Source organism: Pontibacter cellulosilyticus (assembly GCF_014306105.1).
GTDB classification, from domain to species: domain Bacteria; phylum Bacteroidota; class Bacteroidia; order Cytophagales; family Hymenobacteraceae; genus Pontibacter; species Pontibacter cellulosilyticus.
The window spans coordinates 403,701-461,371 of record NZ_JACRVF010000001.1; the positions used below are offsets into that span (position 1 = coordinate 403,701).

Genomic DNA, 57,671 nt, shown 5'->3' on the forward strand with positions numbered 1-57,671 from the left:
AAGATGCCAAATTCCGGATGGCCTTCGCTGATGAAGCTGAACAACTCGTTATTAAAGTCGATAATTTCGGAGCGGCTGCGGTAGTTGGTTTTCAGGTTATCCGGTTGCAGCGCCTGGTCTACAGAGTCGTAGCGCTCTTTGATAAGCGGACCGTGGCGGCGGTTCTCGTACAGCTGTTTCGTGCTTTTCTTGTAAAGGTGCAGGATCTGCTCCATTTCACCACCGCGCCAACGGTAAATAGCCTGCTTAGCATCTCCTACCACCATACTAAAATGGCCGGAGGCAAGGGCATTGTCTACCAGTGGCAGCAGGTTGTTCCATTGCAGCACTGAAGTGTCTTGAAACTCATCGATGAGGATGTGGTTATACTTTTCACCTAATCGTTCATAAATAAATGGCACCGGCTCCTGCAGCACAATATCAATAATACGCTTGTTAAACTCGGAGATGTGCACCGTGTTACGGTCCAGTTTTATCTCCTGCAGGCATTTCTCCAGCTCGTTTAAAACCGATACTTTGTACAGGTGAGGCACAATCTGTTGGATTAACGTATAGGTGCCGGCATACTGCTCTTTTATACTTTCGATGTGGTAGTACAGGTCGGTGAGCGGCTGCTTTATACTATCGATCTGGCTTTTAGTATAAACGCTTGCCTTGCCGGCATACCACTTGTCTTCTTCTATACTTTGGCGGGCGTAGTTGTTGCCGTAGTTCAGGTCGATGTCCTTCTGCGAGAATTTATTAAAGTAGCTCCAGATTCCGCGGTTGCCCTGGTAAAAATCGGCAGGGGAGAGGTCGGCATTCTCGATCAGCTTCAGGCCCTGCATTCCTGCTTCCTGAACCGCTTCTTCTATTTTCTTCTTAGCCTCAAACAACTGCTCACGCACCAGTTTAAAATCCTCCAGGCTCAGTTGCTGAATGTCGGTTATAGCCTCGTATACTTGCTCGTTAAGCAGGTTTCTGGCAAAGTCCATTAGGTCATCTGCCAGTAAGGTCCAGCTTTTGCCTTCGCGGGCTTTCTCCAGCACATACTGCTCCAGCGTCTGCGAAAGCATATCGTCTTTGGCATCGCTTACCTTGTCCAGTAATAGCGACACTGCAGTGCTTAGCAAGGCATTCGAATCCAGGTCTACCTCAAAATTGTGGGGGATATTTAACTCTCGTGTAAAGGCCTGCACAATCTTATTTACAAAACTGTCGATGGTGCTCACGCTAAAGTCTGAGTAGTTATAAAGTATCTGGCGGAATAGGCTTGCAGCACGCCGGCGAACCTCTTCCACATCCAACTGCTCCTCAGGGTACTCACGCTGCAGATCTTCAGTTATACTTTGTAGCAGGTTCTCACTTTTCGCTTTTTCCTTTTCAGATAAGTTGCCGTCGTTAAAATTTCGCAGTGCGGCTAGTATACGCTCCTTCATCTCAGCGGCGGCATCGTTTGTAAACGTGATGGCCAGGATGGAGCGGTAATAATCCGGGTTTGAAGTATGCAGGGCCAGCTTCAGGTATTCTTTGGTAAGGTGGTATGTTTTACCAGAGCCGGCAGAGGAGGAGTATATCTTAAAAACAGAAGGCATAAGTATGGGTCTATTGTTTAAAGATACAGCTTAGCAGCTGCATTGCACAAGTTATACTTTGAAAGAATTTGTTAGAATTAATGTATAATGGTAAGCTTCTTCTGTTTATGGTTTTAACATGGAAGGGATTTTACTGTTCGCTTGCTTTTCGCCTCGCCGGCTGGGCCTTACTTTTCTCCTTGATGAGAAAAGTAAGCAAAAGAATCAAGACAATTTTGAACTCGCTGAACGCTCAGACAAAAAATCGTCAGTGGTGCACCTGGCAAAAGCCGTTGCTGCGTTGCAATAAAGGATACTTATACTTGGTTGCCAATTGCCAGAGCCGCTAACTAAGAAGTGTCAATCCCAGTTTCTCTGTGGGGGTAGGGACCCTCTTTAAAGAGCCGCCTTGTGACAGCCGGTGCCGCTCTAGCGGCAGCCGAAGCTCAGCGGAGGCAGGAGGGAACACAGCGGCGATGCGGAGAAACGAGGCCACCCGGCTTTGAGGGCACCAGAGCCAGAGATGAAACGATTGGCAAGTAAGACTGAGGAATAAAGCCAATTGGATAGAGTAGCAGAACTTTTGAAGTATAGTGTAATAAAGTCATGTGAAAATAGACTTTATAAAACAATAAAGCCCTTCCTGTGCAGGGAAGGGCTTTATATGTTATAGTTAAAGTAGCTATTTATGCATAAACAGGCTCAGCTACTCTGGCTTCTTGTTTCTGGTGAGAGGCAAAATCATTCACGCACACATGGTACATGATACGCGCCATAGATACAGAGTAGTCAGTGATAATACAGTGCTGCTGCTCTGGACTAATAAGCGCTTTGCTGCTGCCAAGGTTAAACTTGCTTAGCTCCATTACCTCATCAAAGTTCTGGCGCAGCATTTTTAATGCTTTAAAAGAAGGCTCGTTATAGTACATCGGAATCACCTGGCATACGGCATAGCTGCCTTTTGCTCTCTCTGCTCTGATCATCTGGCACAGCGATTCGATATTCATTTTATCCAGATCAGAAATGATCACGAAGAATACTTTCTTCTGCTCTGTGTTGGTGGATCGGGCAGGCACACTGCCTAGTAGCATGTTGCGTGTAATCTTGGTGCCTTGCTGAAAGCAATCGTCTTTCAGAATCTTGTTGTGGATTTTAAAGGCCAGCGCACCGGAGGCTATTAGGTTGAAATCTTTACCTTGAGTTGAAATTTTGGAAAAGTGTAACATAAAAATAGGGACTAAAGGGTTTAAGGTTTATTTAACTAGCTGTTCAGGCTTCTAACCTGCTTCTCATTAGCTTAGGTAAATAAGACTTGTCACACGGATAAAATAATAAGGTTAGTTTATTGGCGGAAGTGTAATGTTATTGGGTCATAAGGGTGTAAAATATGGGTTTCAGAATATTTGCATTTCGTATTTCTACGGTACAATTGCGATTACTATACATGTAAAATCACTATATATGGTAAACGCATTGTTTTTAAGGGTGAACAGGAGGTTTTAACGTGTGAAAGTATTATTAGTTACCTTTTCTAATATTAATTTTAATTTATTTCATAAAAATAAAAAATAAATATTAGTTAAATCAAAATGTTCTGATTTATAAGTTAACGGTACAATACAAGAGGTGATACCATCTATTTCACGGGTGGATATACTAGAATTAAATAAAATAGTTTAATCAAATTTAAAGTTGTACCTTTGCGCCCGATTTGGATACGGTCTGATTACTGTATAACTGGATACACCATCTGTTGGCAAAACCTAGTTGTTTTTAGTTTTTCGTGTCGCTCTCTACGTAGAGATAGGTTAAAAAAGCAGACTGCCTCCAGATGTGTCATAAAAAGTTATTAGTAATTAGATGAACAAAATCAGATTTGATGAGCTTCCGCTTTCGCAGGAAGTTCAGCGAGCAATCGCAGACATGGGGTTCGAAGAAGCCTCTCCCATCCAGACAGCAGCTATCCCGGTTGTATTAGAAGGAAAAGACATTATTGGCCAGGCCCAGACAGGTACTGGTAAAACTGCTGCCTTTGGTATACCTACCATCGAAAGCATTGATCCTAACAACAGGAGTGTACAGGCACTTATACTTTGCCCTACACGCGAGCTGGCTATCCAGGTTTCCGGTGAAATCCAAAAACTGGCCAAGTATAAGCAAGGCATCAGCGTGGTTCCTATTTATGGCGGCCAGAGCTACGACCGTCAGCTGCGTGCCCTAAAGCAGGGTGTACAGATTGTGATCGGTACGCCGGGCCGTGTAATGGACCACATCAACCGCGGTACATTAGTGCTGGATAACGTACGCAAGATTATACTTGATGAGGCGGATGAAATGCTTGACATGGGCTTCCGTGAGGATATTGAGTATGTACTGGAGCGTATCCCGGAAGATCGCCAGACGATCTTCTTCTCTGCTACTATGTCCAAGCCGATCATGGAGATGACCAAGCGTTATCAGACTGATCCGGTGTTGGTAAAAGTAGTACACCAGGAGCTGACAGTAAGCAACATCGATCAGGTATACTTTGAAGTAAGAAACAACATGAAGCAGGAGGTGTTATCGCGCCTGCTGGATATGTATAACTTGAAATCAGCTATCATCTTCTGTAATACCAAGCGTATGGTAGATGACCTGGTGGCTGGTTTGCAGGCCCGCGGTTATTTTGCAGATGGTTTGCACGGTGACCTGAACCAGAACCAGCGCTCAAACGTGATGGGCAAGTTCCGTAACGGTACGCTGGAGATATTGGTAGCAACAGACGTAGCAGCACGTGGCCTGGACGTTGAGAACGTAGAGGCAGTGTTTAACTACGATCTACCGCAGGACGAAGAGTCTTATGTACACCGTATCGGCCGTACAGGTCGTGCCGGTAAGTCTGGTAAAGCTTTCTCGTTTGTAGGCGGCCGCACAGACGGTTACAAGCTGAAAGACATCATGCGCTATACAAAAGCGAAGATCGTGTTGCAGCAAGTACCATCATTAGAAGATGTAAATGAGATCCGTACCAATGTTTTCTTTGACAAAGTGAAAGAAGTATTGGAGAAAGGCCACCTAGCGAAGCACGTTGCACGCATAGAGCGCTTCGTGAATGAGACAGAAGGCTATACTACACTGGATGTGGCTGCAGCGCTTCTGAAGATGCACCTGAAAGAGCAGAAGGTGAAAGAAAAAGGTGCTGAAGCTGAAAAAGGACTTGGTGCAACCAAAGAAGGTATGGACCGCCTGTTTATCACCATCGGCAAAAAAGACAGAGTACACCCACGCGACCTGATCGACCTGCTGGCACAAAATGCAAGCATTCCGGCCGGGCAGGTAGGAGACATCGACCTGTACGACAAGTTCAGCTTTGTTGAAGTACCAAGCGAATATACAGCTGAGATCGTGGCCAATGTAAACCGTATTGAGTACGAAGGTCGTTCTATCGTTGTAGAGAAATCGCAGAAGAAAGGCTCTGGCCCGAAAGAAGGCGGCGACCGCGAAGATTTCGGATTTGGCGGCGGCTCAGGTGGCGGCGAAAGACGCAGAAGCGGCGGTGGCGGCTCTTTCAGAGACCGTGATCGTGGCGGTTACGGCAGAGGAGATCGCGGCGGCGATAGAGGCGGAGACCGTGGCTTTGGCGGTGATCGTGGTGGCTTTGGAAGAGGCGATCGTGGTGGAGAAAGAGGAGGCGACCGTGGCGGTTTTAGAAAAAGAAGATTCTAATTTTCTTTCGCAGTTTGTAACCTTGCCTCATAGAAGGCGTAAATAATATCATACAAGCTTTGAGTGTAAAAACTCATAAAATTGTTAGAAAAGGCTGACTTGAAACGTCAGCCTTTTTGTTTTTAGGAACTACTTAAGTAAGGCAGAAAAATAATTTGAATAATTTTTCCTTTTTCGCAACCTGCCACTATACCGGGGCGTAAAAGAGGATATCATAAAAAGGTTGGAAGATTAAGCTGACTGTTTACGCAGTTAGATATAATAAGGGTAAAATCAGACGGATTTTACCCTTATTGCATTTATAAGCCGGCGCTATTGGTTCAACTGCGCTATATTCTGAACATTGTAGGTTATATTTTTTATTTTCCCGGTAAAGTATTCATACTCCCCCTCGGGTAAAAGCCAGGAAGCTCTCAGCTCACCCGGCAGTACATAATCGCTTATCTTTTTGTAGTTAAGGTAATAAGCTACCCAAGGCAACCGGTCGTATTCTGCGCCATCTGTCGAGAAAAATCTGTCTTCTGTTTTAAATCGCTCGGGTAATCCATCCGAATTAAAATAAAATTTACCTGTCGCAGTTTTGCCCCTGTCTGTTATGGTAGCTGTTACTGTTTTGTCATCAACCTGCTGCAAACGAATATATGGGCTCATCAGGGCAGCCGGCAACAGAATTGCCTCTGATAAAAAAGTGACCAAAGCCGAAATATCCATCTCAGGGCCTCTGGCATCACTCACCGTAAAAGCTAACAACTTAATAAACATATTACCGGAGCCATCCTGATATTTGTCTTTGCCTGAGAAGGGGATAAAGCCAAACATTTTGCTTGTCATCAGGGCATTGCGCATTGGGCTTTGTGCGGCATTAAACTGCACGCAAGCTATGGGCATCCATTCTTTCTGTGGATTCAGTTTTAGGGAGGTACCTTCCCAGGTTATGTAAAAATTTTCGGCCAGTGGCTTGTCAATAAAACCCGCCTTCTCCAGGTAGGTCTGGATCAGAGGTGGTAGCTTGGAGATATCCTCTGGTCTTAAGATTGGAGCAGTATGCTGCTGCTTTACGAGTTCCTGTTTTACCTCCTGCAGGAATAGCTTTTTTAGGGACATAAAAGTATGGCTGTATCTATACTTTCTACGAAAACAGAAATAAAAAAAGGAGCCGAAGCTCCTTTCTATACTTTATATTTTTCTTCTCTTAGGAAGCGCTTTTTGCTGTATCGCGAAGCGAACGAATGTGATCGTGCGCATTTTTCACATCGCCGTACTGCTGCTCTACAATAGCTTTCAGCTGAGCTGGCAAATCTTGCTTAAGTGCATCGCGGTAGGCACTAACGGCATAATCCTCGCCGCGCTCGCATTCCTCCAGAATACGTACTCTGTCTTTAGAAGACAAGGCAGACTTAAGATCTATCCAGGCACGATGTAAAGTACCTTCAATAGAACTTGACTCTGAATCTGTTTGTCCCATTTTGTGCAGTTGATCCTGTAGTTCTGTGATCATGCTGTCGCGCTGAACGGCATACTTCTTAAACAGGTCTTTCAGGTCTTTGTCTTCAACATCTTCAGCTGCTGTTTTATAGCCTTTTACGCCATCTTTGCAGCGCTCTATCAAGTGATGTACTGTTGAAAATATTTCTTTATTTTCCATAGTTTTAAATTTTATCTTTAATATGCAGATGTACTGATATTGGATAAAATTGGTTGCCTGCCAAGAATTTATATACTGTAAATTAGACAGATGCAGCCATGGATTTGCCTGCCAGATAACCTGTAGTCCAGGCTGCCTGAAAATTGAAACCTCCGGTAATGCCGTCGATATCCAGCACTTCGCCGGCGAAGTATAAGCCCGGCTGCAGGCGGCTTTCCATCGTCTTCATGTTTACCTGGCTCAGGTCTATGCCGCCACAGGTCACAAATTCTTCTTTGAAGGTTGTTTTGCCCTTCACCTCGAAAGGGGCACGGTGGAGAGCCTCAATTAGTTTGTTCGTGTTTTTGGCGGGTAATTCTGCCCATCGGGTCTGCTCCGGAATCTCAGCTAGTATGGTAAGGGTTTTCCAGAGGCGCTGTGGCAAACCGAACAGCGGATTTGTGCTTACTACCTTTTTAGGATGCGCCTGACGATACTGCTGCAACTGCTCGCGTAAAGCCTCTTCAGTATAGTCTGGTATCCAATTAATAAGGGCTGTGAAAGTATAACCAAGGTCATGGAAGAGGCGTGCACCCCAGGCTGACAGCTTAAGTACGGCAGGTCCGCTATAGCCCCAATGTGTAATGAGCAGCGGCCCCTCATACTCCAGTTTTTGTCCGGCAATACGCACTTTAGCTTTTGGCACCGAAACCCCCATCAACTCTTTCAAGGCATTGTTTGGCACATTAAAAGTAAACAACGATGGTACCGGTGCCTGTATAGTATGGCCGAGGGCACGCAGCCAGTCATAGCTTTGTGATTTTGGATTTCCGCCTGTACAAACTAATACTTTATCTGCAGTTATACTTTGTCCGTTGCTCAAGGTAAGTACAAACTGTTGCTGCCCATCAGCTATACTTTGTGGCTCTATTTTCTCAACACCTACACCTGTTTTTATACTTACTCCTGCTTTGCCGGCTTCATGCATCAGGCACTCGATAATAGTTTCGGAGTTATCTGTTATCGGGAACATGCGGCCATCCGCTTCGGCTTTAAGCCTGACGCCCCGTTGCTCAAACCAATCAATGGTTTCGGAAGCACCAAAAACTTTAAAGGCTTCTTTCAGTTGCTTGGCACCACGCGGATAGTGCTGCGAAAAAACAGTAGGTACAAAGCAGTTGTGTGTTACATTGCAACGGCCACCACCCGACACGCGCACTTTAGAGAGCAGCTTGTTTGACTTCTCCAGTATCGTTACCTGTGAATTTGGATTAGCTTGCGCACTAGCAATTGCACCAAAAAAACCAGCCGCCCCACCTCCAATTACGATTATGTTCATTGTTGAATTTGTTTGCTGATTGTTAACTGCTGTTGCAAATGTAGCGAAGACGCAAAGTACAGCGTTTTACATAAGCCTATGTTGCCGAACAACTATTGATTTAACGATCAGCAACCTACAACTAACAATCAACCACAAAAGTACTAAAAGAAAAGCATAGGGTCGGGGTGGAGGAACACGTAGGACAGGTCATCTTTCAATTTCTGACTTTTTATCAGTTTAAAGTGCGTTTCCTGCATGTCGTCAAACTCTGGCGGAGTTAAGCCCAAACGTTCAGCTGCTACCGGGAAAAAGTCTTTTCTGAGCGGGTGTCCGTCTGCACAGGCATTGTACACGTTACCCCATTTGTCCTGCTCTATAATGCGGTGAAGTATAGCTATGCAGTCGTCCTGGTGAATCATGTTGATAGGGGCATCGCCGTTGGGTAGGTGTTTTTTACCAGCCAGAAATTTACCCGGGTGCCTTTCGCCACCAATCAGGCCGCCAAAGCGCACAATGGTTGTTACCCATTCTTCACGGTCCAGGAAGAGCCTTTCTGCCTGCAGCAGCATGTTATCCGGCTCCAGTTCATCTGTAAATGTAATATCTTCTTCTGTTACGATGCGGTTCAGGTCCTGGTAAACAGACGTAGACGAAACAAACAGTACACGGCTCACGGTGGAGTTGATGAGTAATTTGATGAGAGTGCGCATTTGCTGGAGATATCCTTTGCCACCATCAGAGCGGAGTTTGGGAGGGATGTTCAGTACCAGCACGTCCGCCTCCAGGAAATCAGGTAAGCTGTTGGTTTGCAGGTGCTCAGCGTTAAGGTTTAGCAAGTATGGCTGAATTCCTTTTTCTTTCAGCAAATCTAGTTTTTCGGGTGAGGTGGTGGATCCTTTTACTGTATAGCCTGATTTTACCAGTTGCGAGGCCAGCGGCAGGCCCAGCCATCCACAGCCTAACACACTGATTACTTGCTTATCTCCCATAGTATGGTTTTGTAGGTGCTTTTAAACTTAACAAATATAGCAGCTTCTGGTTTAGAGTAACAGCAAAGCAGCTTTTATGGATTATGATGTTCTACTTATAGGTTCCGGATTTGGTGCACTAACAGCGGCTGCCCTACTGACAAAGCGCGGCCTTAAAGTGTGTGTACTGGAGCAGGCCAAATACCCCGGCGGCTGCGCTACTTCCTACAAACGCAAAGGCTATTGGTTCGAAACCGGAGCCACGACACTTGTTGGCTTAGACAAGCACATGCCGTTGCGTTACCTGCTCAATGAACTGGACCTGCAGATACCAATGCGAAATCTGGAGCCACCGATGCAGGTGCATTTACCCAACGGCGAAGTCCTTACCCGCTACGGAAACCTGGGAGCGTGGATAGCAGAGGCGGAGCGGGTATTTGGCAAGTATAAGCAACGGGAGTTCTGGGAGCACTGTTACCGGGTAAGCCAGCAGGTATGGCAGACTTCCCTGGAGCAGCGTTCGTTTCCTTTCTCAAACGTTAAAGACCTCTTGAAGGCAGCAACACGTGTAAGGCCAGCGCAGCTTTCGCTGCTACCGGCAGCTTTTAGAACCATGCACGATGTACTTCTAAAGTATGACCTGTTGCAAAACCATTTATTTGTAGACTTTGTAAACGAGCAGCTGCTGATCACGGCACAGAACCATGCGGCAGAGGTGAATGAGTTGTTTGGTGCTACAGCTTTGTGCTATACACTGTACAGCAACTATTATGTAGATGGCGGCTTGATAAATCTGGTTAATCCGGTGGTTGATTACATCACCTCCAATGGTGGCGTGGTAAAGTATGGGCAGCAGGTAAAAGCGGTAGACTCGCTGAGGAAAGGTTATAAAGTTACCACAGCTAAGGATAGCTATTTTAGCAGGTTTGTGATAAGCGGTATCCCGTTAAACAACACGCAGGAGCTGTTCACTGATAAAAGTATAAAACAAAAGCTGCAGCTATACTTGTTGCCTTCTGATAAACTGAATGGCGCTTTTACCATGTCGTTGGTACTAGACGGTATGGTTGCCCCGGATGTGTTGCATCAACAGGTGCACGTACCAGATGGTCTGCCCATTATCGGCAGCAAAAGTATCTTCATCAGTTTTAGTCATCCAGCTGATAAACTACGCGCCAAAGCAGGGGAGGTGTTAGCCTCTGTAAGCACCCATGTACCGCACCCCGAAAAACTATACATACAGCAGAAGGAACAGGTAGAGACAGGTATACTTTGTGCTTTGGAAAGAGCGGGTATTCTGGATCAGGCAAGTATAAAGTACACACAGTCTGCCACACCCGGAGCCTGGATCTTCTGGACGAATCGTGCATATGGTGCTGTGGGCGGGTATCCGCAGTATAAAAGCATTAAGCCCTGGCAGATGAAAGATGCCCGCCTCGATCACAAAGGGGCTTATGTGTGTGGCGACACGGTGTATCCGGGGCAGGGAATTGTAGGGGTTTGCCTGAGCGGAATTATTGCTGCTGAAAAGCTTTGGCAGGATCATTATTAAAAACCCTGAAGCTCTGTGTCTAAACATTGATAATATTTACTAAACTTGCTGAACTGTAATGGATTAAATCTTAACCTACAGGGTGTAAATATTTACTTTCTGATAACAATCAATCAAAAAACATCCGACATATTTGAGCATCTAAAAAACTCTATATGTCTATGTTAAAGCACATCAAACAATTTATGTATCTATCTCTGGTAGGATGGATGCTGGTTTCCTGTTCGCAGGAGAATGTAGCGCCTGGGGATGGTACCCAGAAGATTGGTAAAATAAGCGAAACTGCCAATGCCACTGCAACTCAGGATGGCAACAGAGCCATGGGTAACCCGAGTAGTGCCGGTACAAGCTACTCTAATTATCTTATCGACAAGGCACAGTATTCTATGTCGTATAACAGCTACCGCGGTACGCCAAACTGGGTAAGCTGGCACCTGAGCAGCGCCTGGTTGGGTTCTACGCCGCGCCAGGATGATTTCCGTGCTGACAACTCGCTGCCAAGCAATTTCTACAGGGTTACTCCATCAGACTACACTGGCAGCGGCTTTGACAGGGGCCATAACTGCCCGTCAGCAGATCGTACCCTGACTGTAACAGACAATTCTGCCACGTTCCTGATGTCTAACATGATACCACAGGCGCCAACGAATAACCAGCAGACCTGGGCAAACCTGGAGAACTACTGCCGTAAACTTGTTAGCGAGGGCAACGAACTGTATGTGATTATGGGTAGCTACGGTACAGGTGGTACTGGTTCTGCCGGTTACAAGACTACGTTGGCAGGCGGTAAAGTAACAGTGCCTAACCGCATCTGGAAAGTGATCGTTGTATTGCCGGTAGGCACCAGCGATGTTAGTCGTGTTACATCCAGCACACGTGTGATTGCTGTAGACACGCCAAACTCTACTTCCATCAGCACCAGCTGGGGCACGTACCGTACTACTGTTGATGCCATTGAGTCTAAAACAGGCTACAACATCCTTTCAAATGTTTCATCAACAGTACAGAGTGTAATAGAATCAAAAGTTGATAGCGGTCCTACTTCCTAATCAATAAGTTTAGCTAATGTAAAAAGCGGCCCGGCATCTTGCTGTGCCGCTTTTTTTATGTTTCTACCACTAAGGTTTTAAGGCCGGCATAATCTCCGTTGGCTGTTTCGCCTATGATGTACACAGGTATACTCGTCTCACTTATTTTATAAGCCTTCACGTTTTTCAGTAGTTCTTTCAGTTTTGCTTCAAGCTGCCTGAAACGTTCTGCATTTTGCTTTTGTACCTGGTCAGCATCTGGGTGCGGGTTTTTCATGCGGTGCAGGAAATCTTCCAGGGCAAGCACCTGAACCGATGTGCCTGCTGGCTTTCCGTCCCATTCTACCACTGTTTCTTCAGTAAACGGCTCTTCCGGTTTTTCATGATAAAAGAACTCGAAGGCCTCATCTGTTTCGCTTAGCATCATCAGGCCTTTGCTGGCATTCAGTAGCTCCTGTTTTAGTTGATTTATATCCATAGTTTTCGTTTTTGTGGCTGTAAAGCACGTTCGTTTTTCCAGAATTTACATCTATATCCTTATCTTTCGTAAAAGGGGCCTAAAAGTAAGCCTCTGCAACATAAGTATAAACGGTAAATGACTATGATAAAAGCTGAACCAATGCTGAAAGAGGGTGCGCTGCAAGGTAAAACCATTATCGTAACTGGTGGTGGTACGGGACTTGGCCGCTCTATGGTTAAATATTTTTTAGAACTGGGTGCCAACGCTGTGATCTGCAGCCGCAAACTGGACGTGCTGGAGCAGGCGGCAAAAGAACTGGAGCAGGAAACCGGCGGTAAGGTGTTGCCCATTGCCTGCGACGTGCGCAAGTATAACGAGATCGAAGAGGTGCTGAAAAAAACGATAGAAACCTTCGGCCGAGTGGATGTGCTGGTAAATAACGCTGCCGGCAATTTTGTAAGCCCTACAGAGCGCCTCAGCCATAAAGCCTTTGATGTTGTTACTGATATTGTACTGAAAGGCACCTACAACTTTACACTAGCCGTGGGTAAGCATTGGATCGAGCAAAAGCAGGAGGGAACCATGCTGAATATCGTTACTACTTACGCCTGGACGGGTTCTGGTTATGTAGTGCCGTCGGCATGTGCCAAAGCGGGCGTGTTGGCACTAACGCGTTCGCTTGCTTCGGAATGGGCAAAGTATGGCATCCGTTCCAACGCCATTGCACCGGGCCCTTTCCCGACTGAAGGTGCCTGGACACGCCTGTTTCCTAAACAGCTGGCTGATAAGCTGGACCCGGTAAAGCGCATTCCGGTGGGCCGTTTCGGAGAGCACCAGGAGCTGGCAAACTTAGCGGCCTACCTGGTGTCAGATTTTGCTTCTTTCGTGAACGGTGAGGTAGTAACCATAGACGGAGGAGAATGGCTTTACGGTGCAGGTGAGTTCAATGCTTTTGACCAGATTCCGCAGGAGATGTGGGATGCCATGGAAAAGCAGATGCGCGGTAAAGGACAGTAAACACATAAAAAAAGAGCCTCTGCTAATCTGCAGAGGCTCTTTATAGAAATTTATACTTATTGGCCGCTTGCAATCAGGAGAACGGCTAACAGGTTTGCACCGAAAGCTATGCCCCAGTTCTGCCATACTTTACCGATCTTTATTTTGCTTGCTTCTTTCTGATAACCATTATGGTAGTCGGGTTGCTGCAGTAACTCTGAACGTGGTGCCTGCAGGTTACGAGTCTTAGGTTTAGACACAGTGGCGCCTACAGCCGGAATTAATCCCACTACCGGCGAAATAAGACTTACGACCAGTACCGTTGTGCTTGCTGGTTTATACCCCTCATAAAATGTAGTGGCATCTGCCTGTCCTCTGGTGTAAAAGTGCAGGGCCGATTCCTTCGAAACTGTAGTTGCATCACCGATATAAGGCTGTGCATCAACAGAGGCTGTGGCATAAGCTGGTCTTTCAGGTAGCTCAAACACCTCATTTGTTTTATTTTCATACTGAATCAGTAGCACCTCCGCCTTCGGCAGCACGTACAAAGGCCCCTCCAGGTTATTAAAGTTTTTATACTTGATTTCTGATGTGGTTATTTCCATCACTTTGGCTTCTACTTTCTCGCCGGTGCGTTTTGTGATAATGTCCTGAGCTTGAATGGCTGAAATGGAAAGGATAGAAAATAACAGTGTGAGTAATGTTTGTCTCATAGGCTAATGTTTTGATGCTGATTTATACTTCAAAAGTAGCCGGATTGAGGTTTTATAACAACAGGCGTTATGTGTTTTTAGTGAAGATGAGGTTTATGTGGTTGATTGATCTTTAAAGCGTGATGGTGTATCTAATTAAAGGTAGCTCTCCCTATTCACTTTTCCGGCCCGCATAAACACCGGGAACGTCACATCCTGCACTTGGTTATCTGGCCAGAGTGGCTGTAGTCGCCTATCCAGGTCGGGCAGAGGCGATTGATCGTGCTTGTTGATGTAATGCTGCACACTGGACCATGAGCTGATATAACCCATGAACTGTTGTCTGGTCCAGGTCGCTTTTATCTCAAACTCGGGGCAGGAGATCTCAGGAAAAGGAAAGGGTATCGTTTTATATGCCTCATCTAAATACCTGCGCTCAGCATCCCAGTAAGGGCCAGTAATATTATGGTAAAAGTCAGCAATAACGGGATCTATCTCTTGGTTGATGTATAGCAAGCCATAGCCCCAGATGGCAAGTATAGCTTCTGGTTTGGCAACTCGTTTTACCTCTGCATAAAAGGCTTCGAAATCAAACCAATGCACAGCTTGTGCGACCGTTATCAAGTCTATACTTTGATCGGCCAACCCGGAGGTTTCTGCGCTTGCTTTGCTGTAAGTGATGTTAGGTTTTAGAGTAGCTTTCTTTAATTGAGCTTCACTTATGTCGGTGGCAAATACCTGTTCATGCTTGTCTGCCAGTACAGCAGCTACCTGCCCGTTTCCTGTTCAACAGTCCCAGGCTGTGCCATTGCTACCATGAAGGCTAAATAGAAAGTCGTACAGCGCCTGTGGATAGTGCGGCCTGAAAGCTGCGTAAGCCTCTGACTGTACAGAGAAATTATCTTTGTGCTGCTGTGCCATAGGTGGACCAATTTGTCATTTTGAGCATGCCTGAGACGAGAGTCGAAAGGGAGCTGCGTAGCAGTGAGGAATCTATATAAGATTAGTTTTGATGAAATTCTGTAGATATTTCTCACGAAGGTCGAAATGACATTTATGCTTTACGAGAGTATAAACCTATTTTTTCTCATTAGCCTTAAGCACCCGCAGCGCATTGCCACCCATTATCTTATACACATCTTCTTCACTGTATCCTCTTGCCAGCAGTTCCTTCGTTATCACCGGAAAATCGTCTACGCCATCCAGCTGGCGGGGAGTTGAAGTAACGCCGTCAAAGTCGGAGCCCATACCTACGTAGTCTACGCCAACCAGCTTCACAATATAATCCAGGTGGTCGAAAAGTATAGACAGTGGAGGACGTACCTGCTCTACTTCATTCGGATACTTTTGGCGCATGAATTCTGCTATGTTAGAGCCAGGCCAGTTTAAAGCTCTCAGTGAATCTGTCTCTACTTTGTGTTTGTCTCTGAACTGCTTATTGCGTTTGTCAAACTCGGGATCCAAGAAACCGGAGAAAAAGTTAAGTTGTATAACGCCTCCGTTTTTAGCGATGGCTTTTATCTGGTCGTCTTTCAGGTTACGAGGCACGGGAGCAATGCTGTGCACGCAGCTATGCGATACCAGCACCGGCTTTCTGGTGGTAGCCATGGCATCCCAGAATGTCTTTTCGCCAACGTGGCTCAGGTCCACCATCATACCCAACTGGTTCATGCGTCTTACTACCTGCTTTCCGAATTTGGTCAGTCCTTTTTTACTTTCGGGTATTTTACCGGAGGTTTCGTCGGCTGCAGAGGTTGCCCAGGGGGTGGAGTTGTTCCAGGTAAGTGTCATGTAACGGGCACCTGCATTATAAAGGTTTTCCAGTTTCTTCAGGTCGCTGTCAATCATATGGCCGCCTTCAACGCCAATCATACTTGCCATCTTGCCATGTTCTACAGCCTTTTCAATGTCTTTATAGTTTGTAGCAAACAGCATGTGCTTTGGGTTACGATCCACCACAGCTTTCAGAGTGTCTATTTGTAGCATGGCATATTTGTAGTCACCGGTTTCATCGCTCCACACCGAAAAAAACTGTACATCTACGCCGCCTTCTTTAAAGCGCGACAGGTCGGAGTGTGTTTTGCCACGAAGGTCTTTGCTGATGTCATTGCCCTCCAGAATCGAGATAAGCACATCGTTGTGCGTATCTACCAAAACAGCTTTCTGGTGTACTTTTTTATAGTCCGGAGCCTGTGCATGAGCAATAGTTGCTACGGAAGCCAGGGCAACGGCTAAAGCTGATTTTCGAAGTATAGACAAATTTAGGGTGTAGTTCATAGTTGTTTTAAGTATAAAGTATAACCGGGTACACTAATAAGGACCACAGTTACTCATAATGCTGTTCCAAAGTATTAGTGCAGCATCTTATAAGGTTAAATATACTAAATATCTGTGAATTGCTTATAGGAACTGCTCATCAGATAACAGTTTAAGCAACTACCAAGCGGACTACGATATTAACTCGCTAGGATTGGAAACATCAGTTGCAGTAAACGCAAACTGGCATTGAGTTTTATTAGTTTTTTAATGTGGTGCTGCATTAAAAGTTTAGTGTTTTATCTACTCATTGCTAATTAATACATACGAGTACATGTCTGATAATCAATATGATGAAGCTTGATGGCTTAAACCTCTTATAAGCTACTAAAGTATACTTTATAGATTAGACACAAAAAAATTAAAACTATGAAAACTAACTTTTATTCTCTAAAACTTATTTCGAAGCAGGCACTCACACTATTATTCTGCTGTGGAATTCTCATTGCCTGTGGCGGTGGTGATACGCTAACCGAGGAAGCTGCAAATGAAACAGCACAGGCTGACGCCAATGTAGATATGGATGCTAATACTAATACTAATGCAGATGTGGATCAGGCAACTAGTGTACGCCTTGAAACAAGAACCTCTGAAGGCCTAGGAACCTACCTTACAGATGGGAGTGGAAGAAGCCTTTATTTATTTAAAGCAGATACAAGCATGAACAGTACCTGCTATGATGCCTGCGCACAAGCTTGGCCTCCGCTTATGGCACAGGGCACACCCACAGCTGGCGACGGTGTAAACGCCTCTTTAATAGGTACAATAGAACGCAAAGGCGATGGTATGCAAGTAACTTATAATGGTTGGCCGCTCTACTATTATGTAAAAGATCAGGGTGCTGGCCAGACAACAGGTCAGGACGTGAAGGGCTTTGGAGCAGAGTGGTACCTGATCTCCCCGCAAGGAAAAGAAGTGCATAGCGAAGGCCATAAGCACTAATGATAAGCATAAAAGCTATTGCCAATTAATCGATGGCAATAGCTTTTATGCTTAAGATCAAACTTTGCTTTACTCACTTATAACTACGGCCAGTTTGTTATTAGCTTGGTTAACTGCCATACGCGTTATCCCTTTTAGCAGTGCTGGGTTGCCCTGCACTTTGACTTCCTGCCAGTTTTTATCTTTAGCAGGGCTGAAACTATATAGTTTTGCACCGTCGCTGCTCAGCAGGGTGCCTTTGCTGGTCCAGGTTATGTCTTCTCGCTGATTTATGGTAGGGGCTATGGTCGTAATAGCACCTGTTTTTGTATCGTAGCGCTTAATCAGCCATTGCTCCTTATCCGACTTGTCGATAAAGCTCATGGCATTCTGACCCGGAATCTTGTGCAGCGAGCGGCCTATACTTTTGGCCAGCACTTTGTTCTGCTTTGTGTCGAGGTTGTAGTGCTGCAGTTCGTGACCGTCTTCGGCAAGTATAAACAGCAGCAGGTTTTTATTGTCAATCCAGGCATGGTAGCCCACAGTCAGGTTGTCTATCAGCACCGTTACTGCTTTGCTGTCGATGTTATACATGCCTAAGTCCTGCTGGCCGTTTTCGCGCTGTATGATGGCGGAGATGTGTTTACCATCAGGCGTAAGGGTGGGAGAGAACTCGTTTTCAGGCGTTGTGGTAAAGTCTGCGGTCTGCTTTGTGCTGAGGTTGTACGTACGGATATCCATTTTGCCGTCGGCATTGGCCGAGGAGTAATACATTATAGGCTGAGACCTGTGAAAGTGCGGCTGGCTATCATATCCTAGGTGATTGGTGATGTTTTGCGGGTTCGAAAGTATAATTTCGGTTTTCTTTCCGCTCATGTCCAGTAGCAGAACATCAGTGTTTGTCTGTGCCTGCAGGAGTGCGGGGCAGAATAGGGTGAAGGTGTATAGTATAGTTTTTTTCATGGGTGCTTTGTTAGATTTAATTGATAATTTATACTTAGGCTGCATCTATACATAAACAAATGAACTAGAGGTATCATACTTCTCGCCTTATAGCGTAAATTAGTTCGTCAAAGTATTCGCCATTTTTAAAGAAAGTTTTGGGTAATTGTGCCTCTAATTTAAAACCGGCTTTTTCAAGTGCTTTTTGTGAGCCTTTGTTGCTGCCAAATGGTCTTGCATAAATGCGGGTCAAATCCCAGTTAGCAAAGGCATAAGTAACCATCTCAGCAATAGCTTTTGATATAATTCCTCGATTCCAATAAGGTTCAGCCAGCCAGTATCCCAGTTCAGCGTTCTTTCGGTAGATGTCGCCTTGCGGGTGTATTCCGATGCCTCCTGCAGCCTCTCCATTTATTTCTATAGCAAGTATATTCGCCGGAGAAACTTTAGTGGCAAATTCAATAAAAGCCTTTCCATTCTCTTCATAGTATGGATGTGGAAACACATCAGACATAGTTTTGGCAACATTGTTATTGTTCGCGTACTTCACCAGGCTGTCCAGATCCTCAATTTTCCAAGGCCTTAGTTTATATTCCATATTGAGTCGTCATTTCAATAAGAGTACTTTATAGTCAGTAATACAATATAGGATAAATACATTGGAGTTACCACATGCGCAATTTCATATTTCACTATATCGATCTTGCATGTTTTAATTAGGAGAGGCACGATTCATATCTGGCGCAATTTAACAGCCTGCGCTTTAGCCGTAAAGCAAAAAGCCCCACCTATACTTTAGGTGGGGCTTTTTGATGGTTACGACTGCTTAATTAGCTACAGCAGCCGCTTTATCTTTCTTCTTTTTATTCTTTTTAGAAGGCTCTTCAGAAGATTGCTGCTTACGACGCGCATCAACCTGTGGCAAGCCAGAAGTATCGTCTGTAACCAGTGTCATTTCCTCAACCAGGTGGCCTGCACCGGCGAATTTATCTATAATAAACAGCATATAACGCACGTCTACCGATATGTTGCGCACCTGGTCCGGGTTGTACACGATATCGCTCATAGTACCTTCCCAGTTCCTGTCGAAGTTTGTACCGATCAGCTGCCCATTGGCATTGATTACAGGTGATCCTGAGTTACCGCCAGTAGTATGGTTAGAAGCGATAAAGGCAACCGGTAATTCACCGTTTACTCCATAGCGGCCATAGTCTTTCTTCTCATACAGCTCCTTCAGGCGGGCAGGTATGGCATAGTCCTCGGCGGCACCAGATTCAGCTTTCTCAATGATACCTTCCAGCGTAGTGTAGTAGAGGTATTTTACACCATCCACTGGCTCGTAAGGCTCTACCTTACCGTAGGCTACACGCAGTGTAGAGTTAGCATCCGGGTAAAACTTCTTATCGCTTTGCATTTCACGCAGGCCAGCCATATACGTTCTATACAGCAGGTTCAGGTTATCATTAACCTTAGTGTAAGTGGGCATTACATTTTTGTTGTAGTAGTCGGTAATGCTGCTGGCAAGTTGTAAGGCAGGGTCATTCTTCAATGCATCTTTTTTGCCTGCTTTTACATCAGCCAACGCTTTTCTTACACCAGCCTCTGATGTAAACGCCGACTTCGCGAATACCTCATCGGCATACTTGTTAAAGTCGCCTTTATACTTGCTGCGTACCGTTGCGAAAGCAGCAGGGTGCATTTTTGCATCTATGTTTTTGTAGTAAAGGTCCAGCAGCGCTGCAAACACCTTTTTATCGGTAGGGGCATTGTAGTCTTTGTAGAACGGAGCAACAGTTTTCTCCAGTTTCTCTACCTGTGCGTTTATTTCGTTCTGCGGTGCATTGGCTTCCAGCATCTCCTGTAGCTTAACAAAAGTGTTGGCAAATCTGATAATCTCAACGCCATAGGCTGCCTCTGTAATATAATCGCGGGAAATGGTGATGCCGTCTAGGGCCTTGTAGTTCGTTTCAAACTCGGCCAACAGGTTTCCATACTTTGCTTTACGTGCCGGGTCTGCGGCTGCCCAGTTGGCAAACTGCTTCTCCAGTTCCTGTTTTTTCTCGATGGCGTTGGCTTTGCGAATACCACGGCTCTCGCCGATCCACTTTTTCCAGGCATTGGCGATGCTCGCATACTTAGCTGCATACTGGATACGTACTGCATCAGAAGCTTTCATGTCCTTATCCAGGATGTTAAGCTTTGTTTCGCGGATGTTGATCTTGTGCGGGTTAGAAACAGCGTACACCTCTTGTACTGCCTGCGAAGTAAGGTACTCATTGGTGCGGCCCGGGAAACCAAACACCAACGTGAAATCATTCTCCTGAACACCACTTAAAGAAATTGGCAGGTGGTGCTTTGGTTTGTAAGGCTTGTTGTTTGGCGAGTATTCGGCTGGCTCGTTGTTAGGGCCGGCATAAACTCTGAACAAAGAAAAGTCGCCGGTGTGGCGTGGCCACATCCAGTTGTCGGTATCGCCACCAAACTTACCGATAGATGAAGGCGGAGCACCTACCAGACGCACATCGCGGAATGTTTCGGTGATGTACATGTAGTACTCGTTGCCATAGAAGTATGGCTTGATAACAGCATCATAATGTGTACCGGCCGTTGACTCTCTGCGAACCTTGGCCATGTTGCGCTGGATGATAGATTCACGTTCAGCCTCTGTTTTGGCATTGGCCGTGCCCTCTAAAATCTGCTGGGTTACGTCTTCCATGCGCACGATAAAAGTGGCAGTAAGGCCCGGGTTCGGTTTCTCCTCAGCCTTTGTTTTAGCCCAGAAACCGTTGGTCAGGTAATCGTTTTCTACCGAGCTGTGCTGCTGAATCTGACCATAGCCGCAGTGGTGGTTCGTAAGCAAAAGGCCCTCCGGTGAGATCATTTCGCCGGTACAGAAGCCGCCAAACGATACAATGGCATCTTTTAAACTGGACTGGTTTATACTATAAATGTCTTCGGCAGAGAGCTTCATGCCCTTTTTCTGCATGTCGGTTTCGTTAAGCTGCTTTAAAAGCAAAGGCAGCCACATGCCCTCGTCAGGAGGGGTTGCCGTGGTAATACCTATACTTAAGCAAACAGCCGCAAAGAAGGATAATATGCGTTTGCTGATCATTGGTAAGATTATTTGATTAGAGTTTTTAGCGCCTGAAGTTACGCAAATTTATCCTACCATAAGCAATAACAAGGCCAGGTATGACAATGAGTGAATGAGTGATTGAATGATTGAGTGAATGTAATTAAAACTGGCCTTACTGATGCTGCGAGAAATTTGGTGAATTGCAAATTCTCTCACTCACTCATTCACTCATTCAAAATTAAAAAAGCTGCCTCCTTTTCAGAAAGCAGCTTTAGGCTATGGCTTTGGTGTCGTATTAAAACGTACCGATGCGCGAATGGTCAAAGCTCCGGTCTTCTTCCCAGTCTCTGAACTTGCTGATCTCGGTCTGGAATGCGTTTACAAACCATGCTATAAGACTCAGGTCGTCAAGAAGCCCAAGGCCTGGTATAAAGTCCGGAATGATATCAATAGGAGTGACCAGGTACAAAAGTACGGCCACGCCCACCAGTAATGATTTTGTGGCAACATTCCGGTAGTCGCCTTTCATGTACGCCTTAACCAAGCGCATAAATGTCTGTAAAGTGCCTTTTATCTGCGTAAATCCGGACTCTTTGCTTTCTGCATCTATTAACTTTCCATAAGCTGTTGAAAGCAGGAGCGCCATTTTTGCTGGCTTCGCCAGAAAAACTCCGGCTTTACCTAAGAATCTTTTGAATATGGGATTCTGCGAGAATTGAAGGCCTTTATGAATCCAATCGTTTATCATATGGTCTATATATTTTAGTCTCTATGTTACCCTGTACGGTAACTGTAATTTTTAAGCTAATTTATTCTTCCTGCTGCTTTATTTTGAAAAATATAGATACAAAAATATTTATGCCTGTTGCTCTTGTTTACTAGCAAAATACTCCTTTAAATTGGTGTAGAAATTCCTGCTAATAGTGCAACCACTAAAACTCTATTTTTGATACACCATGAAACCGCTGAAGATAGTGATCCTGGCTTTGATGCTGCTGGCCATTGCGCTTTTTGGCGCATCGTATCAAATGCCACTACAGATAGAGGTGGAGCAAAGTATAACGCTTGACGCTAACCCCGAGCAAGTATACCCACTCCTTGAAAATCCTACCAACTGGGAGAAGTGGAGTGCCCTGAACACAACCATGGATCCAAGTATGATCAGGCTTTACAGCGGACCTATGGCAGGTGCAGGTGCCCGCATGCAATGGAGCGGCGATAAAGTGGGCAATGGCGAAGTAACCCTTACAGAAAGTATAAGTCCGAAGCACCTCCGCTACAAACAGACCCATAACGAATCTGCGTCTCTGGCTCTTGGTAGCTTTACCCTGGAACGCACTGATGGCGACAGCACCATTATAAAATGGAAAGAGAGCACTGCTTTGAATGACGAACCCATTGCCAGACTATTTGGGGCATGGCAGAAGCATAAAAAAGAAGAGGAGCTGAGCAAAGGGTTAAACGGACTGAAAGACCTTCTGGAAAATAAAACCTCAAAGTCCGGCGCCAGACGCAGCGTTGCAGCCCGAAACCACTAATTACCTTACCCTGTTGTTGCAAGTTTGTTTTTAGCTGGTTTAAAAGCAGATTAAGCCACCTGTACTAGCACCACCAAAGCCTCTACCAGATAAAACTATGTACACACTAACACATTATCAGGAAGCCGACCTGCAAAAGCTGATCAGCTTTATGCGGGAGTATAGTTTTGCCACATTGATAACCGTTCAGGACAACGTGCCCTTTGCTACACATCTGCCATTTGTAATTCAGGAGCAGGAGGGGCAGTTAGTGCTACTAACGCACATGGCAAAGCAAAACCCGCAGTGGAAAGACTTGGAAGCAGGGCAGGAGGCGCTGGTTATTTTCCAGGAGCCACACGCCTACATCTCGCCTTCGCTGTACGAGAAGCAACTGAACGTGCCCACCTGGAACTACTGCGTGGTCCATGCCTATGGCAAGGCCAGGTTTATACATGAGCCGGAGCAAATGATGGCTGCCATGGAAGCCTCTATCAATACATTTGAGTCAGGTTACATGCAGCAGTTCAAGAGTTTACCCGAAAAGTATACCAATGGATTGCTAAATGGCATCGTAATGTTTGAAATCACAGTAAGTCGCTTAGAAGGAAAGTATAAGCTAAGCCAGAATAAGAGTGCCGCTGACAGGCAACATGTATCGGAGAGCCTGCTTAAAAGCGAAGATACTACCGCTCGAAAAGTAGGAGAGAGGATGCAGGAAAAGTATAGCTGATCCTGCGGAAGTATAACACAAAAGCCCGGACTATACTTTATAGCGCGGGCTTTTGTGTTAATTGAGGTTTATACTTTAAAGTAACTCATTGGCCAGGTTTGCCAGCTCAGAGCGTTCTCCTTTTAATAGCGTAATATGCGCGTACAGCGGGTGGTTTTTAGCCCTGTCAATCAGGTACGACAGTCCGTTGCTCTGCGAATCCAGATATGGCGTGTCGATCTGGTAGATATCACCTGTAAAGATGATCTTGGTGTTTTCCCCGGCCCTTGAAATAATGGTTTTTACCTCGTGCGGCGTCAGGTTCTGTGCCTCGTCCACAATAAAGATAATGTTGGACAAACTGCGGCCACGGATGTATGCCAGCGGCGTGATCACAAGTTTCTCGAGGTCCACCATGTCCCGGATCTTCTGGTACTCCTTACTGGTTTCTGCAAACTGGTTCTGGATATACTTCAGGTTATCCCAGAGCGGCTCCATATAAGGGTTCAGTTTAGACTTAATGTCGCCAGGAAGGTAGCCAATGTCTTTGTTACTGAGCGGCACCACCGGTCGGGCCAGGTAAATCTGCTTGTACTCACGGCGCTGCTCTATGGCAGATGCAAGTGCCAGCAATGTTTTACCGGTACCAGCCACACCTTGTATTGAGACCAGCTTTATCTGTGGGTTAAGAAGCGCATGCAAGGCAAATGCCTGCTCTGCGTTACGCGGCTTCACGCCGAAGGCATTCAGCTTGTCTACGCGTTCTAGTTGCTTATCAGCGGCGTTGTAAAATGCCAGCACAGAGTTTTTAAAGCTCTTCAGAATGTAAAAATGGTTATCTGTAGGGGCTTCTGTAAACACTTTTTTTACATCTGTTACACCTTTCTCATACAGATCGTTGATGGTGTTAGCCTGCACATCCTCTACGGTGTCGTTGCCGGTGTAGAGCCCTGCCACATCCTGTATCTTGCCTGTCTCATAATCTTCTGCTACCAGGTTAAGGGCGCGAGCCTTCAGGCGCAGGTTGATGTCTTTGGTAACCAACACAACCTTGTGCTTTGTCATCTCCTGCTGCAGTTGCAGGGCCGAGTTCAGAATACGATGGTCATTCTTGTCACCGAATATATTTACAGCATCCAAGGATGAGCTATTATTCATCAGCACCCTGAATTTCCCTTTTGTTTTACCGTTCAGGGGCAGCCATTCCTGCAGTTTGTGCTCTGCAGAAAGCCTGTCTATGAACCGTATAAACTCACGGGCTTCAAAGTTTTTGATGTCGTTTCCTTTTTTGAAGTTATCGAGTTCTTCCAGTACTGTAATAGGTATGGCTACATCGTGTTCCTGGAAATTCTGAATGGCACTGTGGTCGTAAAGTATAACGGAGGTATCCAGCACGAAGATCTTCTTCGCGTCTGTGTCTGTTGCTTTTTTCGTGTTTGCCTTAGGTTTTGTACTTCCGTTAACTAATGGTATGTTTTCATGTTGAGTGGTTTGGTTCTTTTTGCTTATGGTTGCCATAGGCGAGGGGGTTAGGGTGAAACCAATGTTTTATGGTGATCGTGTTGTCCGGGGCAGCCTCTGACGTACAGCGGCCTGTTTATATGTTTTTACGAATATTTAAGGGCACCGGCCAATTTAGTTTCTACATTTTAGTAAAGAGATTGAGTAGTAAATGTATAGCCTACTGATTAGTAAAACTTTAAGCCGAAATAAAAGTATAACTAAAAAATTAGTTATTGAGAATCATTATTTATACTTTAGCAGCATCTTCCCGAAAGTAAATAAGCAATCGTATGAGAGTGATCGTTATAATTATAGCTCTTGCTATTCTGCCGCTGGCTGGCCAGGCGCAGAAAGTAGTTACTACAAAGCCGGTAAAGCACTTCCTTTGGTTCAAGATCAACAAGTTTGATAAAGAGGGCAGGATGCATGGCCGCTGGAAAGTCTTCTTTGGCAAAGACGACACGGTAATACGCAACGGCAGGTTCAGGCACGGGAATGAGGTTGGAAACTGGAAATATTATTATCCGGACGGTACCCGCTACATGAAAGAGAAGTACAGACGGAACAGTGAAGTGCTGCAAGTAACTAAATACCACGAAAATGGTAAACTAGCCCGAAAAGGAGAGGCCCGCCTGATCAAAACCAGCACCATGGACAGGTACTTCTGGTTTGGCGACTGGGAAGTTTACGACACCGATGGCGAGTTCAGCCACATAGAAATGTACGAAAGCGGTAACCTGGTAGGCAGGAAGTAAGCCAACTGAGGCCGGATTTGCAGAAACTTAGCTTAACGTATAATAGTCTTCTTTCTCTTTATCGTGCAGGCGCAGGTAGCCATGTATAACCAGCTTTACCAGGGTGCGGTAGGCTCTGCGCTGCGAGAGGTTGGCCAGTTTCATATATTGTTTTAAGGTGATGCGCGGGGAAGTTTGCAGGTATTCCAGCACTGCGTTCTCGTGCCTGTCAAGGGGCAGCTTCTCGAAAACCGGGTGCTCGTTTAACAACGTTTTGTTTACCATATTACTGGTTTGCACGCTGGTGTCTTTTACTCGTACATAGCCGCGCCAGTCGTCTTCTTTTACCTTAGCAAAATGTGGTTTGGATTTGCTCTCGTGCACAGTTACCACCAGCACGGTACGGTCATCGCTTTCCACTTCTTCATAATCCAGCGCAACAGGAGGATTACAGTAGTGCTCCGATGCCAGGCGCAGGGTGTGCAGTTCCTCCTCAGGGTCTATGCCGCAGATGTAGCCATTGTCTTTAACGCCAACAAGTATAGTGCCGCCGCGGGTATTGGCAAAAGATACAAGGGTGCGGGCAATCTTATCGGGCTTGGTAATGCGCTGCTTAAAATCAACGGTATCATTTTCGCCACGAAGAATCATGCGTCGAACCTCATCAAGGGGTGTGTTGGGCGTGCTGAACATTGTCTTCTCTGTTTAGCTTAAAAAGTAGCGTATACTTTATACTTGTAAAAGGGGAGTGCTACATACTTATAGCAAAAATGAAGCCTTAAAGTTTTGTATGAGGCAAAAAAAAGCGAGCACTAGGCTCGCTTTAAATATAGTTAGGCTTGCTACATTAGAATGGCAAGTCGTTGTCTGCGTCGCTGCTGTAAAACGAAGGAGCTTCCTGCTGCTGCGGAGCGCCAGCTGGTGCGCCAAAGTTGTTTGCCGCAGGCTCTAATCTCCAGGCCTGCAGGTTAGTGAAATACATGGTCTGACCGTTTTTAGTAAATGGCTTACCAGATAAGTTAAAGGTAACTTTCACTTCGTCACCATTCTTAAACTGGTCTAACAGGCTGCACTTGTCCTGCGTTAGCTGAAACTTTACATACTGAGTGTAAGAGCCATCCGGAATCTCCAGCACAAATTCACGCTTTTTGAATTTATCACTTATCTGCTGCTCCTCAAATACCTCGTAAAGCTTACCTTGGATATCAAACGACATAATTAATCTTTTAAAATAGGTTATTAGTGTAAGAACAAAGATAACTATTTTTCATCTTAAAAAGGTTCTCTATGGGCCAGTATTTGAGCTAATTTTTAGACACTGCGCTTAATATTTTTAACTGCATTATAGCTGATGGCGTAAGTTAATCCTGTACCCAACTTACATCAACCCTATGAATAAATATGCAATTGCCATACATGGCGGCGCCGGCACCATTACCCGGTCTTCCTTAACTCCTGACAAAGACAAGGCCTACCGGGATGCTCTGGAACAGGCAATTATGGCGGGACACAGTGTGCTGCAGGGCGGTGGAACAGCATTGGACGCAGTAGAACTTGCTGTAGTGCACCTGGAGAACAACCCCTTGTTTAATGCCGGGAAAGGCTCTGTATTTACGAAAGAGGGCAAACATGAAATGGATGCGGCCATAATGTGCGGCCGGACTTTGGAAGCCGGAGCGGTAGCTGGTGTGCGCAGCATTAAAAATCCTGTAAAGCTGTGCAGGGCTATTATGGAGTATTCAGACCATGTGATGCTGAGCAGCTATGGAGCTGAGGAGTTTGCCCGAAACCACGCGGTTGAATTTGCCCCTGAGAAGTATTTTTTTGATGCCTTCCGGTATAACCAGTGGACCGAGATCAGGGACTCTGATATATTTATGCTCGACCACACCGAAAACGCGGAGAAGAAGTTCGGTACAGTAGGAGCCGTGGCACTCGATATGGAGGGCAACACGGCTGCTGCCACGTCTACTGGCGGCATGACAAACAAACAGTATAACCGAATCGGTGATACCCCTATTATCGGCTCCGGAAACTATGCCAACAACAAGACCTGCGCGGTGTCGTGCACAGGGCACGGAGAGTTTTTTATGCGCGCAGTTGTGGCTTATGATGTGTCCTGCCTGGTAGAGTATAAAGGGTACACGCTGCAACAGGCCTGTGATGAGGTTGTAATGAAAAAGCTGGTAGATTTTGGCGGTGAAGGCGGTTTGATTGCTTTAAACACCGCAGGAGAAGTGGTTCTGTCTTTTAACTCGGAAGGAATGTACCGGGCCAGCAAGATCGGAGACGAGAAAACCTTTACTGGTATCTATAAAGAAGTATAGCCCAGTTATACTTTAGATATGGTTTCCACAAAAACATTTTGAGACTTGCATCTAAGCCTTCAAGCCTTAGGTTCTCTCCACCTGTAATCTGGCGGGCTTCAGTGCTTCCGAATCCTTAAAAAACTCTCTTGTATCAATGTTGTACACGTTGCCTTTTGCAAGCACGTGCATGATCAGGTTGGAGATAGCCACTGGCCTTCCCGGATCCACTTCTTCTATGTTGGTATACTTTACTTCATGGCTATCGGCTATTACTACCAGGTTGGAACCAATGGTTTCAATCATATGGCCTTCTGTTATAAGCACGCCAGTGTCTTCACCTAAACCAATACCTACTGTTTTAGGATGCGTTACTACCGCCTCCATAAGTCTGCCAAAGCGGCCCCGTGTTACAAAGTGTGTATCAATAATTACCTCATCTATAAAGCCCAAACCATGCCCGATCTTTACAGAGCCTCTAAGCAAAGATTCTGGTGCGCTACCGCCCTTGATCATGATCTTCGACATGGCCATGGCCCCGGCACTGGTTCCTGCTATTATAAAATCCTCATTCAGGTAGCGGTCCAATAAAATATCTACTATCTCGGTGCCATGGAACATCCTGGTAATCCTGGACTGATCGCCGCCACTGAACATAATACCATCTGCTTGCCTGATGCGCTCTATATACTCTGGGTTATGAGCTTCTTCTTCGGTTTTGATATGCATCAGGTTTATGTTTTCTGCCCCCAGAATTCCAAATGCGCTCAGGTAACGCTCTCCAACTTCTTCCGGTATCATTGAGGCAGTTGTAATCACCTCTATCTGCGGGTTCTTTACAGGTATCTCCTGCAGAAACCGTTTTAAGATGCCGAGTTCAAAAAAATCGAGATAGTACTTCTTCTTAGATTTAGGGTTAGGGTAACTTCCTTTGTCTTCGTTGCCTCCAACTGCAATAAGTTTTCCTTTAGGTCTGTTCACGTCGGGTTTTCAAATTTAATTTAATAGAAAACCTGCGGCCTTTCCATTTGTTCTGCCGCAGCATTTCTCCTGATAAGAGTACCGCTTTTAGCCAAATTCGTTTCAAAAATCGTTGTTTTGATTTAAAGTGATTGCGGTATGCATAAACCATTATATAGGTTTGTTAGTTTATATGATATTAGATATATTATACCGGAAGGCCTGTTTACCATAGCTTGAACGACATTGCCTAATAAAAACTATACTTTTATAAACCCGCAGTATAGCCTGCCGTATAGATAGCCACGAACAAAACAAGAATACTTTTTTAACGCGTAACCTTTCCAAGCTATGAAACTTAATAATTTGAAAGACCTATTAATCCACGAACTTAAAGACATCTACAACGCTGAGCAGCAGATCACGAAAGCGCTTCCTAAGATGATAAAGGAATGCTCTTCTGATAAACTGAAACAAGCTTTCCAGGACCATTTGCAGGTAACTGAGAAGCAGATTCAACGTCTGGAGAAAGTTTTTGATATGATCGGAGAAAAGGCCACCGGTGAGAAGTGTAAAGCCATGGAAGGTATCATCAAAGAGTGTGAATCCATGATGAGTGAGAGAGCTGACAAGAGTGTAATGGATGCTGCTCTTATTGCCTGCGCACAGCGCGTAGAACATTATGAGATTGCTGCTTATGGTACTGTCCGTACTTATGCTAACCAGCTGGGTATGCGGGATGTGGTACAGCAACTTGAAATGACACTGGAAGAAGAGAAGCAAACAGACGCTCTTTTAACACAGATCGCAGAACAAGCTGTGAACATCAAAGCCGAGAGATAATAAACTTGCTAAGGCAACTAACTTAGCATCTTAGAGCGATACGGAAAAAACTCTGTCCTTTCGCCTGGCTTACCCAAGCAGGTAATGAAAGAGACAGAGTTTTCGCTTTTTACAAAAAACAAAATCCCGGCCTAATGCAGGCCGGGATTTATTGTTGATTTATACTTTGACTACTTTAATAATTCATCCAAGGTAACAGTAGAAACTGCATGGTAATTTGGTCTTGCCTTAGCATAAATAGCCAATGCTTTCTTCTTTCCTTCAGGTGTTGCAATCAACGCCTTGTAGATTGGCACTAGGAACTTACGACGGCCAACACTGGTCAGGAACGTATCCATGGCTTTGTCTGCTGTAACGTAGTTGTTCTTGATTGCATGCAGGAACCATGCAGCCAGTACCTCCGAGTTACCAGAGTTAGTAAAGTTAAATGCTTTGTCCAGTTCAGCCATTTGCTGCTGACTCATATTTTCTGGCAGCATACGTATAAAATGCAGCCACTCGTGGCTTGACCAGTCTTTGGTGTTTAGTTGCGCTGCAGGCTTGCCGCCTTTCCAGGCATTAAAGGCTTCCTCCACTTTGGCAAATCGGGTAGAGGTAGGGGCCACAAAGTTTTCAGGCAATCCTGGCGAGTATACCCATCCCTCAATATTAATCTTCTCTGCCAGTTGCTCATCACCCTTGATCAGCTCAGATCTCAGAAAATCCAAGAACTTATCGGTATTCGTGCTCTGGAAGGCAAATGTGTTGAAGTAGTCATTCACGAATTTATCGAAACGCTCACGGCCTACTGCCTTCTCGATATTCTGTAAAAAGAAGTTTCCTTTTTCATAGGCTATATCCGTTAGTCCCTCGTCCGGGTCGCGGCCTTCCAGGTCCAGTTTAAGTTGTGTGTCTTCGTTGTCTGCGCCTTTCTCGTCTATGGTTTTCTGCAGGTCCTGGTAGCCAAGCACATTCAGCATGTCCGCGTACTCTTTGCCGTACAGTTCTTCCATAATGCGGCGTTCAAAGTATACAGTAAAGCCTTCATTCAGCCAGAAGTCGTTCCAGGTGGCATTGGTAACAAGGTTACCGCTCCAGCTATGTGCCAGTTCGTGAGCAATCAGGCTGGTTAGCGATCTGTCTTTGGCTAGCACAGTAGGCGTTACAAACGTAAGGCGCGGGTTCTCCATACCTCCGAACGGGAAAGAAGGCGGCAACACCAGCAGGTCGTAGCGGTCCCATCTATACTTTCCGTAGATCTTTTCGGCGGCCACCAGCATTTTATCCATTTCGGCAAACTCGTAAGCGGCGGCCTTGATGGTGGCAGGCTCTGCGTAGATGCCTGTCTGTGGACCAACCTTTTCGAAAACAAGATCGCCAACCGATAGTGCCATCAGGTACGACGGAATCGGCTGCTTCATCTCGAAAGTATAAACGCCGGTATTGTTTTTCTGCATCGGGTTCTCGGCACTCATAACAGCCAGCAGTTCTTTCGGCACTTTAACCTTTGCGTTATAGGTAAAGCGTACGCCTGGGCTATCCTGTATCGGAATCCAGGTGCGGGCAAGTATAGCCTGCGATTGCGTGAACAGGAAAGGGTGCTTTTTACCAGCGGTTTGTTGTGGGTTTAGCCACTGCAGTGCTGCTGCATCCGGAGAGGTTTTATATTTAATAGTTACCTTTTTAGTATCAGGTTTGATGTTGACGGTAAGCGGCTGCCCCAAAAACTCCTTGTTTTCGCCTAACTGGAAAGTAGTTTCTTCCATGTTGTCGCCGAGGTATACTTTGTCTATCTGCAGGTTCCTGGTGTCGAAGATGATCTTATCGGTTCCCGTCAGGTTTTCGATCAGGTAGGAGGCTGTTCCGCTGATTACCTTCTGGTCAAAGTTAACATCAATGTCCAGGTCCAGGTGTTTGGCTACTGCCTCTGCAGGCTGTGCGTAGCTGTGAACATCTGCCGAAATTTTCTCGGTTGAGGTTTGTTCTGAAGTCATAGTTTCGCCGTCTTTGGTTGGTTGTGAAGTACAGGAGGCAAGTTGCAGGGCACCTGCCATGCTTAAGCCAAGTAAGCAACGTTGGTATGGTTTCATAGGTTTTATAAGTGTCTGAATGAACTAAGATAGGCAATATTTTGGCCAAACTGAAAATACACTGGTTACAGAGCCGGCCGCGGAATGAATTTGTAAATATATAGTGCCTCAGCTTTAGTCCTTCAAGTATAACCAGGAAGTAAAATATTTAGCCTGGTAGCTTCCATTGTATCATCTGTTATGTTGTATAACTTTTTGTACTGTTTTAAAGTACAAATACCTTAAAAGGCTGTAAAATAATATATGCCTTTTTTAAATTGTATAAAATCAATATTTTGATTGGAGGTTGAGCAGGTTTTTCTCTTCAGCTCCCTAAAAAGAACATAGATCATGAACCCTTATAAAGACTATAAATACCTACTGTTCACCCTTATTTTGGGTGTTAGTTCACTGTTGGTTGGCTGTAATAATTCTGATGGTGAAGCTACAACTGCAAAAAACGGAATTGAGAAAGTAGGTGAGATATTTAGCCAAAAAGAACTGCCGCAGGCTAACACAGACAGCTCTGATATTGTAAACTTTCTGAAAGAACAGCCAAAGATGAAGAAGCATGATGAATTGATGTTTCTTTTTTATGGCGACAGAGACTATAAGCTAGCCTGGTTCAGAGACAACGAAATAGTGCCTGAAGCGCAGAAGTTCCTCTCTGTTATAAATCAATCATCAAAGGAGGGCTTGCAGCCAAGCAATTACCGTGTCATGGATTTCGAGAAGTTGTTTAAGCAGTATGAGCAGATGGACGGACAAGATTCTGCTAGGCTAGAACTGCAGCGTAAAATAGATCTGGGCCTGACTGCATCTTACTTTAATTATGCCTCTGATTTTTACAGGGGCCGTGTAGATCCAAGAACTGACAACAATGTGAGCTGGAACGTAAAGAAAAATAAAATTAAACTGCACAAAGCGCTGCAGACTATTCTAAAAGAGCGTGAAAGCACTTATCCATACTATGAGTTTGAGGCATTGCACAAAGGATACGCAAACCTTAGAAGTGCACTATCTAAGTATAGGGAGATAGAGGAGAAAGGTGGATGGCCTAAGGTAGAACTGGGAAAGAAAAAGTCTTTGGCAAAGGGAGATACAGCTGCTGCGGTAATCTCGCTTCGGAAACGCCTGAACTACGGCCAGCCTATTAACGAGGCGGACAAAAACATGCGACTGTTTGATGCTGAACTTGAAAAACAAGTTAAGAAATTCCAGATGTTGCACGGTTTGGCTGAAGATGGGAAAGTTGGAGGCAATACCTTAAAACAACTCAACATACCGGTTGGTGAGCGCATTGAGCAGATTATGATAAACATGGAGCGCTGGCGCTGGATACCGAAACGCATGGTGCCGAAGAGCCTGGACCAAAAGTATATCTGGGTAAACATACCAGAGTATAAACTTTACATCTACGAAGATCCGGACAATGACCCTGAAGCAGAGCGTGAATACCAGGAGGTAATGAACATGCGCGTGATCGTGGGTAAAACTATGAATTCTACCCCAATTTTTAGTGATAAACTTGAGTTTGTGGTAATGGCGCCTTATTGGAATGTGCCTAATAGTATTGTTGAAAAAGAGATAAAGCCAGCTATTCTTAAAAATTCTGGCTATCTGGCATCACAAAACATGGAAGTGGTTACCAAAGAAAAGAATCCGAAGCAAATAGATCCTTATTCTATAGATTGGGCTAGCGTAACTGAAAAGAATTTCCCATACATGGTAAGACAACGCCCCGGACCTAAAAACTCACTGGGGTCAATCAAGTTCCTGTTCCCGAACGAATATAACGTGTACCTGCACGATACGCCTGCTGATGCATTGTTTAGCCAAAACCAACGTAACTTCAGCCATGGTTGCGTAAGGGTAGAGAAGCCTATTGAGCTCGGTAAATACCTGCTACAGGATATGCCGGAGTGGGATGAGAGCCGCATCAGGTCTACGATTAACGGAGGCGAAGAGACTTGGGTAACCCTGCCAAAAAATGTTCAGGTATACATTGTATACTTTACCAGCTGGGCTGATGAACAAGGCAATGTGCATTTCAGAGAAGACTTGTACGGGCATGATAAAAAGCTAGAGCAGGAGTACTTCGGTTAAACAGAAGATAAAATCGGCAAGCGTGGCTTTAGTAGATTTCGATAATGAAGATAAAAAGGCATATACATTACCTTTTAGTTGCTTCTGTAGTAGCAGCTTGCGGTACCGATACTGATAAGGTTGCCTTAGAGGCTCCTATTGAGATAACTGATACTACAGCCGCTGTTATTACAGCAGACCAGGATACAACGCTGCAGCAGGTAACAGAGATCACGCTAAAAGCCATAGGCAACACAGTAGATGAAATGGTTTATGACCAGGACACGCTCGACGTGAGAGTAAACACAATGGTTAAACTGACGCTTATAAACGAGGGGACAGAGCCACCCATGATCCATAATGTTGTGTTCACGCATCCAGATAAGTATAAGCTGGTTGCGCTTGCCGGCGCTGAAGCAGGAGCTCCGGGTAATTATGTGCCCGAAAGCGAAGACGTTATTGCTGCATCTCCCTTAGCCTTGCCGGGTCAGACAGTAGAGTTAGAATTTACTGCGCCGTCAGAGCCAGGAGCCTACAACTTTGTATGCACCTACCCAAACCATTGGCGAAGAATGAACGGCGTATTAATGGTTAAATAGCAACTAGTTACGCTTCAGATTCACTTCCACATAGTTACGATTATAATAAAACCTGCCACAATAAAGTACAAATCAAGGAAACTACTTAATGTAGAGTTTGACTGCAGATTGATGTTTTCTAAATTGCACTGGATGGCAAGTTTCAAAATTAAGTAAAGTTCAGTTGCTGTAAATATTCATCAAAGCGAATATAATAGCTTATAGCACAGCAATTTAAGGGTGTGTGGATAACTCGTTTTATCCACACACCCTTAATTGTTTGTGCGACATCCTGTCAGGTTGGTCAAATGTCTTTTCGATTGGGGCAATTTATAATCACAATACTGTTTACCGCTAATGAACATATGTATGTTTGATTTAAAGCAATATACAAGACAATTTACAATTGTATATACATTTGTAAATCAAAGGCTATAAATGCTGTTATCAAATCTGATAACAGCTTGACAATAAGAATGAATGCTATAAAGTGTTAACTTATAATTTAATAGATATTAGTCTAATATAAAATTGTAATTGCAGGTGTAAATATTATAATATACATTTGTATATACATTTGTAAATAACAGAATTTCCAAATAATGGTTGAGAGATTACAGGAATTAATGCATCATAAGCAATTATCCTCCACACAGTTTGCTGACACAGTTGAGGTTCCAAGAGCTGTAATCAGCCATATACTTAGCGGAAGAAACAAGCCAAGCCTTGAGGTGGTTACTAAAGTTGCTTCTGCTTTTCCGGAGGTTAGCCTTGGCTGGTTATTGCTTGGAGAAGGAGATATGCTAAATCCCTTAGCAGCACCTGTTGCACCAGCCAGTAAAAGTAAAAGTGAAGAAGTATTGCCTTCTCAAGCTAAATTAGAAATGCCTCCCGCAGTAGAGCAACAAGATAAAGTACAATCAACCAACAGTATCTCAAGCCCCGCTCAACTTGCTGATCAGCACGAAAAAACTATTGAGCAGATTGTCATCTTTTACAACGATAAATCTTTTACAGCTTATAAACCTTAGTGTATTTGCTTAAAGAATGAGTGCCTGAATGTAAAGTATAGCCTGTGCTTTACAACTTAGAGGTGCATGTATTAGTACACTGCATTATAGTTGATACAGCCTCACAATTCATGAAAAGATTTTTTGGTAAGTTTAAGTTTGCGTATTACTACATTGTAAACAGTATTGGGTTTTATCCCACTGTTATTTCGTTAATATTTGCTTTGCTGGCCATGGTAATGCTCTACCTGGAAACTCTTGGTCTGAGTAAGTCATTAAAGGATAACCTGCCATTAGTAATCATCAGCAATGGTGATACAGCCAGATTAATACTCAGTTCCATTACAACAGGCATCATATCACTTACAGTTTTCAGTTTTACGATGGTTATGCTGGTGCTGAACCAAGCTAGTTCTAACTTTTCTCCTAGAGTTATACCTGGACTTATCTCTTACAAATCAAACCAGCGTGTAATGGGTTTATACTTAGGTACCTTGATTTACACGCTGATCATCATGGTAAATGTGCACTCGGATTACTATACAGTGCCATTACCAGGGTTCTCTATTTTCTTGGCTATGTGCTTCACCATATTATGCCTCGGTTTTTTTGTGTACTTCATACATTCCATATCCTTGTCCATACAGATAGAAAGTATACTGGAAAGTATATATGAAGTGACTAAAAGAGAGTTAGAGACCGAAATAAAGGAGGACGATAAAGGTAAAGCGTATCCGATTCTAGAGGCTAACAATTGGATTACATTAAACAGCCCCAGAACCGGCTACCTTCAAAGTATAAATGAAGAAGCAGTGGTGGAAATGTGTAAAGAGTATGAGTTAGTTCTCTGTTTCATGCAGCCACTGGGAAATTTTCTTATCGACGGAATCCCTTTTGCTAAAATCAACAAGAAGCTGGAAAACCTAGAAGAATTCACATCAGGCTTATTTGCGCACCTAAACTTTTACAGAGAAGAAAGGCCTGATATTAATTACCTGTTCGGTTTTAAGCATATTACAGAGAGTGCGGTTAGAGCATTAAGCCCTAGCCTTAACGACCCTGGCACAGCTATCAAAGCAATAGATTACCTCACAGACTTATTTATACTGCGGATGCAGCTAACTGATGAAAGGGTAATCTGTGACGATCAGGGCAATGGTCGCATTTTGTTTATGCAAGAAACATTCAAGCAACTGTTAACCCTGAGTCTGAGTCCTATTAGGCTTTATAGTAAAGAAAGTAGTATTGTCCTGCTGCGCCTTTTATACCTTTTTCGCAGCTTATTGTTAAAGGCAAAAGAGCACCCACATCTATTGCCAGTCATATTTAAAGAAGTCAAATGGCTGGTTGAAGACGCAGAAGAAGGAGTAACAAATAAGGCCGACCGGGAGAGAATCAATGAGCAGCTCAAAGAGCTGAATGATTTGAATGTGATGCAAAAAAATCTACCACTTTTAAGTACTGGTCTTTAGATCCAGAATTAATCAAAGCTGTCAAAAAAGTAAGTTCATAGCGAATGGCAACAGCCCCACATAAACAAAGTCTGCGAAAGAAGCTTTATACGATAATCTTTGAGGCTGAGACACCTGCAGGTAAGTGGTTCGATGTGGTGCTTCTCATACTTATACTTTCCAGTGTAATAGTAGTAACCCTAGAAAGTGTGGTGGAACTACGCCGGGAGTATCTTCAATTGTTCCTGACGCTGGAGTGGGTCTTTACCATAATCTTTACGGTAGAGTATTTCCTCAGAATTTATAGTTCACCTAAACCGCTTAATTACATATTTTCTTTCTTCGGAATTGTTGACCTGCTTTCTATTATTCCTACATACCTTAGCTTGTTTGTTCTTGGTACGCAGTATTTCCTGGTGATAAGGGTACTGAGACTGCTCAGGATCGCACGTATTTTTAAGCTGACGCGCTTTATAAATGAAGGAGAGGTGCTGTCAAAAGCGCTGCGTGCCAGTATGGCAAAAATTATGGTATTTCTGGGAGTGGTTCTTATGATTGTGCTCATTGTAGGCTCCTTGATGTATGTGATTGAGGGAGCGCAGAGCGGTTTTACAAGTATACCTAAAAGCATTTATTGGGCCATCGTCACCTTAACCACAGTTGGCTATGGCGATATTGCGCCTTCCACAACACTTGGGCAGATACTAGCCAGCTTTATTATGATTATGGGCTATGGAATTATTGCTGTGCCAACTGGTATTGTCTCGGTAGAGCTGGCAAAGTCAGAGAAGGAGGCACTTGCATCAACAAAAGTTTGCCCTAATTGCCACGAAGAGGGGCATCAGTCGGGGGCCCACTATTGCTTTAATTGTGGCTATCATTTTAAAAGTTTCAGGTAGGCGGCGAAATCATTCTAGTCTACGATCAGGCGCGGAATATTCATGGGCAGGCGCGTGAGTAGTTCATAGTTCAGCTGCGTGCTCAGTTCGGCAAACGAAGCCACACTTATGCTTTTGTCTTTTTGCTTCCCTAGCAATACCACCTCATCACCTTTCTGTACATCCGGCACATCTGTAACATCTACCGTTAGTACATTCATACTGACGATGCCCACCACGGGTACCTGTTGGCCACATATCAGCACCTGCCCTTGGTTACTCAGGCTTCTGCTGTAACCCCAGGCATAACCTACAGGCACAATAGCCAACACCATATCTCTGGGTGCTTTAAAGGAGCTACCATACCCGATGTAGTCGCCTTGCTTTACCTGCTTCAGGGTCATGACGTGTGTTTTCCAGTTTATCAGGCGGCGTAGCGGGTCCTTTTTATCAGGATGTTGCTTACTATAAAAGTCATACGTTTCGGGGCTGGGCCAAAAGCCATACTGCATAATGCCCACACGCACCAGATTCAAGCGGGTGTGCGGATAAAAAAACGTGGCGGCAGAGGAGGCTGTGTGTATTTGCTCCGGGTCAAACCCTTTCGCTTTAACTAGGCTAACCTGTTCGTTAAAAAGCCTTAGTTGCTCCATTATACGCTCATGGTTCTGCATGCTTTCAGCGCCTGCAAAGTGTGTGCAAACGCCTTTTAAATAAATAGCATCTTTATAGTTGTGTAGTTGATCCAATATACTGCACAGCAGGTGTGGGGCAAAGCCTGTCCTGTTCATGCCGGTTTCAACCTCTAGGTGAATAGTAGCCTTTTTGCCAAGCATTCGGGCTGTTTTAGCAGCTTCTGTTAGCCTGTCCTGCTCAAACACGAAAAACTCCAGGTCGTTTTGTATGGCCCATTTCAACTCTTCATTATCGAGGTAGCCCATAATCAGAACAGTGGCCGGTTTAGAGATTACTGCCAACAGGCGCTGCGCCTCATCGGCACTGAAAACAGAAAAATGATCCACGCCGCACTGCTGTGCAAGTATGGCATACTGCTCAATGCCGTGGCCATAGGCGTTGCCTTTTATCACGGAAGAGAACTGTACATTCGGTCCGATCTCCTGCTTTATGAAGTCTATATTGTTTTGAAGTGCTGATTTACTAAGTTCGATGTAAGAGCTATGGAACATAATGAGTTATTTGTTCAGGATGCCTGACGCAATGGTATAGAAAAGCGTAGCGCCAGTTGGAATGATACTGTCCGGGAAATCGTAATCGGCATGGTGAAGCTGTGACTGGTGAGTGCCTGCGCCCAAGCCAAACAACGCGCCTTTATACTTGCGGGTAAAGTGCCCAAAATCCTCAGACCATTTAAAGGGGTTTACGGCTTCCTGCAGGTCTAGTTCCAGTGTTTTGGCTGCCGCTTTCACCTGGTTTACGGCATCTTGGTGGTTAACTGTAGCCGGAAACTCTTCTGTAAAGCTTATTTTATACCTTAGATTATACTTGCCGGCAATCTCTTTTACAGCATCTGTAGTAAGGTTTTTTAATAGATCCAGGTCTGCCTGCTGAAACGAGCGAAGCGTAGCCATAACCGTTGCAAAGCCGGGGTTGGTACCAAAAGCTATCTCGCCCAAGCGTGCATGGATTACTGTGAGTAGGGTAAGGTCCTTGAACCTGCTTTTATCAAGTATAAGATTGTTGAATGCAAGTATAAGCTCTGCCATTGCCTGCCCCGGGTTTAATCCGTTTTCAGGCTCCGCCGCATGCGACTCCAGGCCAAAAAGCTCCACAATCATGCCTGTAGAGGCTGCAGCAAACGTATGTTCCCGTACCACAACCTGGTTGGCAGTAAAGCCTGGTAAATTGTGTAGCGCAAAAACGTAGTCTGGCTCTAGTTGACCAAACCGATCATCTTTCAAAACCGCCCATGCGCCCTGACCTGTCTCTTCGGCGGGTTGAAACAGAAGTATAATTTTTCCTTTTGTTATAGGTTTGCGGTGTAACAACTTGGCTAAACCTGCCAGTATAGCCATGTGGCCGTCATGGCCGCATTTGTGGCTTACTCCCTCAACAGTAGAGGTGTATTGCATGTCATTTACTTCCAGTATGGGCAGGGCATCAAGCTCAGCTCTGAAAAGTATGGCAGGTCCATCTTTTATTTCTCCTTCAAAGATTGCGGTAACCCCTGTTCCTCCCAAACCTGAGATAATGCAATCAGGTTTATACTTCTCCAGGAATTTTATTATGCGTGCTGCTGTCAGGTTTTCGTTGCCGGAAAGTTCCGGGTGTTTGTGCAGGTCCTGCCGGAAGGTGCAGATATCGGTAAAGTCGGGAAGTGGTTGCTGCATGAATTTTAATGTGCTTTGTTGTTTGCTACTGAAGGCAAACACTTAAAAAATAATACAGTTGCTGCCTTTATTCTTAAACAGCAACCATAAGTTTATACTTAATACATGCCCCAAGTGTACCGTTTTTAGCCTGAAAGAGTTTTGAGGCAGGGGTGGCGTGGTAAAAGCAAAAGCCCCTGAAACTAAATTACAGGGGCTTTTGTGAGTCAATTTATACTTCTGTCTTCATCTGCTGCAGTACTTGTGCCATCACTTCCTGCAGAAATTCGATGTTTTCTTCTACGGCTTCGTTTGGTTCATCTGCTTTAGCGCCTAACTCTATCTGCCGAATCACATCTTTCAGTTTTTCAATGCGAAGTGTGTCAATAGTGGACTTTAGCTTATGAGCTGCTGCGCTTACTCCAGCCCAGTCATTCTGCTGCTGCCGTACGCGTATCTCTGATAGTGTATCTGGCACAGTTTGAATAAACAGTTTTTTTGTTCGCTGTATAAACGCTTCATTCCCCCTCGACATTTTATGCAGAATGCTCAGGTCGTATAAAGGTGCAAAGGGCGCATTCTCTTCTTTGTCTATACTTTTCATTGAGGCACTTCTGTTGCTTAATACTTTGTGTGGTAAGATATTAGCTATTTTTAGGTAAAGTTCTTCTTCCTCAAATGGTTTAGAGATATAGGCGTTCATGCCAATGCTTAGGTACTTTTCGGCATCGCCCTTTAATGCGTTGGCTGTTAATGCGATAATCGGTATACCTGCTTTTGTGCCATCCTGACTGGAGCGGATAAGCTGCGTAGCATCCAAACCGCTTAACTCCGGCATTTGGATGTCCATTAATATCACATCATAAGTGTTCTGTTCCGCCTTCTCAACAGCTTCCCGTCCGTTTCGGGCCACTTCTACCTCAAAATCCCAGCCTTCCATAATCGATTTAGCCAAGAATGTGTTCACTTCATTATCCTCGGCCAGTAGCACTTTTGTGCCAGCAAGGCTAGTAAAATCTACGTCTTCTTTTCTAGGTGTATCAATGTTGCCGTTATACTTTGCGTAGGTAAGCCTGAATTTAAAAGTACTTCCATGGTTTTCCTCACTCTCAACCCAAATCTCACCGTGCTGCATCTCAATTAGGTTGCGGCAAATGCTAAGGCCCAGACCTGTGCCGCCATACTTCCTGGTCGTGCTAGAGTAGGCTTGTGCGAATCCTTCAAAGATATAGTCTCTTTTATCAACTGGAATTCCGATGCCGGTATCTGACACGGCAAACTCTAGCGTCAGTTTCTCTTCGTTCTCCTCTAATACGCTGCAGCTTAGCGTAACACTTCCAGCATCTGTAAATTTAATGGCATTGTTAAGCAGGTTCAGCAGCACTTGGTTTAAGCGGTAAGGGTCGCCGATTACCGTCTGATGCTTTAGGTGCAGCGGCTTGATGAGATATGCAAGTTCTTTTTCCTCAGCTTTGTAAATCAGTGTTTGATAGGCTGCCTTTACGGTGTCGGTAAGGTTAAAAGGGATCTCCTCCAATTCTAGCTTTCCGGCTTCAATTTTGGCGATGTCCAGGATATCATTTATAATAACAAGCAGGTTGTCTGCTGACTGCTGTATAATCTTAATATAGTTTTTCTGTGCCTGGTTAAGCGGACTTTTATTTAGTAGGCTAGCCATACCCATAATGCCATTCATCGGAGTCCGTATTTCATGGCTCATATTTGCCAGGAAATTCTCTTTCACCCGTGCGGATTCCTCTGCAGCTTCCTTCGCTTTTTTAAGCTGCTGCTCGGTGTGCATCCTATCGGTAATATCCTGGGCAATGCAAATAATATAGGGCTTTGTATTTGGCTCTTCTACTTTGTAGTTCTTATAGAAAAGGTACCGCTCTTCCTGCTCTTTGTTAAGCACAGTAAAGATGCCCTCCACCAATTTCTTCTTTCTAAACTCTCTCAGGTAGCTGTTGAAGTTAGTCTGGTGGTGCTCTGGTAAAAACGACTTCAGGTTTTTGCCCACCATTTCGTCTGTGGTATAGCCCAGCATGTCGAGCATGTATGGGTTGGTTTCCTGCAAAATGCCCTGCATGTCATGCGTACAGAAGTAAGCCCGGCTGTAATTAATCAGGTCGCGGTATTTTTTCTCGCTTTCCTTTAAAGCTTCTTCTGCCTTCTTGCGTTCCTCGATATCCCGCACCGCCGACTGAATCTTTACTACTTCGCCGGCCTCGTTAAGTATAGGCTTAATGTTCGTCTCCACCCACTGCACAGATCCGTCTTTTCGAAGTAGCCTGTGCTGTACCAAAATGTTTTTGTGTTCCAACAGGTAGTTCACATTTCCTTTCTGCCCAATAAGGTCTATATCTTCCGGATGGAGTATATCAATTGGCATGCTGCCAATTAACTCCTCCGGCTCGTAGCCCAGCAACTCTTTACATGCTTTAGACACATATATATACCGGCCATTAGGTTCATGCAGGCTTATCAAGTCCTTTGAGTTTTCAGAAAGAAGCCTGAAGAGCTCTTCACTTTCCTCGAGCCGGTGCTTTGCCTGGCGCTGTTCGGTTATATTGGTGGCGATGCCCAGTACTTGTACTTCACCGTTGCTTGTGAATAATGGTTTTTTGATCGTGTTAAGCCAGACAGTCTCTCCGTTTGGTTTCGTGAATTTTTCTTCCAGCTTTACAACCAAGCCTTCTTCAACTACTTGTTTGTCTACTGTGTTGTAGAATGATGGCTCATCTTGATGTTTATAAAAGGTATTAGCGCTGGCGCCTACCAGTTCATTTACAGATTTTCCGAACAAGTTGGCGCACTCCGTATTCACAAAGGAAAATTTACCAGCGGCATCTTTCACGAAAATCAGGCTTGGGCTGGAGTCTACAACCTGCCGGATAAAGTCATTCTTCTCTTGTACCTCCTGGGCGGTTTTAAGCTCTTCAGTGTTATCTCTGATAATAGCCAACACCTCATTGTCACTGTACTTCAGCACCCTGCCCTCGTAATAGCGGGTGCCGTCCGGAAAATCAATGTCATATTCTGTTTTCTCGTACTGGCCGGTATGCACAACCCGCTGTATAAGCCTCAGTAATTTTTCTGCCAGGGGCTGGGGCAGCATCTGATTTATGTGGTTGCCAATTACTTTGTCTTTCGGTACAGTTAGATGCAGTTCATCTACATTCTTCATGTCCAGGTAATAGCCATCTTTGTTTATGATAAACATAAGGTCGGGGATGGCTGCTAGTATGGCTCTGTTTTTTGCCTCGCTGGCTACTATCTCTTCCTGCGCCTTTCTCAGCTCAGTTATATTAAGGCCATGGCCTATTACCAGTTCTACCTGGCTTTTATCGTTTAGCACCGGGTTTAGGCGGCGAATAAAACGTTGTTCTTTTCCTTCTTTATCCAGAATAGCCTCTTCAAACTCAATTAAGGCTTTCTCGTCGAGTACACGCTGCAAGTAAGCGCCGCGTTGCTTCATCCGCTCCTGCGGTATGCCTCTGTAACGGCTATAGTCTTCGTTTGTCTTACCAATGATCCATTTTCGGAGCTCCGGATCTTTGATTGCTGCCGGGTTTAAAAAGAGGTACTCTAGTTTATTATTGTAAACGGCTACATCAGAAGGTATATGATTTAGGATTGACTCGTAAAAGTCTTTCTGACGCAATAGCTCTTTGCTTTTTTGGTGGAGTGTGGTTACATCCTGTGCAGAGCCGATTATTTGCTTCACCTCCCCCTGCATATTTCTACGGAACACACTCTCACGGCACAACAAGTTTTTTATTCTTCCGTCTTTGCACCTTACCTTGTATTCAACTTCCAGCACTTCACCGTCAGCAGTTTTCTGCATTTGCTTTACATGCCTATATAGCTTTACAACATCTTCAGGCAATATTAACGCCCTAAGCATTTCGCTGCTGATAGAGGCAACATCTGCATCTGTATATCCCAGAATACTTTTTATGTGCTCGTTCAGATAGATGTTCTTACTTTCCTCCAAATCATATATATAGATGATGTCTGGAATGGTGCGTGCAATATTCTTAACAAAATTTCTGCTTTCCTGCAGGGCATTGGCGGCTGAGTTTGTTTGCTGCGCATCGGTCAGATATAATATATAACCAGCATCATCATAAGCAGGTACAACAAGCAACTTGTACAGATTATCACTAACTGAAGTGTGAAGTGCGCTGTCAGAAGTATTGTTGAACTGATACAGCTTATGTTGCAATAGTCGCTTAAATGCGAGAAGGCGATCTTGGACTTGAGTATTTAAGAAGTCTTGTGCCGCTTTATTTAAAGGCAACAGCTCATGTAGGGCGTTGTACTTTAAAATAATTGGGTGCTGTGTATTATTGCTGCCTAGAAAAGGAGTTATAGGCTCTATAAGTATAAGGTTTTCAAGAACATGAGCTTGGGCCTCTGTTATCTTTTCAGCTTTTAGCCTGGCTGCTTTCTCTTGCTCCAGTTGTTGCTTTAATGCTGCAATCTCCTTGCTTATATTCATTTCAGAACCAATTTCGCCTAAAAGATAAACCATTTACAGGTTAAAAGATTCATTTTTGCCTGCCAATACAATGCACAACTATTAAACAGCTATACTACTAAATAAGAAAGATAAAAGAACAAATGTTTTCAGATCTTCATACTTGATAAAGATAGGGGGACTAACCCATATAATTTTAGCGTATAATCAGCTCTTTATTCTGAATCATCCGGTAAATGGTTGATTTACCTATATTAAGCTTATCTGCAACGTAAAGCACATTGTACTCATACTTTTCCAGGAAGCGCTGGATAATTTCTATAGTATATTCCTTTAGCGTTCGTTCGGTGGCAAGAAAGTCTTTTTCTGTATTTCCGGCTGTTAGGTTAATATCCTGGTCATGGATCTGCTCGTTATCCGACAGCACCACTGCTAGCTCTACAATAGCTCTCAGCTCACGCACGTTACCCGGAAAAGAGTAGGAGAGTAGCTTCTTCTGCGCTTTCTCAGAAAGGCTTTTTTTGCCCAAACCGTTTTCTTTGGCAAACCCATCTATAAAGTATTTGGCAAGAACAAGAATATCGCTGCCCCTGTCGCGGAGTGGTGGCAAAAGGATGGGTAGACCAAGCAGGCGGTAGTATAAGTCTTCTCTGAAATTTCCTTTTTTTACCTCTTCTGCTAGGTTTTTATGGGTAGCTACGATAATGCGTACATCCACAGGCACCAAGGTATTGCCGCCCACGCGGGTTATCTCTTTTTCCTGCAACACGCGTAGCAGCTTTGCCTGCAGGCTTACATCCAGCTCCCCGATCTCATCCAGGAAAATAGTACCCTTATTTGCTTCTTCAAATTTACCCAATCTGCGCGATACGGCTCCGGTAAAGGCACCCTTCTCGTGCCCAAATAATTCGCTTTCTATCAGTTCTCTGGGTATAGCCGCTACGTTTACCGCCACATAAGGTGCTCTCTTGCGGTTGCTGTTGTAGTGTATGGCTTTGGCAACTAACTCTTTACCTGTTCCCGTTTCGCCATTGATAGATACTGTGATATTGGTTTTAGCAGCCTTATCCATCATGGCGAACACGCGTTTTATGGGTTCGCTGTTACCAATGATGACATTACTAAAATCATACTTTTGCCCGATTTCTTCGCGAAGTTGGCTTATCTCTTCCCGAAGCGAAACGTTCTCTCGGATTTTGTTTACCGTATTCCAAAGGCGTTCCGGAGTTTCCTCGTCTTTAACAATGTAATCGTATGCGCCTTTCTTAAGCAGGTCAACTGCTGTGGCCACATCTTCCTGCCCAGAAATAATAATTACCTGGGTATCCGGGTTTTGCTCTTTGATGCTCTTTAGTACCTCGTCGCCGTTCTTATCGGGCAAAGAATAATCGAGTGTGATTACATTAGGGCGTTCGTATAGGCTGGCAAGGCAATCTTTAGCAGAGTGGAATTTTTTAAGTTCGTAGTCAGGATTTAGTGAAAGATGATATTCCAGCAGTTCACTATACCAAACGTCGTCGTCTAGAATAAATATCTTAAAGGGCGTGTTCTTCATGTAATTGTAAGCTGCATAGTGTTTGGAACCACCAAAGTTAACACTAAATGCATACTTGAAAAGTGTTTTTTATCACTTTAAAGTTTATAATTCTCTGTTATGCCTTAAGTTGTTATTGGTTAAACGGATATGTTGCTGATAAGGGAAGGTTTACTGATAGGTTGATTTACCAATAAAATATGAGTTGCCGAGACAGAATCAGATCGTTAGATGCTGTATTTGTCCCGGCAACCCGCTGAAGTTTAAATGCTGTTATAGTTACGATGAAGTGCTGATAGGTTGATATTTGGCTCTCATGAACATGAAAATCCCGTAGAAAACCAAGCCAACAGCAACTGCTCCTAACAGGTAAGAACCATAGGATGAGCTCTCCAGGAACTGAAATGCCTGCCCACTGCCACCTGCCTCCTGAGGATCAGACTGCATAGCGGCTTTCAGGAACATGTAACCGATAAGTATCCATACAACTCCCCGGGCAACATAGCCTATTTTCCCCATGCGCACCATTTTTTCCTCAACTTCGTGCTTTAGGCCGGCTCCGCGTACATTCTTTTTATACTTGTCGGATAGGCCATAGTAGATTTGGTAAATGCCTGTGCCAATAATGATTATTGCCACAATTCCAGCCAACCATTGCCCAAAGGGCTGTTGAAGCAGTTGAGCTGCAAGCGTTTCGCGAGAATCTCCGCCTCCGGAGCTGCCACCGCTGTTGCCAAGTACCATTTGGGCAGCCAAATAAGCAAGTGCGGCATACACCAGTCCACTAAAGATATACCGGAGTCTTTTTGCAATGCCCTTGGCATCGTCTCCTTTGTTTTCAGAGTCGTTTACTCCCTGTATCAGTCGCCATATAGCATAGCAGGCTAAGCCAAGAGCAACAATTCCTAAAAGCCATTTACCAAATGGCTGCTCCAGTATAAACTGAAATACACCTTGCTTACCTGCACCATTAGAAGAGTTTCTGCCTAGCTCAAAGGCAGCCATAAAGGCTAGTATGCCCACCAAGCAATAAACAACACCTTTGGCAGTTAGGCCTACCCGGGCAAAGTTCTCTACCCATTTTGGTGGCGGGGAGGGTACATGTGCTGAAATATCTCTCATATTATTTTCAAATTAGTTTCTTGTTTCCTTTTCACATACACGTAAGAATGACCACTGAGTTGTTTTTCACTATATTTTAATTTCCTATGTATCTTTAAAACTGGAGATAAAGTAGAGAAGTGAGGGTGCACAAAGGTGGTTCGTAGAAGGATACAAGCGTCTGGCAAGTATAAAAAGCTTTTACGCTTGCTTAATTGCCCTTACATTTGCACTGTACCTGTTGGTCTCATAAGTCCTCCATAAATAAAAGTATGAAAGCATTCCGTTTACAGAATACCCTTGCTATTGCCCTCATGCTGGTACTGTTGAGTTCCTGCATGGTTACATCCGGAATAAAAAACACGAGTAGCATTATAGCACCAGGAGCCAATACTAAGTTATACCGCACATACAGTTGGTATCAGCCTAATCCGGCTGCTCCGGCTTCTTTTGACAAAGGATACAAAGGAGAATTGAACGAACGCATAGTAAAAGCGGTAGAAACTGAGTTGCAAGAAAAAGGCTACAAGAAAGTAACGGAGAACCCGGATGTACTGCTGGCTTACGACTTAAGCGTTTCGGTGCCTGTAGAAAAAGATGCTCCCGGTACTTATCCTAATGGGTTTGGCTACAGCTATGCCTATATGAGTGGTTACAGGTATAACTATGGCAATGCCGGTTTGCCTGGCTACCGCGCTGTTGATTTATTCAAATCCGGCACCCTGATCATAGACTTCATCAGTCCTAAAACAAACCAACTGGTTTGGCGCGGCTGGACGGAAGGTGCTTTTGATGACTTTAGTGCCGGCAATGGCAAAGTGCAGCAGGAGGTAGAGGAGATTCTGAATAAGCTTTAAGTATAAACCGGCCTGATAAACATCAATACCGTCTAATTATTTTTAGTTATCAATTTGCCTTCAGGTAATTATTGAAGCGCATTACATCGTCGGGTTTACCTACTACATACACAATATCGCCTGTTTTTATTTGTGTAGAAGCGTTGATGTCAAGTATCGTCTGAGCCTCTCTCTTTATTGCTACAATTGTGATGCTAAAGTTGTTGCGTATATTTGCTTCAATGAGAGGTTTATCTACAATATCCTGATCGCCTGTATATACCCTGAGGCTTGCCACTTCAATTTCCTGTAGGTCCAGGTCGAGATTCGTACCGGTGGTGTTGCGGCCTGCCATACTTCGCAGCATATCATAATTATCTGCGCGAATCATTTGTGTAAAGGATTCTATTTGATCGCGGGGCAGCAGGTATTTAGAAAGCACACGGGTAAAAATCTCGATAGATGTTTCAAACTCCTCCGGAATCACCTCGTCGGCTCCAATCTGGTAATTCTCCTCCATCTCCTGCACAAAACGAGTGCGTACAATGATATGCACCTTATCGCTTACCAGCCTGATACTGGAGATGATACGCTTGGTAGCCTCTGGGTCTGAAATAGCAATTACCACCACACGTGCTTTATGGATGTTTACATGCGAAAGTATAATGTTGTGCACGGCATCTCCGTAAAGAATGGGTTCACCCAATACCCGTTCGTGGCGTACAGTTACCGCATTTAACTCAATTATTACATAAGGAATATTGGCATGCTTGGCGGCCTTGGCTACATTTCGCCCGTTAATGCCAAAGCCAATTATCACAATGTGGTCAGTAAGTTCTGGTACGTCATGATGCTCAGGGGCGTCGTGTTGGTCAAAAGGAATTGGATCCTGCGAACTACCAAAAAGAGAACTGATTGAGTTACTCAACCTGTGGTAAGAATTGATCACAAAGGGAGAAACCGCCATGGTGAGCAACGAAACAGACAGGAAATATTGGTAAGTTTCCTGCGATAGCACCCCGTTCTCGATGCCTGTATTTGAAAGTATAAAGGCAAACTCACCTACCTGGAAAAGCGATAAACCTACCAGTATAGAGATACGCATTGGGTATTGAAGGATACGTGCCGCCATAGTAGCCACAAAAGCTTTTAGCAGGAAAGTAGCCGCAGTAAAGGCAAGTATAGGCAGCAGGTGCTGCAACATAAAAGCAAAGTCCAGCAGCATTCCAATAGATACAAAGAAGAAGCTGGTAAATATCTCCCTGAAAGGCAGTATGTTGCTGGTGGCCTGGTGGCTGTATTCCGACTCCGAAATGATAAGACCGGCCATAAACGCACCCAGCGCCAGCGACAAACCCATGCTGGAGGTAAGCCAAGCCACAGCAAAGCAAATCACAACAATGCTAAGTATAAATAGCTCTTTGCTTTTAGTGCGGGCTACCAGGTAGAGTAGCTTAGGAACAAGGTACCGAGCGCTTATTAATACAAATACAATCACAAAAACGCCTTTTAACGCCATCAAGAGCAGTTCGAAGGCAATGTTTTGCGTGCCACCAGCCATCAGTGGCGTAAGCAGCATCATGGGCACCACGATAATATCTTGGAAAATAAGTATGCCCAACACAGTTTTGCCTTGCGGGCTGTTAATCTCACCTTTGTCTTGCAGCAGTTTTAAGACAATGGCTGTACTGCTCAGGGAGATCAGAAAACCCATAAAAATAGCTTCGCCAGTGCTGAACTTTAAAAGCAGCATAATGCCGGCAACAAGTATAATCGTAGCCAGCACCTGTGCCGAACCGCCAAGCAATACTGTTCTTTTTATCATGGCCAAGTTGCGCAGCGAGAATTCCATACCAATGATAAACAGCAACAGGATAACACCTATCTCTGCCAGTATCTCAATGTCATGTGTTTCGTTGATGAGGCTGAGGCCATGCGGACCGGCAATTACTCCCGTGGCTAAGAAACCCAATATGGTTGGCAGCTTGAGGCGCTGGAAAAACAGTATGACAATTACTGCCAGGCCCAATATAATCACGACATCAGAGAGTAATGGTATCTCCATTGGTTGCTCTTAAGTGTAGAATAGTGTTGATGAATGGTTAAATACTAATATTTTAGATTTTCTTAGGGTTGCATTGGCAAATAAGGACCTTTACATAAAAGACCTCATTGTTAGTTGCCTTCCCACTCTTTATAAAACTGCTGCAGAAAAGTCTCCATGTACTGGTGGCGCTGTTCTGCTATCCTGCGGGCAGCTTTTGTATGCATACGGTCTTTTAGGAGTAAAAGCTTTTCGTAGAAGTGATTTATAGTAGGAGCGGTGCTTGCTTTGTAGTCTTCAAATGAAGTATGCAGTACCGGTTTTACCTCTGGGTCATACAACAAACGGTCTTTGTGCCCGCCGTAAGCGAAAGTCCTGGCAATACCAATCGCGCCAATGGCATCCAGTCTGTCAGCGTCCTGCACAATGCGCCCTTCTATACTTGACATGGCAGACGACGTGCCCGCTCCCTTAAAGCAAAGCTCCTGTATGATGGTGCAAATGTGTTGTATATCAGCTTCTAATATATTATGTCGCTCCAGCCACTCACGGGCCATGCGCGGCCCCACAGTCTCATCGCCGTTGTGAAATTTGTGGTCCCCGATATCGTGCAATAGAGCCGCCAGTTCCACTATATGCACGTTAGCAGTAGGCTCTTCTATAGCTATACTTTGTGCATTCTTCCAGACGCGGTAAATATGCCACCAATCATGTCCTGATCCCTCACCAGATAAAAGTGATTTTACATGATCTGCGGTTTTTTGTATAAGTAGTTTTTGTGAGTGCATGGGCTTTCTATCAGTAGAAGCCCAAAACTCTATAATTATTCGCTATACAACAAACTTGATGGTACGAACGCTTTATTTTCTTGCTGTAGCGGTTCGAGATTGATATTCTGGAGCAATTCATTTTCCATTATAGCTGCCCAAGTGTTGAGGTAAAGTACTACATCATCACGTACGTTATGCTTCAGGTAGGGAGTACCTGCAGGAAGTTGAGCCAGTATGTTCTTATCAGACAGGCGTTCCAGGTTGGCTAGGTCTTCCCTTGTAAGGCCAGATTCCAGCATCTTATCTATTAAAGTATCTAAAGGCAAGTTGCTTTGTGGGCAGTAGTCTCTCAATTGTTCTGCCCAGTCGCCGTAACGTGTCATCGCAGCCTTATGTATCTCTCCTTTGTTGTAGTTTGTGATCGTCTGGGCCAGGTGACCACAGTTGCAGCTGCCCATGTGTCCCCATTGATAGGGAGCGCCATTCTTTAAGCGCCTGGCAGTTTCTCGTAGCATCCGGATGATCTTTATTGAACTTCTTGCCATACTATTGTAAATTTGTGTTTTTAACTCATTAGAGACCTTTTTTCTTTTATACGAGTGTGTTTTGATCCTGTGCCTCTGGTTTTATTATAATAACCAATAAAAAGCCAGATGTTCACTAGAGTAGAAGCATAAAGGTTTATCACAAAATTTTATATCAGCTCCTAAATGACCCTTACGATTAAATGCTTTTTCCTGATTATTTCTATTGTCTTTGTTTGCTCTTCCTATCATGAGGCTAATGCCCAGATACTGAACATTGAACGGTCAAGGGTCAGCCAGGATACAGTGAACTACCTGACAGGCAAAGTGGGAGCCAACTTCTCGATGTTTAACCGAAATGCAGGCAAGAACAATCCGAACAACTACCTGCAGCTAACATTTACAGGTGATCTGGCGTATATTTCCGGTAAACACAGTTACCTTCTTTTGAACTACTACAACTACCTGCTGGTAAACTACGATTCGCGTGAACTGCGAAACACTGTTGCCAGTACCGGCTACTCTCACCTTCGGGCAAACCTGCACCGTAAACGCAAATTATCTTACGAGCTTTTTGCACAAGCCCAGGCTGACAAGGCCCGTGGACTTGAACTGCGTACCCTATTAGGAGGAGGGGTAAGATTGGCCTTACTGCGCGAAAATGACTTCACTTTATACTTTGGAACTGGCGTGATGCACGAGCATGAAGAGTGGGAAAAGCCAGAGCAGGACCAGATACTTGTTGTGTCGGATCTACCAAAATCTACCAATTACATAAGTGCCAAGGCGAAGCTAAGCGAACACATTTCTACCGACGGTATTGCTTACTACCAGGTAGGGTACGATCGTATAATTGATGACTTCCGGAACAGAATAAGCGGAGATGTATCACTTAATTTTAAAGTGAACAGTAAATTCTCCTTCCGAACAAACTTCAACTGTGTGTTTGAGGATGAGCCTATTGTGCCGGTAACGCGCTTTGTCTATGCTATTTCCAACGGCGTGCAGGTTAATTTTTAAAATGATTTTGCTGAAAATGCCTCTAATACTATTAAATTAGACAATAAAATCCCTAATTTGTACTTTGTAAGTTAGGTTTAAACTGCTGAACTTACCGTACCTAAAGAACTTAATCACGACCAAACCAAATGCGCAAGCCCTTTATCGCATTTTATATAATATTAGGCCTATTTTGCTTCGCTTCCTGTGTACCGCAGAAAAAGATTATCCTCTTGCAGGAGAACCCAAAGGTGAAGGACATTGCAAGAGCCGATGAGCTTTTAAGGACATTTGACCTGAAGCAGCCGGTTTATACTTTACAGCCAGGTGACGTACTATCGCTAAAAGTGCAGAGCACCACACCTACCGAATATAACTTCCTAAGTACAGGCGTTTCAACTTTTGGCGCCACAGACCCAGTTCTGGATGGTTATACTTTAGATGCGGAAGGTAATATGGTTTTGCCTGTAATTGGCAAAGTTAACCTTAACGGTTTGAGCATGCCTGAAGCCAGAATAAAAGTTACAGAAGCGCTAAAGCCTTATCTAACAGAGCCTACTGTTAATCTGCGTCTGCTCACTTTTAGATATACCGTAATAGGAGAGGGCGGTGGTCAGGGACAGTTTACAACATACCAAGATAATATTAATGTTCTTGAAGCAATCGCTAATGCCGGTGGTTTTAGTCCATATTCTGATAGGGCTAGTATAAAACTAATTCGTTACGAAAATGGACAAGCTAAACTATACAAATTTAGTGTGCTTGATGATAATGTACTGGCAATGTCTAATTTTTACCTGAAGCCAAACGACACCATTGTAATAGATCCACTTCCTGCTAAATATGTTCAGGAAAACTTGTTGGCAAATATTGGCCTGACTCTTTCTCTTATTGCAACCTTGACAGTGCTGATAGACCGGTTCTTAAGATAGTGTAAACTACAAAGTAATTTTTTCTGAATTGGAAAATAAAAATACACAAGATACAGGTTTCGACCTGATAAAGTTAGCCGCTAAAGTTCTAAGTTATTGGTACTTTATACTTGTCTCCGTAATTATTGCGCTTACCATTGCCTTCTTGGTCAATAGGTATACTATACCACAGTACCAGGTAAGCTCGGCGGTAATGGTTAACGAACCCGTTAAAGATGGTGCCTCTGCAGCAGCTGTGCTTTATGGTTCAGAGATCTTTCAAAGTACTAAAAGCCTTACAAATGAATCTATTCTATTAAAAACAGCGGCCCTTGCTTTACAGACAATTCAAAAATTAGATTTTGATGTGTCTTACTACCAAGAAGGTAATATAAAATTGTCTGAGCTATATGGAGGTAGCTTCTTGATAAATGTAGAAATAGATTCAACTTCTACCAATCTTCCGTATGATGTGCTGTTTAGAGTAAATTTCAGTGAAAACAACACCCAGTACCGATTAACTACTGAAGATGGCTATTGGAGTAGCCTCCTCGCTAAAAAGGAGTTCAGTTTAGGAAAGAGTTATGAAGTAGGAGGCTTCGTATTCACATTGCATGCATCTCCTAAAGAGTCTAATTATCCCTTACTTTTTAAAGTAAATAACCCAGAAGCGCTCGCCTGGCAGTATGCAGGTGCATTGGATGTTTCTCCCTACGCAAAAGGATCTTCCGCTTTAACGCTTAAATTGTCTGGCCCTACACCAGCCAAGGATATAGATTTCTTGAATGCCCACATGGAAACCTATAAAGAGAATAACCTGGCAATAAAGAACACAAACGCTACAAATACACTAAACTTTATAGATGAGCAGTTGCAGCAGATCAGCGACTCCTTATATTTTATTGAGACACGACTCGAATCTTTTAAGAAGAATAATGCTGCACTTGATTTGAGTTCTGAAGGAGGCAAGCTAGCCGGAGAGATACAAATTCTTGAACAAGAAAAGGCTGAGCTACTGGTAAAAGATAAATATTTCCAGTACCTGCGCAACTATCTTAAAAAAGGTATAGACAGTGAGGTTGTTGTAGCCCCGGCTAATCTTGGGATTTCCGATCCGGTGCTAAACCAATCTGTCTTACAGCTAATAGAACTGCAGTCTGAAATTTCAACGCTGTCTCAGCGGCCTAATGCTGCCAATACTATTATTGCAAATGAGTTACGGGTGAAGCGTCAGCAGTTCCGTGAATTAAAGGATGTTATACTGGAAAATCTCTCCAGTATTGAAAGTGCTAATAACATTGCTCTTCGCGATATTGATAGAAGAATAGCAAGGGCTACGGCTTCTCTAAAAAAATTACCTGCTGCTGAAAGACAGCTTATTAACATTCAACGCTTATATAACCTGAGTGAGAATTTGTATGTCTTCCTGATGGAGAAAAGAGCGGAGGCTGGCATTGCCAAGGCTGCCAACGCATCAGATGTTACCATACTGAGCAGTGCAGGCGTATCAGCTCAGATATCACCTACAACATCTAAAAACTATACCACGGCACTCTTACTAGGCTTGGCTATACCCATCGGGCTGATCTTCCTTAAAGATTTACTTAATAATAAAATAAGCACTACGGAGGATGTAAAAAAACTTACAAGTCTTCCGATTTTAGGTATGGTCGGACACAATAAAAAAGAGAATCATAATCTTATCGATCAGAATCCTAAGTCCGCACTCTCAGAAGCTTTTAGAACAGTGCGCTCTAACCTCCGCTTCATGACGAACCACGAATCGGAAGAGGGTAAAATCTTTGTTATTACTTCCTCAATCAGTGGGGAAGGCAAAACTTTTTCAGCTAAAAACCTGGCTTACATATTTGCTATATCCGGTGAACGCACTATTCTTATAAATGCAGATATGCGAAAGCCAAACAATAACACAGATTTTGGCGTAAGCAGCGGTGTCGGCCTGAGTAACTATTTGGCAGGGTATGCCAACATGGATGAAGTTATACATCCAACCTTACAAGAGGGACTGTACATTTTGCCTTCCGGTGAGATTCCTCCTAACCCATCTGAGCTCCTGCTTAACAAACGCATGAGCTACCTGGTAGAGGAATTGAAGCGGCGCTTCGACTATATCATACTGGATACGCCTCCGGTTGGTATACTATCAGATGGATTAGAGCTGATGCAGGTAGCCGATGCAAACATCTTTATGGTAAGGCAGAACTATACTTTTAAAAGCTTCCTGTCTAACATCCAGCAGCAGTATGAATCAGGTAAAATAAAGAATACAGCCATTCTCTTTAATGACGTTGACTTTAAGAAGTTAAATTATGGCTACGGGTATGGCTATGGCTACGGCTATGGGTATTATGCTGAGGACGTGCAGGCAAAGCCATGGTGGAAGAGGCTGACAAGTGTGTAAGTAAAATTTGATAAGATTAATCGTACAATTATAACTATGGAGTTAGACTCTAAAATATATGTTGCGGGACATCGGGGAATGGTTGGCTCTGCGATTTTAAAAAAATTAAAGAGCAGCGGCTATGAGAATATTATAACACGTACCTCTTCGGAGCTTGACCTGCGTAATCAGCAGGCTGTACATGATTTTTTTGAATCTGAAAAACCAGATTTTGTTTTTTTAGCTGCAGCAAAAGTGGGAGGTATTCAGGCAAACAATATATACAGGGCAGATTTCCTGTATGACAATGTACTTATAGAGGCAAACATTATACATGCCGCCTATTTAAATAAGGTTACAAAACTTATGTTTCTGGGGTCATCGTGCATATATCCTAAAATGGCGCCTCAGCCTCTTAAGGAGGAGTATTTACTTACAGGCCCTCTAGAGCAGACGAATGAGCCTTATGCTATTGCGAAGATTGCCGGCATTAAACTTTGTGAGGCCTACCGTGACCAGTACGGCTGTAACTTTATCAGCGTAATGCCTACTAACCTGTATGGATACAACGATAATTATGACTTGAATAATTCTCATGTACTACCTGCTCTAATAAGGAAGTTTCATGAGGCTAAGGAAAGCGGCGCATCTGAGGTTGTAGTTTGGGGCACAGGTAGCCCAATGCGTGAATTCCTGTTTGCTGATGATCTGGCAGACGCCTGCATTTACCTGATGAAGCACTACAATGAAAGGACGCTCGTAAATATCGGTACAGGAGAAGATATTTCAATTAAAGACCTGGCGCTGCTTATTAAAGAAGTTGTCGGCTTTGAAGGAGAGCTTACTTTTGACACCACAAAACCAGATGGAACGCCTCGTAAATTAATGGATGTTAGTAAACTGCATAGCACAGGCTTCAAACATAAGATTGAGCTGAAAGAGGGAATAGCCTTAGCATATGCAGACTTTAGAAAAAAGTATACCTCGCCAGCCCTCCAGTAATAACAAGGGAGGGTGCTAAAATTATCACTCTTCTTGTTATTTCGAGCACCGCGAAACCTATAGAATTTGCCCAGAAGATATTCTATAAAGATATCTCTCCAAGGTCGAGATGACAAATAGCGAATTCCCCTCCTCGGAGGGGCCAGGGGTGGGTTAGAGACGCACATATAATTAAAAAAAGAATCAGAAACCTAACTTCAAATAAGAAGTATAAGCATCTGAATATATAAACCCTTTATTTATTAAAGACATTACAATGAAGACAGCCCTTATAACCGGTGTAACAGGACAAGACGGAGCATATTTAGCAGAATTACTTTTAAGCAAAGGATATAAAGTACACGGTGTAAAGCGTAGAAGTTCCATGTTCAACACCGATCGTATAGATCACCTGTATCAGGATCCGCACGAAAAGAACATCAACTTTAAGCTTCACTACGGCGACCTTACAGATTCTACAAACCTTATCCGCATTATACAGGAAACGCAGCCAGATGAGATCTATAACCTGGCAGCTATGAGTCATGTTAAGGTAAGCTTCGATACACCGGAGTATACAGCTAATGCAGATGGACTTGGTACGCTTCGTATTTTGGAGGCTGTTCGTATACTTGGGCTAACCGAGAAAACAAAGATTTACCAGGCATCTACTTCAGAGCTATATGGTTTGGTGCAGGCAGTACCACAGTCTGAAACAACTCCATTTTACCCACGTTCTCCGTATGCCGTAGCTAAATTATATGCCTACTGGATCACGGTAAACTATCGTGAGGCCTACAACATGTTTGCCTGCAACGGTATACTATTCAACCACGAGTCTCCTTTAAGGGGCGAGACATTCGTAACCCGTAAGATAACCCGTGCCGCTGCACGTATTGCTCTTAATCTGCAGGACAAACTTTATCTGGGTAACCTGGATGCAAAGCGCGACTGGGGACATGCAAAGGACTATGTGGAGGCTAT

At 44.2% G+C, this 57,671-nt stretch carries 49 protein-coding genes and 1 pseudogene (2 of these 50 cut by a window edge); 22 read left to right on the plus strand and 28 right to left on the minus strand.

Annotated features, from left to right (window positions below):
• A protein-coding gene (locus tag H8S84_RS01735; RefSeq protein ID WP_187065554.1) for a UvrD-helicase domain-containing protein crosses the window boundary here: on the minus strand, window positions 1-1,574 show its beginning. Its footprint begins 1,828 nt before the window's first position; only the first 1,574 of its 3,402 coding nucleotides appear in the window; the start codon lies at window positions 1,572-1,574; its stop codon lies beyond the left edge, outside the window.
• A gap of 118 nt (window positions 1,575-1,692) precedes the next feature.
• Here H8S84_RS01735 and H8S84_RS01740 point away from each other — a divergent pair, with 118 nt between their 5' ends.
• Window positions 1,693-1,863: a hypothetical protein gene (locus H8S84_RS01740; protein ID WP_230407014.1), complete on the plus strand. Its 171-nt coding sequence runs from the start codon at window positions 1,693-1,695 to the stop codon at window positions 1,861-1,863.
• A gap of 376 nt (window positions 1,864-2,239) precedes the next feature.
• On the opposite strand, the gene H8S84_RS01745 is transcribed toward H8S84_RS01740, so the two are convergent.
• Window positions 2,240-2,779 (minus strand): hypothetical protein, encoded by a 540-nt coding sequence (locus H8S84_RS01745; RefSeq protein ID WP_187065555.1) that lies wholly within the window; start codon window positions 2,777-2,779, stop codon window positions 2,240-2,242.
• A gap of 634 nt (window positions 2,780-3,413) precedes the next feature.
• On the opposite strand from H8S84_RS01745, the gene H8S84_RS01750 reads away from it, so the two are divergent.
• Window positions 3,414-5,258: a DEAD/DEAH box helicase gene (locus H8S84_RS01750; RefSeq protein ID WP_187065556.1), complete on the plus strand. Its 1,845-nt coding sequence runs from the start codon at window positions 3,414-3,416 to the stop codon at window positions 5,256-5,258.
• Window positions 5,259-5,570: 312 nt separating this feature from the next.
• Here H8S84_RS01750 and H8S84_RS01755 read toward each other — a convergent pair whose 3' ends face one another.
• From H8S84_RS01755 to H8S84_RS01770, 4 genes are all read right to left on the minus strand, one after another.
• Window positions 5,571-6,362 (minus strand): DUF6544 family protein, encoded by a 792-nt coding sequence (locus H8S84_RS01755; protein ID WP_187065557.1) that lies wholly within the window; start codon window positions 6,360-6,362, stop codon window positions 5,571-5,573.
• An 88-nt stretch (window positions 6,363-6,450) separates the two neighbouring features.
• A complete protein-coding gene (locus tag H8S84_RS01760) occupies window positions 6,451-6,903 on the minus strand; it encodes a ferritin-like domain-containing protein (RefSeq protein ID WP_187065558.1) in 453 nt (150 codons plus the stop codon).
• Between the two features lie 82 nt (window positions 6,904-6,985).
• Window positions 6,986-8,221 (minus strand): BaiN/RdsA family NAD(P)/FAD-dependent oxidoreductase, encoded by a 1,236-nt coding sequence (locus tag H8S84_RS01765; RefSeq protein ID WP_187065559.1) that lies wholly within the window; start codon window positions 8,219-8,221, stop codon window positions 6,986-6,988.
• 143 nt (window positions 8,222-8,364) lie between these two features.
• Complete coding sequence (locus H8S84_RS01770; RefSeq protein ID WP_187065560.1) at window positions 8,365-9,192, minus strand: SDR family oxidoreductase; 828 nt, start codon at window positions 9,190-9,192, stop codon at window positions 8,365-8,367.
• Window positions 9,193-9,268: 76 nt separating this feature from the next.
• Here H8S84_RS01770 and H8S84_RS01775 point away from each other — a divergent pair, with 76 nt between their 5' ends.
• Together H8S84_RS01775 and H8S84_RS01780 are read left to right on the plus strand one after the other, a co-directional pair.
• Entirely contained in the window at window positions 9,269-10,723 is a 1,455-nt protein-coding gene (locus tag H8S84_RS01775) for a phytoene desaturase family protein (RefSeq protein WP_187065561.1), read from the plus strand.
• A gap of 185 nt (window positions 10,724-10,908) precedes the next feature.
• Complete coding sequence (locus tag H8S84_RS01780) at window positions 10,909-11,772, plus strand: DNA/RNA non-specific endonuclease (RefSeq protein ID WP_230407015.1); 864 nt, start codon at window positions 10,909-10,911, stop codon at window positions 11,770-11,772.
• Between the two features lie 55 nt (window positions 11,773-11,827).
• On the opposite strand, the gene H8S84_RS01785 is transcribed toward H8S84_RS01780, so the two are convergent.
• Window positions 11,828-12,229, minus strand: coding sequence for a nuclease A inhibitor family protein (locus tag H8S84_RS01785; protein WP_187065563.1), 402 nt, complete (start codon window positions 12,227-12,229; stop codon window positions 11,828-11,830).
• Between the two features lie 123 nt (window positions 12,230-12,352).
• Between H8S84_RS01785 and H8S84_RS01790 the strand changes: the two genes are divergently transcribed.
• Window positions 12,353-13,228 (plus strand): SDR family oxidoreductase, encoded by an 876-nt coding sequence (locus H8S84_RS01790; protein WP_187065564.1) that lies wholly within the window; start codon window positions 12,353-12,355, stop codon window positions 13,226-13,228.
• A gap of 56 nt (window positions 13,229-13,284) precedes the next feature.
• Here H8S84_RS01790 and H8S84_RS01795 read toward each other — a convergent pair whose 3' ends face one another.
• The 4 genes and pseudogenes from H8S84_RS01795 to H8S84_RS01805 all read right to left on the minus strand — a co-directional run bounded on the left by H8S84_RS01795 (window position 13,285) and on the right by H8S84_RS01805 (window position 16,176).
• Window positions 13,285-13,920: a hypothetical protein gene (locus tag H8S84_RS01795; RefSeq protein WP_187065565.1), complete on the minus strand. Its 636-nt coding sequence runs from the start codon at window positions 13,918-13,920 to the stop codon at window positions 13,285-13,287.
• Window positions 13,921-14,055: 135 nt separating this feature from the next.
• Window positions 14,056-14,673: pseudogene (locus H8S84_RS01800) on the minus strand (class I SAM-dependent methyltransferase); the annotation flags it as partial.
• A gap of 12 nt (window positions 14,674-14,685) precedes the next feature.
• Window positions 14,686-14,820, minus strand: coding sequence for a hypothetical protein (locus tag H8S84_RS20190; RefSeq protein ID WP_262890219.1), 135 nt, complete (start codon window positions 14,818-14,820; stop codon window positions 14,686-14,688).
• A 156-nt stretch (window positions 14,821-14,976) separates the two neighbouring features.
• Window positions 14,977-16,176, minus strand: coding sequence for a dipeptidase (locus tag H8S84_RS01805; RefSeq protein WP_187065566.1), 1,200 nt, complete (start codon window positions 16,174-16,176; stop codon window positions 14,977-14,979).
• 408 nt (window positions 16,177-16,584) lie between these two features.
• Between H8S84_RS01805 and H8S84_RS01810 the strand changes: the two genes are divergently transcribed.
• Window positions 16,585-17,157: a COG4315 family predicted lipoprotein gene (locus tag H8S84_RS01810; RefSeq protein WP_187065567.1), complete on the plus strand. Its 573-nt coding sequence runs from the start codon at window positions 16,585-16,587 to the stop codon at window positions 17,155-17,157.
• Window positions 17,158-17,226: 69 nt separating this feature from the next.
• On the opposite strand, the gene H8S84_RS01815 is transcribed toward H8S84_RS01810, so the two are convergent.
• The 4 genes from H8S84_RS01815 to H8S84_RS01830 all read right to left on the minus strand — a co-directional run bounded on the left by H8S84_RS01815 (window position 17,227) and on the right by H8S84_RS01830 (window position 21,800).
• A complete protein-coding gene (locus H8S84_RS01815) occupies window positions 17,227-18,099 on the minus strand; it encodes a TolB family protein (protein WP_187065568.1) in 873 nt (290 codons plus the stop codon).
• 73 nt (window positions 18,100-18,172) lie between these two features.
• Window positions 18,173-18,676: a GNAT family N-acetyltransferase gene (locus tag H8S84_RS01820; RefSeq protein WP_187065569.1), complete on the minus strand. Its 504-nt coding sequence runs from the start codon at window positions 18,674-18,676 to the stop codon at window positions 18,173-18,175.
• 228 nt (window positions 18,677-18,904) lie between these two features.
• Complete coding sequence (locus tag H8S84_RS01825; RefSeq protein WP_187065570.1) at window positions 18,905-21,190, minus strand: S46 family peptidase; 2,286 nt, start codon at window positions 21,188-21,190, stop codon at window positions 18,905-18,907.
• Between the two features lie 259 nt (window positions 21,191-21,449).
• Window positions 21,450-21,800 (minus strand): YkvA family protein, encoded by a 351-nt coding sequence (locus H8S84_RS01830; RefSeq protein ID WP_230407016.1) that lies wholly within the window; start codon window positions 21,798-21,800, stop codon window positions 21,450-21,452.
• Between the two features lie 310 nt (window positions 21,801-22,110).
• Here H8S84_RS01830 and H8S84_RS01835 point away from each other — a divergent pair, with 310 nt between their 5' ends.
• Both H8S84_RS01835 and H8S84_RS01840 read left to right on the plus strand, forming a co-directional pair.
• The gene (locus tag H8S84_RS01835; protein ID WP_187065572.1) at window positions 22,111-22,692 is read left to right on the plus strand and encodes an SRPBCC family protein; all 582 of its coding nucleotides are present in this window, start codon (window positions 22,111-22,113) and stop codon (window positions 22,690-22,692) included.
• 97 nt (window positions 22,693-22,789) lie between these two features.
• Complete coding sequence (locus tag H8S84_RS01840) at window positions 22,790-23,404, plus strand: FMN-binding negative transcriptional regulator (protein ID WP_187065573.1); 615 nt, start codon at window positions 22,790-22,792, stop codon at window positions 23,402-23,404.
• A 75-nt stretch (window positions 23,405-23,479) separates the two neighbouring features.
• Here H8S84_RS01840 and H8S84_RS01845 read toward each other — a convergent pair whose 3' ends face one another.
• Window positions 23,480-24,901, minus strand: a complete 1,422-nt coding sequence (locus H8S84_RS01845; protein ID WP_187065574.1) for a PhoH family protein — start codon at window positions 24,899-24,901, stop codon at window positions 23,480-23,482.
• A gap of 275 nt (window positions 24,902-25,176) precedes the next feature.
• Between H8S84_RS01845 and H8S84_RS01850 the strand changes: the two genes are divergently transcribed.
• Window positions 25,177-25,641, plus strand: coding sequence for a toxin-antitoxin system YwqK family antitoxin (locus H8S84_RS01850; protein ID WP_187065575.1), 465 nt, complete (start codon window positions 25,177-25,179; stop codon window positions 25,639-25,641).
• Between the two features lie 27 nt (window positions 25,642-25,668).
• On the opposite strand, the gene H8S84_RS01855 is transcribed toward H8S84_RS01850, so the two are convergent.
• Window positions 25,669-26,313, minus strand: a complete 645-nt coding sequence (locus H8S84_RS01855) for an AlbA family DNA-binding domain-containing protein (protein WP_187065576.1) — start codon at window positions 26,311-26,313, stop codon at window positions 25,669-25,671.
• 154 nt (window positions 26,314-26,467) lie between these two features.
• Window positions 26,468-26,836, minus strand: a complete 369-nt coding sequence (locus H8S84_RS01860) for a DUF3127 domain-containing protein (protein WP_187065577.1) — start codon at window positions 26,834-26,836, stop codon at window positions 26,468-26,470.
• 175 nt (window positions 26,837-27,011) lie between these two features.
• On the opposite strand from H8S84_RS01860, the gene H8S84_RS01865 reads away from it, so the two are divergent.
• Window positions 27,012-27,947 (plus strand): isoaspartyl peptidase/L-asparaginase family protein, encoded by a 936-nt coding sequence (locus tag H8S84_RS01865; RefSeq protein ID WP_187065578.1) that lies wholly within the window; start codon window positions 27,012-27,014, stop codon window positions 27,945-27,947.
• A gap of 66 nt (window positions 27,948-28,013) precedes the next feature.
• Here the strand turns inward: H8S84_RS01865 and H8S84_RS01870 are convergent, their stop codons facing one another.
• Window positions 28,014-28,907 carry a cyanophycinase gene (locus tag H8S84_RS01870; protein ID WP_187065579.1) on the minus strand — a complete coding sequence of 298 codons (894 nt, stop codon included), beginning with the start codon at window positions 28,905-28,907 and terminating at the stop codon, window positions 28,014-28,016.
• A 330-nt stretch (window positions 28,908-29,237) separates the two neighbouring features.
• On the opposite strand from H8S84_RS01870, the gene H8S84_RS01875 reads away from it, so the two are divergent.
• The gene (locus H8S84_RS01875; protein ID WP_187065580.1) at window positions 29,238-29,729 is read left to right on the plus strand and encodes a YciE/YciF ferroxidase family protein; all 492 of its coding nucleotides are present in this window, start codon (window positions 29,238-29,240) and stop codon (window positions 29,727-29,729) included.
• 170 nt (window positions 29,730-29,899) lie between these two features.
• On the opposite strand, the gene H8S84_RS01880 is transcribed toward H8S84_RS01875, so the two are convergent.
• Entirely contained in the window at window positions 29,900-31,798 is a 1,899-nt protein-coding gene (locus H8S84_RS01880) for a M1 family metallopeptidase (RefSeq protein ID WP_187065581.1), read from the minus strand.
• Window positions 31,799-32,128: 330 nt separating this feature from the next.
• Between H8S84_RS01880 and H8S84_RS01885 the strand changes: the two genes are divergently transcribed.
• From H8S84_RS01885 to H8S84_RS01905, 5 genes are all read left to right on the plus strand, one after another.
• On the plus strand, window positions 32,129-33,883 hold the full coding sequence (locus H8S84_RS01885) for a L,D-transpeptidase family protein (protein WP_187065582.1): 1,755 nt from the start codon (window positions 32,129-32,131) through the stop codon (window positions 33,881-33,883).
• 44 nt (window positions 33,884-33,927) lie between these two features.
• A complete protein-coding gene (locus H8S84_RS01890) occupies window positions 33,928-34,461 on the plus strand; it encodes a plastocyanin/azurin family copper-binding protein (RefSeq protein WP_187065583.1) in 534 nt (177 codons plus the stop codon).
• Window positions 34,462-35,042: 581 nt separating this feature from the next.
• A complete protein-coding gene (locus H8S84_RS01895) occupies window positions 35,043-35,471 on the plus strand; it encodes a helix-turn-helix domain-containing protein (protein ID WP_187065584.1) in 429 nt (142 codons plus the stop codon).
• Between the two features lie 110 nt (window positions 35,472-35,581).
• On the plus strand, window positions 35,582-36,922 hold the full coding sequence (locus H8S84_RS01900) for a DUF2254 domain-containing protein (protein ID WP_187065585.1): 1,341 nt from the start codon (window positions 35,582-35,584) through the stop codon (window positions 36,920-36,922).
• Window positions 36,923-36,966: 44 nt separating this feature from the next.
• Window positions 36,967-37,800 carry an ion transporter gene (locus H8S84_RS01905; RefSeq protein WP_187065586.1) on the plus strand — a complete coding sequence of 278 codons (834 nt, stop codon included), beginning with the start codon at window positions 36,967-36,969 and terminating at the stop codon, window positions 37,798-37,800.
• Window positions 37,801-37,814: 14 nt separating this feature from the next.
• Here H8S84_RS01905 and alr read toward each other — a convergent pair whose 3' ends face one another.
• The 5 genes from alr to H8S84_RS01930 all read right to left on the minus strand — a co-directional run bounded on the left by alr (window position 37,815) and on the right by H8S84_RS01930 (window position 47,242).
• Window positions 37,815-38,966, minus strand: a complete 1,152-nt coding sequence (alr, locus tag H8S84_RS01910) for an alanine racemase (protein WP_187065587.1) — start codon at window positions 38,964-38,966, stop codon at window positions 37,815-37,817.
• A gap of 6 nt (window positions 38,967-38,972) precedes the next feature.
• A complete protein-coding gene (locus H8S84_RS01915; RefSeq protein ID WP_187065588.1) occupies window positions 38,973-40,127 on the minus strand; it encodes an amidohydrolase in 1,155 nt (384 codons plus the stop codon).
• A gap of 211 nt (window positions 40,128-40,338) precedes the next feature.
• On the minus strand, window positions 40,339-44,640 hold the full coding sequence (locus H8S84_RS01920; protein WP_187065589.1) for a PAS domain S-box protein: 4,302 nt from the start codon (window positions 44,638-44,640) through the stop codon (window positions 40,339-40,341).
• A 142-nt stretch (window positions 44,641-44,782) separates the two neighbouring features.
• Window positions 44,783-46,141 carry a sigma-54-dependent transcriptional regulator gene (locus tag H8S84_RS01925; RefSeq protein ID WP_187065590.1) on the minus strand — a complete coding sequence of 453 codons (1,359 nt, stop codon included), beginning with the start codon at window positions 46,139-46,141 and terminating at the stop codon, window positions 44,783-44,785.
• Between the two features lie 258 nt (window positions 46,142-46,399).
• The gene (locus H8S84_RS01930; protein WP_187065591.1) at window positions 46,400-47,242 is read right to left on the minus strand and encodes a DUF1206 domain-containing protein; all 843 of its coding nucleotides are present in this window, start codon (window positions 47,240-47,242) and stop codon (window positions 46,400-46,402) included.
• Window positions 47,243-47,493: 251 nt separating this feature from the next.
• Here H8S84_RS01930 and H8S84_RS01935 point away from each other — a divergent pair, with 251 nt between their 5' ends.
• Window positions 47,494-48,078: a DUF4136 domain-containing protein gene (locus H8S84_RS01935; RefSeq protein WP_187065592.1), complete on the plus strand. Its 585-nt coding sequence runs from the start codon at window positions 47,494-47,496 to the stop codon at window positions 48,076-48,078.
• Between the two features lie 49 nt (window positions 48,079-48,127).
• On the opposite strand, the gene H8S84_RS01940 is transcribed toward H8S84_RS01935, so the two are convergent.
• The 3 genes from H8S84_RS01940 to H8S84_RS01950 all read right to left on the minus strand — a co-directional run bounded on the left by H8S84_RS01940 (window position 48,128) and on the right by H8S84_RS01950 (window position 51,416).
• Window positions 48,128-50,122 (minus strand): monovalent cation:proton antiporter family protein, encoded by a 1,995-nt coding sequence (locus H8S84_RS01940; RefSeq protein ID WP_187065593.1) that lies wholly within the window; start codon window positions 50,120-50,122, stop codon window positions 48,128-48,130.
• A 110-nt stretch (window positions 50,123-50,232) separates the two neighbouring features.
• The gene (locus H8S84_RS01945) at window positions 50,233-50,889 is read right to left on the minus strand and encodes an HD domain-containing protein (protein ID WP_187065594.1); all 657 of its coding nucleotides are present in this window, start codon (window positions 50,887-50,889) and stop codon (window positions 50,233-50,235) included.
• A gap of 35 nt (window positions 50,890-50,924) precedes the next feature.
• Window positions 50,925-51,416: a hypothetical protein gene (locus tag H8S84_RS01950; RefSeq protein WP_187065595.1), complete on the minus strand. Its 492-nt coding sequence runs from the start codon at window positions 51,414-51,416 to the stop codon at window positions 50,925-50,927.
• Window positions 51,417-51,581: 165 nt separating this feature from the next.
• Here H8S84_RS01950 and H8S84_RS01955 point away from each other — a divergent pair, with 165 nt between their 5' ends.
• The 5 genes from H8S84_RS01955 to gmd form a co-directional block, all read left to right on the plus strand.
• Entirely contained in the window at window positions 51,582-52,415 is an 834-nt protein-coding gene (locus H8S84_RS01955; protein WP_187065596.1) for a DUF481 domain-containing protein, read from the plus strand.
• A gap of 212 nt (window positions 52,416-52,627) precedes the next feature.
• Window positions 52,628-53,326: a polysaccharide biosynthesis/export family protein gene (locus tag H8S84_RS01960; protein ID WP_187065597.1), complete on the plus strand. Its 699-nt coding sequence runs from the start codon at window positions 52,628-52,630 to the stop codon at window positions 53,324-53,326.
• Between the two features lie 28 nt (window positions 53,327-53,354).
• On the plus strand, window positions 53,355-55,727 hold the full coding sequence (locus tag H8S84_RS01965) for a GumC family protein (RefSeq protein WP_187065598.1): 2,373 nt from the start codon (window positions 53,355-53,357) through the stop codon (window positions 55,725-55,727).
• Between the two features lie 36 nt (window positions 55,728-55,763).
• Complete coding sequence (gene fcl, locus H8S84_RS01970) at window positions 55,764-56,708, plus strand: GDP-L-fucose synthase (protein ID WP_187065599.1); 945 nt, start codon at window positions 55,764-55,766, stop codon at window positions 56,706-56,708.
• Between the two features lie 256 nt (window positions 56,709-56,964).
• Window positions 56,965-57,671, plus strand: the 5' portion of a protein-coding gene (gene gmd, locus H8S84_RS01975; protein ID WP_187065600.1) for a GDP-mannose 4,6-dehydratase. Its footprint extends 406 nt past the window's final position; the window shows 707 of its 1,113 coding nt (coding positions 1-707); the start codon lies at window positions 56,965-56,967; the stop codon falls past the right edge of the window.

What these genes read in the sequence shown, in the direction of transcription:
- H8S84_RS01740 (WP_230407014.1), top strand. Translation starts at nt 1,693, where the DNA reads ATGGAAGGGATTTTACTGTTCGCTTGCTTTTCGCCTCGCCGGCTGGGC.
- H8S84_RS01745 (WP_187065555.1), bottom strand. Translation starts at nt 2,779, where the DNA reads ATGTTACACTTTTCCAAAATTTCAACTCAAGGTAAAGATTTCAACCTA.
- H8S84_RS01750 (WP_187065556.1), top strand. Translation starts at nt 3,414, where the DNA reads ATGAACAAAATCAGATTTGATGAGCTTCCGCTTTCGCAGGAAGTTCAG.
- H8S84_RS01755 (WP_187065557.1), bottom strand. Translation starts at nt 6,362, where the DNA reads ATGTCCCTAAAAAAGCTATTCCTGCAGGAGGTAAAACAGGAACTCGTA.
- H8S84_RS01760 (WP_187065558.1), bottom strand. Translation starts at nt 6,903, where the DNA reads ATGGAAAATAAAGAAATATTTTCAACAGTACATCACTTGATAGAGCGC.
- H8S84_RS01765 (WP_187065559.1), bottom strand. Translation starts at nt 8,221, where the DNA reads ATGAACATAATCGTAATTGGAGGTGGGGCGGCTGGTTTTTTTGGTGCA.
- H8S84_RS01770 (WP_187065560.1), bottom strand. Translation starts at nt 9,192, where the DNA reads ATGGGAGATAAGCAAGTAATCAGTGTGTTAGGCTGTGGATGGCTGGGC.
- H8S84_RS01775 (WP_187065561.1), top strand. Translation starts at nt 9,269, where the DNA reads ATGGATTATGATGTTCTACTTATAGGTTCCGGATTTGGTGCACTAACA.
- H8S84_RS01780 (WP_230407015.1), top strand. Translation starts at nt 10,909, where the DNA reads ATGTATCTATCTCTGGTAGGATGGATGCTGGTTTCCTGTTCGCAGGAG.
- H8S84_RS01785 (WP_187065563.1), bottom strand. Translation starts at nt 12,229, where the DNA reads ATGGATATAAATCAACTAAAACAGGAGCTACTGAATGCCAGCAAAGGC.
- H8S84_RS01790 (WP_187065564.1), top strand. Translation starts at nt 12,353, where the DNA reads ATGATAAAAGCTGAACCAATGCTGAAAGAGGGTGCGCTGCAAGGTAAA.
- H8S84_RS01795 (WP_187065565.1), bottom strand. Translation starts at nt 13,920, where the DNA reads ATGAGACAAACATTACTCACACTGTTATTTTCTATCCTTTCCATTTCA.
- H8S84_RS20190 (WP_262890219.1), bottom strand. Translation starts at nt 14,820, where the DNA reads ATGGCACAGCAGCACAAAGATAATTTCTCTGTACAGTCAGAGGCTTAC.
- H8S84_RS01805 (WP_187065566.1), bottom strand. Translation starts at nt 16,176, where the DNA reads ATGAACTACACCCTAAATTTGTCTATACTTCGAAAATCAGCTTTAGCC.
- H8S84_RS01810 (WP_187065567.1), top strand. Translation starts at nt 16,585, where the DNA reads ATGAAAACTAACTTTTATTCTCTAAAACTTATTTCGAAGCAGGCACTC.
- H8S84_RS01815 (WP_187065568.1), bottom strand. Translation starts at nt 18,099, where the DNA reads ATGAAAAAAACTATACTATACACCTTCACCCTATTCTGCCCCGCACTC.
- H8S84_RS01820 (WP_187065569.1), bottom strand. Translation starts at nt 18,676, where the DNA reads ATGGAATATAAACTAAGGCCTTGGAAAATTGAGGATCTGGACAGCCTG.
- H8S84_RS01825 (WP_187065570.1), bottom strand. Translation starts at nt 21,190, where the DNA reads ATGATCAGCAAACGCATATTATCCTTCTTTGCGGCTGTTTGCTTAAGT.
- H8S84_RS01830 (WP_230407016.1), bottom strand. Translation starts at nt 21,800, where the DNA reads ATGGCGCTCCTGCTTTCAACAGCTTATGGAAAGTTAATAGATGCAGAA.
- H8S84_RS01835 (WP_187065572.1), top strand. Translation starts at nt 22,111, where the DNA reads ATGAAACCGCTGAAGATAGTGATCCTGGCTTTGATGCTGCTGGCCATT.
- H8S84_RS01840 (WP_187065573.1), top strand. Translation starts at nt 22,790, where the DNA reads ATGTACACACTAACACATTATCAGGAAGCCGACCTGCAAAAGCTGATC.
- H8S84_RS01845 (WP_187065574.1), bottom strand. Translation starts at nt 24,901, where the DNA reads ATGGCAACCATAAGCAAAAAGAACCAAACCACTCAACATGAAAACATA.
- H8S84_RS01850 (WP_187065575.1), top strand. Translation starts at nt 25,177, where the DNA reads ATGAGAGTGATCGTTATAATTATAGCTCTTGCTATTCTGCCGCTGGCT.
- H8S84_RS01855 (WP_187065576.1), bottom strand. Translation starts at nt 26,313, where the DNA reads ATGTTCAGCACGCCCAACACACCCCTTGATGAGGTTCGACGCATGATT.
- H8S84_RS01860 (WP_187065577.1), bottom strand. Translation starts at nt 26,836, where the DNA reads ATGTCGTTTGATATCCAAGGTAAGCTTTACGAGGTATTTGAGGAGCAG.
- H8S84_RS01865 (WP_187065578.1), top strand. Translation starts at nt 27,012, where the DNA reads ATGAATAAATATGCAATTGCCATACATGGCGGCGCCGGCACCATTACC.
- H8S84_RS01875 (WP_187065580.1), top strand. Translation starts at nt 29,238, where the DNA reads ATGAAACTTAATAATTTGAAAGACCTATTAATCCACGAACTTAAAGAC.
- H8S84_RS01880 (WP_187065581.1), bottom strand. Translation starts at nt 31,798, where the DNA reads ATGAAACCATACCAACGTTGCTTACTTGGCTTAAGCATGGCAGGTGCC.
- H8S84_RS01885 (WP_187065582.1), top strand. Translation starts at nt 32,129, where the DNA reads ATGAACCCTTATAAAGACTATAAATACCTACTGTTCACCCTTATTTTG.
- H8S84_RS01890 (WP_187065583.1), top strand. Translation starts at nt 33,928, where the DNA reads ATGAAGATAAAAAGGCATATACATTACCTTTTAGTTGCTTCTGTAGTA.
- H8S84_RS01895 (WP_187065584.1), top strand. Translation starts at nt 35,043, where the DNA reads ATGGTTGAGAGATTACAGGAATTAATGCATCATAAGCAATTATCCTCC.
- H8S84_RS01900 (WP_187065585.1), top strand. Translation starts at nt 35,582, where the DNA reads ATGAAAAGATTTTTTGGTAAGTTTAAGTTTGCGTATTACTACATTGTA.
- H8S84_RS01905 (WP_187065586.1), top strand. Translation starts at nt 36,967, where the DNA reads ATGGCAACAGCCCCACATAAACAAAGTCTGCGAAAGAAGCTTTATACG.
- alr (WP_187065587.1), bottom strand. Translation starts at nt 38,966, where the DNA reads ATGTTCCATAGCTCTTACATCGAACTTAGTAAATCAGCACTTCAAAAC.
- H8S84_RS01915 (WP_187065588.1), bottom strand. Translation starts at nt 40,127, where the DNA reads ATGCAGCAACCACTTCCCGACTTTACCGATATCTGCACCTTCCGGCAG.
- H8S84_RS01920 (WP_187065589.1), bottom strand. Translation starts at nt 44,640, where the DNA reads ATGGTTTATCTTTTAGGCGAAATTGGTTCTGAAATGAATATAAGCAAG.
- H8S84_RS01925 (WP_187065590.1), bottom strand. Translation starts at nt 46,141, where the DNA reads ATGAAGAACACGCCCTTTAAGATATTTATTCTAGACGACGACGTTTGG.
- H8S84_RS01930 (WP_187065591.1), bottom strand. Translation starts at nt 47,242, where the DNA reads ATGAGAGATATTTCAGCACATGTACCCTCCCCGCCACCAAAATGGGTA.
- H8S84_RS01935 (WP_187065592.1), top strand. Translation starts at nt 47,494, where the DNA reads ATGAAAGCATTCCGTTTACAGAATACCCTTGCTATTGCCCTCATGCTG.
- H8S84_RS01940 (WP_187065593.1), bottom strand. Translation starts at nt 50,122, where the DNA reads ATGGAGATACCATTACTCTCTGATGTCGTGATTATATTGGGCCTGGCA.
- H8S84_RS01945 (WP_187065594.1), bottom strand. Translation starts at nt 50,889, where the DNA reads ATGCACTCACAAAAACTACTTATACAAAAAACCGCAGATCATGTAAAA.
- H8S84_RS01950 (WP_187065595.1), bottom strand. Translation starts at nt 51,416, where the DNA reads ATGGCAAGAAGTTCAATAAAGATCATCCGGATGCTACGAGAAACTGCC.
- H8S84_RS01955 (WP_187065596.1), top strand. Translation starts at nt 51,582, where the DNA reads ATGACCCTTACGATTAAATGCTTTTTCCTGATTATTTCTATTGTCTTT.
- fcl (WP_187065599.1), top strand. Translation starts at nt 55,764, where the DNA reads ATGGAGTTAGACTCTAAAATATATGTTGCGGGACATCGGGGAATGGTT.